At 36.5% G+C, this 57,671-nt stretch carries 57 protein-coding genes; 15 read left to right on the top strand and 42 right to left on the bottom strand.

Going from position 1 to position 57,671, the window contains the following annotated elements; translation table 11 throughout:
* The first annotated feature begins 99 nt into the window (after positions 1 to 99).
* Entirely contained in the window at positions 100 to 1,632 is a 1,533-nt protein-coding gene (locus Q3V31_RS09190) for a BA3702 family sensor histidine kinase (protein WP_000087681.1), read from the top strand.
* Between the two features lie 136 nt (positions 1,633 to 1,768).
* Here Q3V31_RS09190 and Q3V31_RS09185 read toward each other — a convergent pair whose 3' ends face one another.
* The 12 genes from Q3V31_RS09185 to hutP all read right to left on the bottom strand — a co-directional run bounded on the left by Q3V31_RS09185 (position 1,769) and on the right by hutP (position 16,521).
* Positions 1,769 to 2,563 (bottom strand): phosphotransferase, encoded by a 795-nt coding sequence (locus Q3V31_RS09185; RefSeq protein WP_000432922.1) that lies wholly within the window; start codon positions 2,561 to 2,563, stop codon positions 1,769 to 1,771.
* A 177-nt stretch (positions 2,564 to 2,740) separates the two neighbouring features.
* Positions 2,741 to 3,355 carry an alpha/beta hydrolase gene (locus Q3V31_RS09180; RefSeq protein WP_002094460.1) on the bottom strand — a complete coding sequence of 205 codons (615 nt, stop codon included), beginning with the start codon at positions 3,353 to 3,355 and terminating at the stop codon, positions 2,741 to 2,743.
* Positions 3,356 to 3,382: 27 nt separating this feature from the next.
* Positions 3,383 to 4,321 carry a ring-cleaving dioxygenase gene (locus Q3V31_RS09175; protein WP_329764824.1) on the bottom strand — a complete coding sequence of 313 codons (939 nt, stop codon included), beginning with the start codon at positions 4,319 to 4,321 and terminating at the stop codon, positions 3,383 to 3,385.
* Positions 4,322 to 4,607: 286 nt separating this feature from the next.
* Positions 4,608 to 6,086, bottom strand: coding sequence for a sodium/proline symporter PutP (gene putP, locus Q3V31_RS09170; RefSeq protein ID WP_139265969.1), 1,479 nt, complete (start codon positions 6,084 to 6,086; stop codon positions 4,608 to 4,610).
* A 319-nt stretch (positions 6,087 to 6,405) separates the two neighbouring features.
* Positions 6,406 to 7,980 carry an FMN-binding glutamate synthase family protein gene (locus Q3V31_RS09165; RefSeq protein WP_090813912.1) on the bottom strand — a complete coding sequence of 525 codons (1,575 nt, stop codon included), beginning with the start codon at positions 7,978 to 7,980 and terminating at the stop codon, positions 6,406 to 6,408.
* A gap of 67 nt (positions 7,981 to 8,047) precedes the next feature.
* Entirely contained in the window at positions 8,048 to 9,175 is a 1,128-nt protein-coding gene (locus tag Q3V31_RS09160) for an alkene reductase (RefSeq protein ID WP_329764823.1), read from the bottom strand.
* 602 nt (positions 9,176 to 9,777) lie between these two features.
* Positions 9,778 to 10,239, bottom strand: coding sequence for a CarD family transcriptional regulator (locus Q3V31_RS09155; RefSeq protein WP_000486322.1), 462 nt, complete (start codon positions 10,237 to 10,239; stop codon positions 9,778 to 9,780).
* Positions 10,240 to 10,543: 304 nt separating this feature from the next.
* Positions 10,544 to 11,515, bottom strand: coding sequence for a formimidoylglutamase (gene hutG / locus Q3V31_RS09150; protein ID WP_000399823.1), 972 nt, complete (start codon positions 11,513 to 11,515; stop codon positions 10,544 to 10,546).
* Positions 11,494 to 12,765: an imidazolonepropionase gene (hutI, locus tag Q3V31_RS09145; protein ID WP_000887559.1), complete on the bottom strand. Its 1,272-nt coding sequence runs from the start codon at positions 12,763 to 12,765 to the stop codon at positions 11,494 to 11,496. The genes hutG and hutI overlap by 22 nt, the downstream gene beginning before the upstream one ends.
* A 12-nt stretch (positions 12,766 to 12,777) precedes the next feature.
* A complete protein-coding gene (hutU, locus tag Q3V31_RS09140) occupies positions 12,778 to 14,436 on the bottom strand; it encodes a urocanate hydratase (RefSeq protein ID WP_000416940.1) in 1,659 nt (552 codons plus the stop codon).
* Positions 14,437 to 14,459: 23 nt separating this feature from the next.
* Positions 14,460 to 15,977: a histidine ammonia-lyase gene (gene hutH / locus Q3V31_RS09135; RefSeq protein ID WP_329764822.1), complete on the bottom strand. Its 1,518-nt coding sequence runs from the start codon at positions 15,975 to 15,977 to the stop codon at positions 14,460 to 14,462.
* Positions 15,978 to 16,080: 103 nt separating this feature from the next.
* Positions 16,081 to 16,521 carry a histidine utilization transcription antiterminator HutP gene (gene hutP, locus Q3V31_RS09130; RefSeq protein WP_000926519.1) on the bottom strand — a complete coding sequence of 147 codons (441 nt, stop codon included), beginning with the start codon at positions 16,519 to 16,521 and terminating at the stop codon, positions 16,081 to 16,083.
* A 197-nt stretch (positions 16,522 to 16,718) separates the two neighbouring features.
* On the opposite strand from hutP, the gene Q3V31_RS09125 reads away from it, so the two are divergent.
* The gene (locus Q3V31_RS09125) at positions 16,719 to 17,666 is read left to right on the top strand and encodes a class I SAM-dependent methyltransferase (protein WP_001129125.1); all 948 of its coding nucleotides are present in this window, start codon (positions 16,719 to 16,721) and stop codon (positions 17,664 to 17,666) included.
* A 13-nt stretch (positions 17,667 to 17,679) separates the two neighbouring features.
* Here the strand turns inward: Q3V31_RS09125 and Q3V31_RS09120 are convergent, their stop codons facing one another.
* Complete coding sequence (locus Q3V31_RS09120; protein WP_329764820.1) at positions 17,680 to 18,333, bottom strand: AAA family ATPase; 654 nt, start codon at positions 18,331 to 18,333, stop codon at positions 17,680 to 17,682.
* A gap of 244 nt (positions 18,334 to 18,577) precedes the next feature.
* On the opposite strand from Q3V31_RS09120, the gene Q3V31_RS09115 reads away from it, so the two are divergent.
* Positions 18,578 to 18,874, top strand: coding sequence for a hypothetical protein (locus Q3V31_RS09115; protein WP_000262393.1), 297 nt, complete (start codon positions 18,578 to 18,580; stop codon positions 18,872 to 18,874).
* Positions 18,875 to 18,977: 103 nt separating this feature from the next.
* A complete protein-coding gene (locus tag Q3V31_RS09110) occupies positions 18,978 to 19,409 on the top strand; it encodes a DUF2621 domain-containing protein (RefSeq protein ID WP_000889388.1) in 432 nt (143 codons plus the stop codon).
* Between the two features lie 134 nt (positions 19,410 to 19,543).
* On the opposite strand, the gene Q3V31_RS09105 is transcribed toward Q3V31_RS09110, so the two are convergent.
* The 3 genes from Q3V31_RS09105 to Q3V31_RS09095 all read right to left on the bottom strand — a co-directional run bounded on the left by Q3V31_RS09105 (position 19,544) and on the right by Q3V31_RS09095 (position 21,014).
* On the bottom strand, positions 19,544 to 20,050 hold the full coding sequence (locus Q3V31_RS09105) for a CcdC family protein (RefSeq protein ID WP_001028637.1): 507 nt from the start codon (positions 20,048 to 20,050) through the stop codon (positions 19,544 to 19,546).
* Positions 20,051 to 20,140: 90 nt separating this feature from the next.
* Positions 20,141 to 20,848, bottom strand: a complete 708-nt coding sequence (gene ccdA / locus Q3V31_RS09100) for a cytochrome c-type biogenesis protein CcdA (RefSeq protein ID WP_001152675.1) — start codon at positions 20,846 to 20,848, stop codon at positions 20,141 to 20,143.
* Positions 20,849 to 20,864: 16 nt separating this feature from the next.
* Positions 20,865 to 21,014, bottom strand: a complete 150-nt coding sequence (locus Q3V31_RS09095; protein ID WP_309442985.1) for a peptidase T — start codon at positions 21,012 to 21,014, stop codon at positions 20,865 to 20,867.
* Positions 21,015 to 21,336: 322 nt separating this feature from the next.
* Here Q3V31_RS09095 and Q3V31_RS09090 point away from each other — a divergent pair, with 322 nt between their 5' ends.
* Both Q3V31_RS09090 and Q3V31_RS09085 read left to right on the top strand, forming a co-directional pair.
* Entirely contained in the window at positions 21,337 to 22,245 is a 909-nt protein-coding gene (locus Q3V31_RS09090; protein ID WP_000947050.1) for an EamA family transporter, read from the top strand.
* Positions 22,246 to 22,333: 88 nt separating this feature from the next.
* Positions 22,334 to 23,494, top strand: coding sequence for a M20 peptidase aminoacylase family protein (locus tag Q3V31_RS09085; RefSeq protein WP_000729785.1), 1,161 nt, complete (start codon positions 22,334 to 22,336; stop codon positions 23,492 to 23,494).
* A 22-nt stretch (positions 23,495 to 23,516) separates the two neighbouring features.
* On the opposite strand, the gene Q3V31_RS09080 is transcribed toward Q3V31_RS09085, so the two are convergent.
* The 3 genes from Q3V31_RS09080 to Q3V31_RS09070 form a co-directional block, all read right to left on the bottom strand.
* Entirely contained in the window at positions 23,517 to 24,464 is a 948-nt protein-coding gene (locus tag Q3V31_RS09080; protein WP_000482781.1) for an ABC transporter permease, read from the bottom strand.
* Positions 24,457 to 25,368: an ABC transporter ATP-binding protein gene (locus Q3V31_RS09075; protein ID WP_000180620.1), complete on the bottom strand. Its 912-nt coding sequence runs from the start codon at positions 25,366 to 25,368 to the stop codon at positions 24,457 to 24,459. The genes Q3V31_RS09080 and Q3V31_RS09075 overlap by 8 nt, the downstream gene beginning before the upstream one ends.
* A 90-nt stretch (positions 25,369 to 25,458) precedes the next feature.
* Positions 25,459 to 26,025 carry an ABC transporter permease gene (locus Q3V31_RS09070; protein WP_071735578.1) on the bottom strand — a complete coding sequence of 189 codons (567 nt, stop codon included), beginning with the start codon at positions 26,023 to 26,025 and terminating at the stop codon, positions 25,459 to 25,461.
* A 174-nt stretch (positions 26,026 to 26,199) separates the two neighbouring features.
* On the opposite strand from Q3V31_RS09070, the gene Q3V31_RS09065 reads away from it, so the two are divergent.
* Positions 26,200 to 26,799, top strand: a complete 600-nt coding sequence (locus Q3V31_RS09065; RefSeq protein ID WP_001220609.1) for a hypothetical protein — start codon at positions 26,200 to 26,202, stop codon at positions 26,797 to 26,799.
* 63 nt (positions 26,800 to 26,862) lie between these two features.
* On the opposite strand, the gene alsR is transcribed toward Q3V31_RS09065, so the two are convergent.
* A complete protein-coding gene (alsR, locus tag Q3V31_RS09060; RefSeq protein ID WP_000423231.1) occupies positions 26,863 to 27,768 on the bottom strand; it encodes an acetoin biosynthesis transcriptional regulator AlsR in 906 nt (301 codons plus the stop codon).
* 152 nt (positions 27,769 to 27,920) lie between these two features.
* On the opposite strand from alsR, the gene Q3V31_RS09055 reads away from it, so the two are divergent.
* On the top strand, positions 27,921 to 28,286 hold the full coding sequence (locus tag Q3V31_RS09055) for a CidA/LrgA family holin-like protein (RefSeq protein ID WP_000872360.1): 366 nt from the start codon (positions 27,921 to 27,923) through the stop codon (positions 28,284 to 28,286).
* Positions 28,283 to 28,960 carry an LrgB family protein gene (locus Q3V31_RS09050; RefSeq protein WP_000578967.1) on the top strand — a complete coding sequence of 226 codons (678 nt, stop codon included), beginning with the start codon at positions 28,283 to 28,285 and terminating at the stop codon, positions 28,958 to 28,960. The genes Q3V31_RS09055 and Q3V31_RS09050 overlap by 4 nt, the downstream gene beginning before the upstream one ends.
* Before the next feature lie 15 nt (positions 28,961 to 28,975).
* Here the strand turns inward: Q3V31_RS09050 and Q3V31_RS09045 are convergent, their stop codons facing one another.
* Positions 28,976 to 29,389 (bottom strand): NUDIX hydrolase, encoded by a 414-nt coding sequence (locus tag Q3V31_RS09045; protein WP_071735581.1) that lies wholly within the window; start codon positions 29,387 to 29,389, stop codon positions 28,976 to 28,978.
* 139 nt (positions 29,390 to 29,528) lie between these two features.
* Between Q3V31_RS09045 and Q3V31_RS09040 the strand changes: the two genes are divergently transcribed.
* Complete coding sequence (locus Q3V31_RS09040; protein ID WP_000624199.1) at positions 29,529 to 29,729, top strand: DUF3903 domain-containing protein; 201 nt, start codon at positions 29,529 to 29,531, stop codon at positions 29,727 to 29,729.
* 310 nt (positions 29,730 to 30,039) lie between these two features.
* Here the strand turns inward: Q3V31_RS09040 and Q3V31_RS09035 are convergent, their stop codons facing one another.
* The 13 genes from Q3V31_RS09035 to Q3V31_RS08975 form a co-directional block, all read right to left on the bottom strand.
* Positions 30,040 to 30,795: a sulfite exporter TauE/SafE family protein gene (locus tag Q3V31_RS09035; RefSeq protein WP_000974642.1), complete on the bottom strand. Its 756-nt coding sequence runs from the start codon at positions 30,793 to 30,795 to the stop codon at positions 30,040 to 30,042.
* Positions 30,796 to 30,904: 109 nt separating this feature from the next.
* The gene (locus Q3V31_RS09030) at positions 30,905 to 31,051 is read right to left on the bottom strand and encodes a BC1881 family protein (protein ID WP_000836278.1); all 147 of its coding nucleotides are present in this window, start codon (positions 31,049 to 31,051) and stop codon (positions 30,905 to 30,907) included.
* Between the two features lie 157 nt (positions 31,052 to 31,208).
* The gene (locus tag Q3V31_RS09025) at positions 31,209 to 32,936 is read right to left on the bottom strand and encodes an S-layer homology domain-containing protein (RefSeq protein WP_090813910.1); all 1,728 of its coding nucleotides are present in this window, start codon (positions 32,934 to 32,936) and stop codon (positions 31,209 to 31,211) included.
* A gap of 220 nt (positions 32,937 to 33,156) precedes the next feature.
* Entirely contained in the window at positions 33,157 to 33,726 is a 570-nt protein-coding gene (locus tag Q3V31_RS09020; protein ID WP_090813909.1) for an MFS transporter, read from the bottom strand.
* Positions 33,727 to 33,898: 172 nt separating this feature from the next.
* Positions 33,899 to 34,933: an NERD domain-containing protein gene (locus tag Q3V31_RS09015; protein ID WP_329764773.1), complete on the bottom strand. Its 1,035-nt coding sequence runs from the start codon at positions 34,931 to 34,933 to the stop codon at positions 33,899 to 33,901.
* A 219-nt stretch (positions 34,934 to 35,152) separates the two neighbouring features.
* Positions 35,153 to 36,199 (bottom strand): GH25 family lysozyme, encoded by a 1,047-nt coding sequence (locus tag Q3V31_RS09010; protein WP_071735583.1) that lies wholly within the window; start codon positions 36,197 to 36,199, stop codon positions 35,153 to 35,155.
* Positions 36,200 to 36,399: 200 nt separating this feature from the next.
* Positions 36,400 to 38,163 (bottom strand): ABC transporter ATP-binding protein, encoded by a 1,764-nt coding sequence (locus Q3V31_RS09005; protein WP_016130094.1) that lies wholly within the window; start codon positions 38,161 to 38,163, stop codon positions 36,400 to 36,402.
* Entirely contained in the window at positions 38,163 to 39,914 is a 1,752-nt protein-coding gene (locus Q3V31_RS09000) for an ABC transporter transmembrane domain-containing protein (protein ID WP_000862309.1), read from the bottom strand. Before Q3V31_RS09000 ends, Q3V31_RS09005 begins: the two co-directional genes overlap by 1 nt.
* Positions 39,915 to 40,038: 124 nt before the next feature.
* Complete coding sequence (locus tag Q3V31_RS08995) at positions 40,039 to 40,260, bottom strand: YneF family protein (RefSeq protein ID WP_001132292.1); 222 nt, start codon at positions 40,258 to 40,260, stop codon at positions 40,039 to 40,041.
* Between the two features lie 78 nt (positions 40,261 to 40,338).
* Positions 40,339 to 40,779 (bottom strand): sporulation inhibitor of replication protein SirA, encoded by a 441-nt coding sequence (gene sirA / locus Q3V31_RS08990; RefSeq protein WP_000860649.1) that lies wholly within the window; start codon positions 40,777 to 40,779, stop codon positions 40,339 to 40,341.
* A 156-nt stretch (positions 40,780 to 40,935) separates the two neighbouring features.
* Positions 40,936 to 42,936, bottom strand: coding sequence for a transketolase (gene tkt, locus Q3V31_RS08985; protein ID WP_000019764.1), 2,001 nt, complete (start codon positions 42,934 to 42,936; stop codon positions 40,936 to 40,938).
* A gap of 741 nt (positions 42,937 to 43,677) precedes the next feature.
* Positions 43,678 to 43,917 (bottom strand): DUF896 domain-containing protein, encoded by a 240-nt coding sequence (locus Q3V31_RS08980; protein ID WP_001139098.1) that lies wholly within the window; start codon positions 43,915 to 43,917, stop codon positions 43,678 to 43,680.
* Between the two features lie 45 nt (positions 43,918 to 43,962).
* Complete coding sequence (locus Q3V31_RS08975; RefSeq protein ID WP_000991795.1) at positions 43,963 to 44,619, bottom strand: YneB family resolvase-like protein; 657 nt, start codon at positions 44,617 to 44,619, stop codon at positions 43,963 to 43,965.
* 141 nt (positions 44,620 to 44,760) lie between these two features.
* Between Q3V31_RS08975 and lexA the strand changes: the two genes are divergently transcribed.
* Positions 44,761 to 45,381 (top strand): transcriptional repressor LexA, encoded by a 621-nt coding sequence (gene lexA, locus Q3V31_RS08970; protein WP_002094456.1) that lies wholly within the window; start codon positions 44,761 to 44,763, stop codon positions 45,379 to 45,381.
* 102 nt (positions 45,382 to 45,483) lie between these two features.
* Here the strand turns inward: lexA and Q3V31_RS08965 are convergent, their stop codons facing one another.
* The 7 genes from Q3V31_RS08965 to hflX all read right to left on the bottom strand — a co-directional run bounded on the left by Q3V31_RS08965 (position 45,484) and on the right by hflX (position 51,940).
* Entirely contained in the window at positions 45,484 to 46,284 is an 801-nt protein-coding gene (locus Q3V31_RS08965; protein ID WP_000722548.1) for a DUF4097 family beta strand repeat-containing protein, read from the bottom strand.
* Positions 46,285 to 46,287: 3 nt separating this feature from the next.
* Entirely contained in the window at positions 46,288 to 46,830 is a 543-nt protein-coding gene (locus Q3V31_RS08960) for a DUF1700 domain-containing protein (protein WP_000032407.1), read from the bottom strand.
* On the bottom strand, positions 46,823 to 47,146 hold the full coding sequence (locus tag Q3V31_RS08955) for a PadR family transcriptional regulator (RefSeq protein WP_002066545.1): 324 nt from the start codon (positions 47,144 to 47,146) through the stop codon (positions 46,823 to 46,825). Before Q3V31_RS08955 ends, Q3V31_RS08960 begins: the two co-directional genes overlap by 8 nt.
* Before the next feature lie 306 nt (positions 47,147 to 47,452).
* A complete protein-coding gene (gene glnA / locus Q3V31_RS08950; protein ID WP_329764750.1) occupies positions 47,453 to 48,787 on the bottom strand; it encodes a type I glutamate--ammonia ligase in 1,335 nt (444 codons plus the stop codon).
* A 48-nt stretch (positions 48,788 to 48,835) separates the two neighbouring features.
* Positions 48,836 to 49,225 carry a transcriptional repressor GlnR gene (gene glnR / locus Q3V31_RS08945; RefSeq protein ID WP_000656784.1) on the bottom strand — a complete coding sequence of 130 codons (390 nt, stop codon included), beginning with the start codon at positions 49,223 to 49,225 and terminating at the stop codon, positions 48,836 to 48,838.
* 176 nt (positions 49,226 to 49,401) lie between these two features.
* A complete protein-coding gene (locus Q3V31_RS08940; protein ID WP_090813905.1) occupies positions 49,402 to 50,673 on the bottom strand; it encodes a methionine gamma-lyase family protein in 1,272 nt (423 codons plus the stop codon).
* Positions 50,666 to 51,940, bottom strand: a complete 1,275-nt coding sequence (gene hflX, locus Q3V31_RS08935) for a GTPase HflX (RefSeq protein ID WP_329765191.1) — start codon at positions 51,938 to 51,940, stop codon at positions 50,666 to 50,668. Before hflX ends, Q3V31_RS08940 begins: the two co-directional genes overlap by 8 nt.
* A 92-nt stretch (positions 51,941 to 52,032) precedes the next feature.
* Here hflX and Q3V31_RS08930 point away from each other — a divergent pair, with 92 nt between their 5' ends.
* Both Q3V31_RS08930 and Q3V31_RS08925 read left to right on the top strand, forming a co-directional pair.
* Positions 52,033 to 52,656 carry a trimeric intracellular cation channel family protein gene (locus tag Q3V31_RS08930; RefSeq protein ID WP_000312275.1) on the top strand — a complete coding sequence of 208 codons (624 nt, stop codon included), beginning with the start codon at positions 52,033 to 52,035 and terminating at the stop codon, positions 52,654 to 52,656.
* Between the two features lie 99 nt (positions 52,657 to 52,755).
* A complete protein-coding gene (locus tag Q3V31_RS08925) occupies positions 52,756 to 52,893 on the top strand; it encodes a hypothetical protein (RefSeq protein ID WP_000181489.1) in 138 nt (45 codons plus the stop codon).
* 32 nt (positions 52,894 to 52,925) lie between these two features.
* On the opposite strand, the gene spoVK is transcribed toward Q3V31_RS08925, so the two are convergent.
* On the bottom strand, positions 52,926 to 53,882 hold the full coding sequence (gene spoVK / locus Q3V31_RS08920; RefSeq protein WP_000438191.1) for a stage V sporulation protein K: 957 nt from the start codon (positions 53,880 to 53,882) through the stop codon (positions 52,926 to 52,928).
* A gap of 263 nt (positions 53,883 to 54,145) precedes the next feature.
* On the opposite strand from spoVK, the gene Q3V31_RS08915 reads away from it, so the two are divergent.
* Together Q3V31_RS08915 and Q3V31_RS08910 are read left to right on the top strand one after the other, a co-directional pair.
* A complete protein-coding gene (locus Q3V31_RS08915) occupies positions 54,146 to 55,111 on the top strand; it encodes a tyrosine-type recombinase/integrase (protein ID WP_000450323.1) in 966 nt (321 codons plus the stop codon).
* Positions 55,112 to 55,224: 113 nt separating this feature from the next.
* On the top strand, positions 55,225 to 57,671 hold a 2,447-nt coding region (locus Q3V31_RS08910; RefSeq protein WP_329764733.1), incomplete at its 3' end, for a collagen-like repeat preface domain-containing protein.

The following is a 57,671-nucleotide window of genomic DNA, read 5'->3' as shown; positions in this document are numbered from 1 at the left end:
TATATAATTTCCATTTTTTATAGAAATACATATTGAACCTATATTATAGTTAGTACTAGATTAATCTTTTTTAGATGCTAGTTGTACGGAGGAAATATTATGAGTCGTAAAAAATATTCATCTACCCAAAAAAAGCGTCATCCGAACGTATCTGGACGCTTGCGAAACCATATACAAAATCGTTCTTTAGCAGAAATGTATGCATCTCTTTTTGAACATAATCCTGATAGTATTATTTCATTGAATTTAGAAGGAGTTATTTTACATATTAACCCCGCTGCTGAAAGAATATTAGGTTATACTTCTAGCGAATTAGAGCGAAAAATAATCACTTCTATTTTAGAAGCACATATTTCTGAGCAAGTACTACAATACATAAAAAATACTGCAGCTGACAATCAAAAAGAGTATATCGTCTCTATTTATCATAAAGACGGATATTCACTAGATGTCGTAACAAAATTAGTTCCTATTTTTGTTGAAAACCGTTTAACAGGTGTATACGCCATTATGAAACCCCTTGAAAAATCAGAAAGAATTGAGAAAGTATTACAAGAGAGTGAGAAACGATTACGCACATTAATGAATTCAATGCCTGCGTTTGTTATTTTTAAGGATCATGAAGGGCGCTGGCTTGAAGCAAATGACTATGCGCTTTCTTGTTTCAATTTCCATAACGTTCCTTATCGTGGAAAAAGAGATAATGAACTCATTCAATATAACGAAGCGTACCGCGAATCTTTTTTGCATTGTGAAGAAGTTGATGAACTAACATGGCAAAAAGGACAAATTCTTCACGGAGAGGAATTTATTATACATAGAGATGATTTCGACCTAGTTTTAAGTATTTCAAAAGTTCCGCTCTTCCACCCTGATGGCTCACGCAAAGGTCTTATAGTGATGGGAAGAGACGTTACCGAACTAAAAGAAACTGAAAAGTTATTACGAAAATCCGAAAAGCTTGCAGTAGTAGGACAACTGACAGCTGGAATTGCCCATGAAATTAGAAACCCACTCACTTCATTAAAAGGATTTTTAACATTATTACATCCAGAAATAAATGAGGAAAATAAATGGTATGTGGACGTTATGTTGAGTGAAATTTCACAAATGGAATCTATAACAAGCCAATTTATGGCGATGTCTAAACCACAAGTGTTATCTATTCATACATGCAACGTACAAGCATTAATTGAAGAAGTTGTAACTTTTATTTTACCAACAGCAGTTATGCATAGCGTTCATATCATCATGGATCATTTCGATTATATTTCTGACATTCAATGTGACAGTAATCAATTAAAACAAGTTTTGATTAACATATTAAAAAATGCAATTGAGGCGATGCCTGATGGTGGTAACATATTCATTCAAACAGCTTCGTTAGAAAATGATTTTGTTTCAATACGCATTATGGATGAAGGTTGTGGGATTCCTGAAGAGCGCATGGCTCGTCTTGGCGAACCTTTTTATAGCTTGAAAGAAAAAGGAACTGGCCTTGGCTTAATGATGTGCTATAAAATCATTCAAGAGCATCACGGAAAATTATTCATTTCCAGTGAATTAAACATAGGAACAACTGTCGATATCCAATTACCGATTGCTACAGCTCAGCCTGTAACAAACTCTTAACTATGCTACATTAATATAGTAAAAGACATCTGTTATAAGTAGTCGGGTTATTGTGGAAAACATCTACACTAATACGTTAAAAAGCTCACAGTCCCTATATGACTCTGAGCTTTATTTTTGTATACGATTTATTTTATTAAATCCACTCTTTTCCATGTTTACGAATAAACTGAATATCATTTTCATAATGTTCAAGATGCCCTTCATCTATCATCTTTTGGAAGTTCATATCGCCTTCTAGTGCTTTTCTTTTCATGTATTTACATAATCCTTCTAATCGTAGAAGTACCATCTCCAAATAATCCTCGGCCATGTCATCACTTTTATAGGACTCAAAAAACAATTTAACTCTTTGCTTTATGCGGTCTGCATGCTGTAATGAATTATAATAAACCGCCTCACCTGTTTCCTTATAATAAACTCTACTTAATGGGACACAAGTGTAAAGAGTATAGGCTATGTCCCAAAGTCTTGGTCCAGGACCAGCAACGTCAAAATCAATAATACCTACTGGTTTTTCGTTATTAAAAATAATGTTGTATATTGCAAAATCATTGTGGCATACAACCTCTATATTATTTGGCGTATTATCCATCGGTTTCCAATCATCTGATAAAGGAAAATCACTCACAGCATCATGATAAAGCCGAAGCATCTTCGCTATTTCTTTTAAAACATCATTAGACCACATGTACTCTTTTAAAGGATAATTACCGGCTTTCCCTTCAATAAATGATAATATCTCTCTATCTTTATCATCAATTCCTAAAAACTTTGGTGCATAACTAAAACCTTTGTTTTCCAAATGATTTAATAGCTTATGAATTTTTGTACTACCTTTCTTTAATTCTCGTCGAACAGTATCTTTCGAACGATATACGTTTGAAACATTCCCTCCCGTTAGCATTTCTTCATTTTCGTAGTTTTCCATCTAATAGTTTCCCCCTCATTATTAGAAAAGTCCACGCTCCTGCTCATTAACAAACAGGAACCCCTTTACTTTTCTTTATATTTTAACATAGTTTTCCTATTCTCTTTTAACCCCTTAAATTACAACAAAAAACGGGTATAAAATCTTTATGATTTTATACCCGTTTTAGTCTATCATTTATGCCTGTGAAACCATTTCTTCATACCATTCCGTTGCCTTCTCTACTTCACCAATCGTTAATTGATGTCCTCTATTTTCCCAATGCATTGTTACATTAGCATTTGCATTTTCTAATAGCATCTTCAATTCCTCTGACTCAGAAGGTGAACAAATTGGATCATTTGTTCCAGCAGCAATAAACACTGCTTTTTCTACTAAATTAGGAAGTTCTATCCCCCTTCTTGGGACCATTGGATGATGAAGAATAGCACCTTTTAATGCATTTTCATAATGGAATAATAAACTCGCTGCAATATTTGCTCCATTTGAATACCCAACAGCTACGATATTATCTCTATCAAATTCATATGTTTTTGCTGCTTCATTTAAAAATTCATTTAATTCCTTCGTACGGAAAACAAGATCCTCTTCATCAAAAATACCTTCTTCTAATCGGCGGAAGAAACGAGGCATCCCATTTTCTAATACATTTCCACGAACACTTAATACAGAAGCTTTTGGATCAATTCTTTCTGCAAGCGGTAATAAATCTAATTCATTTCCTCCTGTACCATGAAGCAATAACAATACTGGTTTTGATGTATCTTTTCCTTTTTGAAAAACATGTTTCATCATATTCCTTTTCCCCTTTCAATCACTTTAATCTAGATTTCTCACTTCAAATGGTAAGAGTGTCTGTTCAATTTGTTTTCTATGTTGTTCATATCGGTCCGGTAATTTTAACTCCTCACCCATCGTCTCTAAAGATTCGTCATGGGCAAAACCAGGAGGGTCTGTTGCAATTTCAAATAAGATTTCGCCGTGTTCTCTAAAGTAAATCGCGTTAAAATAATTCCGATCTTGTACAGGGGTTACACCATATCCAAAACGAGACACATGCTCTTTCCAGTCTAGTTGATCAGCATCGTCACTCGCTCTCCAAGCAATATGATGGACTGTACCAACACCCATCTGACCACGCCCGATTGTTGATGACCTCAAGTCGATAATATTTCCAATATCAGCAGAAGAACGGAATCGAATAAATTCATCTTCTTCTCCAATTTTCTCAAGACCCATAACATGCTCTAACAATTCAGCAGTTTTTTGAGGTTGTGCCGATAAAAGAACAGCACCGCCAAATCCTTTAATTGCGACTTCTGGCGTAATTTCCCCAAAAGTCCAATTATTTAATTCGCCATCTTCTCTTTCAACTAATTCTATATGCAAACCATGTGGATCATCAAATTCTATATACTGTTCTCCAAACCGAGTCATTTTTGTATACGGCACGTCGAATTTTTCTAATCTATTTTCCCAAAACTCCATTGCACCTTTTGGTACGACATAAGACGTAATGCCTACTTGACCGTCCCCAATAATACCTTGACGAGCACCTGCCCATGGGAAAAACGTAATAATTGTTCCAGGCTTTCCTCCTGCATTACCAAAATAAAGATGATACGTTCCTGGATCATCAAAATTCACTGTTTGTTTTACTAAACGCAATCCTAATACACCTGCATAAAAATCTACATTTTCTTGTGGGTGACCTACGATTGCTGTAATGTGATGAATTCCCATCGTTTTCTTTTCCACTTTCTCCACCCCTTTTTTATTTCATTACAAAAAACATTTATTCACTAAAATTCATTATTCATTTTGTCCATACTGCAAAGTAAAATCCATCATTATAATTTTATCTTGAATTCGAGATAATTTCCAAAAAAATATTTACTCCATCTGAAATCTTTATTCGGAACACAAATTATCTTGAACTCAATATTTATTATAAGTTACTTACTTTTAGTTGTCAACAAGTTCCTTATTTTCATCTTAAATCAAAAGAGAGTAAATGCTAGTTATCATTTACTCTCTTCGCTAATTATTTCGTTTCCTCTTCCAGCACTGCTTCCATCTCATTAAATTCACGATGAATTGCTTTAACTGGTTCTTTCGTTAATAAACTCACCACAATAACAGCTAATAAGCTACAGAAGAATCCAGGTACCATTTCATACATAGTCGCTTTTAAACTTGGAATTTGTACCCAAGTAATAACAACTACCGCACCTACAATCATCCCTGCAAGAACGCCCCATTTGTTCGTTCTCTTCCAATATAAACTTAATAAAATGGCGGGTCCGAATGCTGAACCAAATCCTGCCCAAGCATATCCAACAAGTGTTAAAATTGTATCACTTGGATGATACGCTAAAACAACTGCAATCATAGCTACTATTAATACTGACAAGCGACCAATAAATACAAGTTCTTTGTCACTTGCGTTACGACGGAAGAATGTTTTATAGAAATCTTCCGTTACTGCACTTGAAATAACAAGTAATTGCGAGGAAATACTACTCATAATCGAAGCCAAAATAGCTGATAATAAAAATCCAGTAATGTACGGATGGAATAAAATATTTGAGAATGTTACAAAGACCATTTCTGGGTCTTGTAATGTCGTATTATTTTTAGCGTAATAAGCAATACCAACTAGACCAGTAAGCATTGCACCTATAATTGAAATCGTCATCCAACCGATACCGATTCTACGAGAAGTTTTTAAATCTTTAATAGAGGTAATTGCCATAAAGCGAACAATAATATGCGGTTGACCAAAATACCCGAGACCCCATGCTAAAAATGAAATAATCCCAAGAATTGTAGTCCCTTTAAACATATCTAAATGCGATGCATCAACTTGCTTAATTGTATTGAATGTTTCTGTTACACCGCCCACATCTGTAAAAGCTACAATTGGAACTAATACAAGTGCAATAAACATAATACAACCTTGCACAAAGTCGGTCCAACTTACTGCTAAAAAGCCACCGAATAGTGTATAAGCAACAACGACACCCACAGTTACAAATAAACCAATTTTATAATCAAGGTTGAAAGAATTTTCAAACAAACGTCCACCTGAAATTAAACCAGCCGACGCATAAAATGTGAAAAATACTAAAATGACGATAGCGGAAACAAAACGAAGTATTTTCGTATGATCTTTAAACCGATTTTCTAAAAAATCCGGAATCGTAATTGAATCATTTGCCACTTCTGTATACGTTCGCAAACGCGGGGCAAGAATTAAATAGTTTGCATAAGCACCTATTAATAAACCTATCGCAATCCATACACTTGATAATCCTGTTGCATACATCGCACCAGGTAATCCCATTAGCATCCAACCACTCATGTCAGAAGCACCCGCTGATAAAGCTGTAACTGCTGGACCGAGTCCCCTTCCGCCTAACATATAATCTGATAAATCGGATGTCTTCTTATAAGACCAATAACCGATATACAACATACCTGCCATATAAATAGCAAGCGAAACCATAATCTCTATCTTCACCAAATCTCTCCCTTAGTTACATAAGCCATTCAAAATTTCGAAAAATGACTTTTTCTATTTTCTTGTTTTCGCTTATGGTTCCCTACCTTAACAAACATTTTTTGTTCTTTCAAGTGAACAAGCCCTTTTCACTATATGTAAAAACCTTTATAAACGCCTTTATCCCAGTGGATTACCCGGTTTTTCAAAGAAATTAAAGTAAAAATATTCAAATAATAAAACACCGTTTTTTCACACCTTATTTCCATTCATTTATCCGACAAATTTTAAAAGAAAAAAGCCATACAAATGTATGACTTTTTCATCTATTAAACATAGCTTATCTTCGATTTACTATAGGAAACAATTCCGAAAGAGGTACTACTCTCCCCACCTCATCTTTAAATACAATATGCTCCCTCGTTAAGTGGCGTGGGCTCTTTACCCCTGCTGCTGCCGCTAATGAAAACAAACTATATCTCATACTAATAACATAGTTCATTACTCGCCATTTTTTCTCATATGGATCTAATGCTTTTTGGTAGTGTGGATTCGTGGTTGCAACCCCCGATGGACATTGCCCTGAATTACATTGAAGCGCCATAATACAACCGCTTGCCATCATAAATCCACGTGCTGAATTTACGGCATCTGCACCGATAGCTAAAGCAATCGCCACTTTATCTGGTGTGACTAATTTCCCAGAGGCAAACACCTTTAATTTATCCCGGACACCAAAATGATTTGCTGTATCAATAAATGTAAGTAATGCCGGTATAAGCGGAAGCCCCATACTATCTGCCATCGATTTATACGTAGCACCCGATCCACCTTCTGAACCATCAATTGTAATAAAATCTGGATAAATATTTAATTCACTCATTGTTTTTAATAAATCTTCCAGAGGCTTCTGCTGTCCAATTACGATTTTCATCCCGACTGGCTTACCACCGTTTTCTTGCAACTTTTGAATAAAATACAGTGTATCCGCTGCATTTTTTAAAAATGAAAATCGATTCGGTGAATTAATCGGCTCCCCTTCTCGTACGTTCCGAACAGAAGCAATTTTCTCATTTACTTTTTGTCCCTCTAGATGGCCACCACGTATTTTAGCACCTTGCCCAAATTTTAACTCGAACGCCTTAATATTACTCTCTTTCGCTTTATCCATAAATTTCTCCATTGAAAAATTCCCGTCTTCATCACGGTATCCGAATAACCCTGGACCAATTTGTGCAACGATATTCGCACCTGTATGTAAATGTTCTGGAATTACACCCCCTTCTCCAGTATTAATCCACGATCCACCTGCCATTTTCGCACCAAAACCGCTCGCTAAAATATAATTCTCTCCAATCGCACCGTAAGATGTCGCTGATGCTCCAAACATTCCATGTAGCTTCCATGGGTATTTACGATTTTCACCAACTATAATTGCATCGTCATCTTCATATAACCAAAGATTTGTTGTATCCGCTGTCAATTTCTCTCTTCTTGAAAATAATCCTTCTTTATGAATTACATACTTTTTCCCCTCACTTTCTTTCGTGAGATTTACGCTTAATTCATCTGTTAAAATCGGAAACAATGTATTAGCAATATAATAGCCAGATGCATCAAAATCTCGTTTCGATCCAAAACCAAGTATTTCAGAACGATATTTCGCTAAGAACATAACACTTTGAAAATCGTAACGTGAAAAAGGTTTTCCATCCGTGTCATGATCAAACCAGTATTGCCGGAATTCCGGTCCTATCTTTTCAAGTAAATAGCGCATTCTTCCTAAGTATGGATGCAGTTTTAATATAGAATGGTGCGTCCGTTTTTTTATAAAAAATGTAATAATAAAAAAAACAATTAAAAGTAACATCAAAAAGAGCAATATACTAATAATAACGAGTAGAGTTTCACTCATCCCGCTTCCCCCTATGAAATTCCATAATAAAAGGAGAACACTTCATGTGTTCTCCTTTTATCCTTATTCAGATTAACGTAGCAAGATGCTCTTTCGCATCATATTCAACTAAACTTTCAGCATTTTTAATTCGATGAACAAAATCCGGATTAGCGATTAATGGTCTTCCAAATGCCGCTACATCAATTGTTCCTTCTTGCAGTGCTTCTTCTGCCTCTTTCGGATTCAAATTACCTACTCCTACGATAGTACTATCCCAATACTTTCTTACTAATTGATGAAAATTCTTACCGTCAGCAATAACTTGCGTATAATTCATCGTTGAAGGGTGAATCATCGTTAATCCAACTTCTTTAAACATATTTACAAACGTTTCAATTGCAAGTTCAGGATGTTCCCACATATAAGTAGGATTATCACCTTTAAAGGCAGAGAAGCGAAGAAGCGTTTTATCAGCTCCAACTACTTCAATTACAGCCTGAACAACTTCTTTCATAAACGTTAACCTTTGTTTTAAGTCACCGCCGTATTTATCAGTACGCTTATTCGCAAATTCATAAGTAAATTGATCTATTAAATAGCCGTGTGCACCATGAATTTCTACTCCATCAAACCCAGCTTCGATTGCGTTTTTTGCAGCTTGTGCATATTGACCGACAACTTCTTTTATTTCTTCTATTGTCATTGCTTCTGGTGTATCAAATGGTTTACGAAAACGCGGAACATTCCCCTCCGCAGCAATAGCAGAAGGTGCTTGCGGCATTTGACCACCAATTATTTCGTGATGACTCATACGTCCAACATGCCATATTTGAGCAATAATCGTTCCACCTTCTTTATGTACTGCCTCTGTAACAGGTTTCCAAGAATCGACTTGCGCTTGTGTATAAATACCTGGTACTCCTGGATTCCCTTTTGCTCTCTGACTAATGACAATTCCTTCTGTAATAATTAGTCCAATCCCATCAGCAGCACGTTTTCGATAATATTCGACTACGTCAGCACCAACGACTCCAGCCTCATTATTTGCAAAACATCTCGTCATCGGTGCCATCGCTACGCGATTACGAAGAGACCAAGATCCAATTTGAATCGGATGAAATAACTTCGTTTCTTCAATATTTTCAAAAGACCCCCAAGCGTTTATATTTGTTCCTTCATAAATACTTGCCGCTTTATTATTTGAACTTGTCATTTTTCTTCCCCCTAAAAAATCTAACTATAATCGCATCATACTTACTTTTAGATAGTAACGTCAATTTATACGTCTTTACCATTAAATATTCGAATATCAAACAAATAGAATAATAAAAACAAAAATTAAAAAGGTTTCCTAAGTAGGAAACCTTTTTTAGTTGACCAAATATGGCTGACAATTCGTTTATCTCTTTTATATAAAGAATATAAACAATTATTATCTCTTCACATATAAAAAATCCCTTAACAATAGAAGTGAGAGCGATTCAGTATCCTTCTAAAAATAATAACTCATATATACCTAAAACAATGAAAGCCCTACCTCTCTTTCATCCTTACGGCTCCTCGTCCGTGCCAGTGTGAATCAGGATTGCAAAAATCAAGTAACTATTTTATCGAAGTATTTAATTAAACTTCGAACATTCGTAAAAGAAATTAAAAAATAAAAATGGATTTGATTGTAGTAATAACAAAAGAGGTTAATGCTCTAAAAGTGGTTTGAAAGAGTTGAATGTCTTTGAAATGATTGATTCTCTATAATTATGCTCCCAAAAAATTCAAGTTCTTTTTTGGGATGTAATACATTATTTGTAATGAATCTTAACAAAAGCTTTTTATTTGATTTTCTGTGATACCTTCAATTAATCCCAGTTCACTAATCAAAAATTCATGTGCATTATCTAACATTTTCTTTTCGCTTGCATTAAGTGCTTTTTCTTTCTGCATACGTAATAAATCACGTACAACTTCAGCACCTTCTTGTATTTTACCCGTTTTTATTTTATCAGTGTTCAATTTATACCTTTGTTTCCACGTAAGTAATCTATCTGATTCTCCATGTTGAAAAACATCTATTATGTGTGTTAATGCCTTTAGAGTTGTAACTGGTCGTATATTTGAATTCAATATTTTCCCCATAGGAATCATTACTTCCATATTACTAGCCGACATTTTTATAACATAATACTGTTGTTTTTCCCCTGAAATTTCTTTTTCTTCTATGGCTTTAATTATACCTGCTCCGTGCATTGGATAAACAATGTTATCGCCAATTTGAAACAAATAATCCACCTCCATATATGGTAACCTTCTCAAGCATAACACACATTTATTTTTTTAGCAAAATTTTTATAATATCACAAAATTATTTTCCATGTCAATTTATTTACACATAAAAATTCAATCTGTACAAAAACACTAAAAAACCCGCATTTTTGTTACCTTTTCACGCCCATTTCCTCCAATTTTATATACCTTGTAAAACAAAAAATACATCACTACATATAAGTAGCGATGTATTTTTTTTAATGTGCAACATGAAAGACAAAAACGGTTACTTCAAAACTTCACACACACGATTCTTCGCTTATATACTAACCTGTTTACTAATCGTTTCTCGCGCTAACAGAAAACTCATAATCACTTGCGCAGCTATTCTACTCGTCATATCCCTAAAATCAAGAGTTGGATCAATTTCTACTATATCCATCCCTTGAACGAGTGGCTCTTTACCAAGGAATTCAATTGCATCAAGTAAAGTTGTACTATCCATTCCACCAGGGCCAATTGCTGGACAGCCTGGCGCAAACGCTTGGTCTAATACGTCCATATCAAGAGAAATATAAATAGAAGTCACACCTTGTTTTCTTAATACTTCAATACTTTCTGAAATAAGATCTTTTATTTCTCGCTCTCTTACATCTTTCATTGTATACACTGTCACGCCATGCTCTTTTGCATATTCATGGTACGTACGTGCATTTGAAAAATTACGAATTCCGATTTGAACGAGTTGTTTTCCTGTAATCACATCATTTTCTAGTAAACTACGGAACGGTGTACCATTTGATGGACCACCATCATCTAAATTGCGTAAATCATGATGGGCATCAAATTGAATAATACCGACCTTTCCTTTACTATTTGCAAAACCAGTGATACTCGGAAAACTAATCGAGTGGTCACCACCAAGAACAATCGGTATCATTTTCGGGTTTACTTTCGTCAAATGACCAACTGTTTTCGCAATCCGGTTATGACTTTCTTTTATATCTGTCACATGCATCGTAATATCACCGCAATCATGAAGAACACTTTCTTTCATATCGTGTTCTTCTGTAATTGCGTACGTGCTATATGCATCTAACATCGCACGAATAGTTTTCGGTGCAAAACTTGCTCCTGAATGACTAATAGATGGTTTAGAAAGGGGTGCACCAATTAAGGCTGCACCGAATATTTCTACGCCTTCCTCCCAATCTTTAATCATCTCACTCCATTTCGTCACTTCACGATCAATAAATTTTGCATTTTTCTTTAAATAGTGGCCGTGCTCCACGATTGTTCACCTCTTGTATATGCAATATTACCATTCTTCCACACTGTATTTACATGACTTACGCCGTAATGGTACGGTACGTAAGCATAATTATAAGCATCCCATAAAACTAAATCTGCCTTACGACCAACTCTAATTTTCCCAGCTACATCGCCTCGATTAATAGCATAAGATGAGTTAACCGTTACGGCATTCCAAACTTCTTCTGGTGTCATTTTCAGTTTTAGCATCGCAATGCTCATAATAAGCTGAATGTTTTCAGTTGGACAGCTACCTGGGTTAAAGTCTGTGGCTAAAGCAACCGCTACACCTTCATCAATCATTTTACGACCACGAGCGAAGCTTTCTTTATTTAAATAGAAAGTTGTTCCTGGTAATAACGTTGCTACTGTATTAGAGTTTGCAAGCATTTCAATTCCTTTATCAGAAGCGCCAACTAAATGGTCCGCTGATGCTGCACCAATTTCAGCTGCTGCTTCCGCACCACCAAGAGGGTCGATTTCATCTGCATGGATTTTCACATCAAAGCCAAGCTCTTTCGCTTTTAATAAAAATTCTTTTGATTCTTCTACAGAGAACACACCTGTTTCGCAGAAAATATCGACGAATTCAGCTAATTGCTTCTCTTTCATTTCTGGCAGTAGGTCTAACATCCATTGTAAAAATTCTTTTGATCTACCTTTATACTCTTTCGGAACTGCATGAGCACCTAAAAATGTGGAAACTAAATCGATTGGATGCTCTTTTTGTAATTGCGCCGTTGCCTCTAATTGTTTCCATTCTGTCTCATCATCTAATCCGTAACCACTCTTAGCTTCTACAGTTGTCACACCGAAAGATAGCATACGGTCTAAATGAAATTTCGCTTTTTGAACAAGTTCTTCTTTCGTCGCCTGCTTCGTTGCATTTACAGTTGAAAGAATACCTCCGCCTTGTTCTAAAATTTCTAGGTACGGAACTCCTTGTAATTTCAGCGCGATCTCATTTTCACGAGATCCACCAAATACAAGATGAGTATGCGGATCAACAAGACCAGGAGAAACCATTTTCCCGCCGCAATCAATAACTTCTTTCGCCTGAAGCCCTTTTGCTTCTTCCGCTGTTCCAACGAAAGTAATTACGCCGTTTTCAATTCCAACCACACCGTTTTCAATAACAGGAAGCGTGTTCATCGCTTCCCGTCTTAACAAGCCATCTTCTTGATCCATTGTTAGTAATTGACCGATATTTATTAGTAAAGTGTCCAGCATGTTTTCTCCTCCTTATTTCATCATCGGAATGTTAACGCCTTTTTCTTTCGCAGTTTCCACAGCTAAGTCATATCCTGCATCAACGTGACGAACAACACCCATACCAGGGTCAGACGTTAATACGCGCTCAATACGTTTTGCTGCTGCTTCTGTTCCATCTGCAACAATAACCATTCCAGCGTGAAGTGAATAACCCATACCAACGCCACCACCGTGGTGAACAGATACCCAGCTCGCACCGTTTACACTGTTAATTAATGCATTTAAAATTGGCCAGTCTGCTACTGCATCACTGCCGTCTTTCATCGATTCTGTCTCACGGTTTGGAGATGCTACTGATCCGCAATCTAAATGGTCACGACCGATAACGATCGGTGCTGATAATTCACCATTCGCCACCATTTCATTAATGATGCGACCAAATTTCGCGCGCTCACCGTAACCAAGCCAACAAATACGTGATGGAAGACCTTGGAACTCAACTTGCTGACGAGCCATACGAATCCAGTTACATAAATGCTCATTATCAGCAAACTCACGTAAAATTACTTCATCAGTTTTATAAATATCTTCTGGATCACCAGAAAGCGCTACCCAGCGGAACGGTCCTTTTCCTTCACAGAATAACGGACGGATAAATGCTGGAACGAATCCTGGGAAATCGAATGCATTTTTCAAACCTTCATCAAAAGCAACTTGGCGAATGTTATTTCCGTAATCAAATGTAATCGCGCCTTTTTCTTGCATAGCAAGCATTGCTTCCACATGTTTTTTCATACTTTCTTTTGATAATTGTACGTAACGTTCTGGATCTTCTTCACGAAGTTTCGCTGCTTCTTCTAACGTGTAACCTACTGGAATATAACCGTTTAATGGGTCATGAGCAGATGTTTGATCCGTAACTAAGTCTGGCGTGATATTACGCTTCACTAGTTCTGGTAAAATCTCCGCTGCATTTCCTAACAATCCGATTGAAATCGGTTCTTTCTTCTCTTTATACTCGTTCGCAATAGTTAATGCTTCTTCTAAAGACTCTGTATACAGATCACAATATCTCTTTTCAATACGACGATCGATGCTGCGCTTATCAACATCAATAGCAATTACAACACCGCCGTTCATCGTTACAGCAAGAGGTTGTGCACCGCCCATACCACCTAAACCAGCAGTAAGTGTTACTGTACCTTTTAATGATCCATCGAAATGTTGACGTGCCGCTTCACCAAATGTTTCATATGTTCCTTGTAAAATCCCTTGTGTTCCAATGTAAATCCAGCTACCAGCTGTCATTTGGCCGTACATCATAAGACCTTTTTTCTCTAGTTCACGGAAGTGATCCCAGTTCGCCCACTTTGGTACTAAGTTTGAGTTCGCTAACAGAACGCGAGGTGCATCTTCATGTGATTTGAAAATTGCAACTGGTTTTCCTGATTGAACAAGTAACGTTTCATCGCTCTCTAACGTTTTTAATGAATCAACAATTGCATTGTAGCTTTCCCAGTTACGAGCTGCACGGCCAATTCCACCATATACAACTAATTCTTCTGGTTTTTCAGCAACTTCAGGATCTAAATTGTTCATTAACATACGAAGTGCAGCTTCTTGAACCCATCCTTTCGTTTGTAACTCAGTGCCTCTTGGCGCGCGAATTGTTTGTTGTACTTTTTCCATTTCAATCTCTCCCTTTTCTCGTTTTATAGTGCTGCGTTTACATCTAATCTTTCTTTTATCGAATAATTCGTTTTTAACCAATGCGTAATATTTTCAATATCCGTTGAGAATATGCGGTCATTTGTAATAGAAGGTACTTGTTGACGACCTTGATGGTAGAAGCTCTTCGTCACTGTACTCATATTTTCGATTCCTCGATACTCCGCTGCTTGCATCGCACAAATCATCTCGATCGCAAGAACGCGTCTTGCATTTTGAATAATTTGATGTGCGTGACGTGAAGCGATTGTCCCCATACTCACGTGATCTTCTTGGTTAGCTGACGACGGAATTGAATCTACACTCGCCGGATGTGCTAACGTTTTATTTTCTGAAACGAGTGAAGCCGCTGCATATTGCATAATCATTGCACCAGACTGAAGTCCTGGCTCTGGACTTAAAAATGGTGGTAGGTCATTTAATTGCGGATTTACTAAGCGTTCAATACGGCGCTCTGAAATATTTGCAAGTTCTGCCATTCCAACTTTCAAGAAGTCCATCGCAAATGCAATCGGTTGTCCGTGGAAGTTACCACCTGAAATTACTTTTTCCCCGCCATCAAAAATAAGTGGGTTATCTGTCGCTGCATTCATTTCAATTTCTAATTTTTCTTTCACGTAATTTAAAACTTGCCAAGAAGCACCGTGTACTTGTGGGATACAACGAAGTGAATATGCATCCTGTACACGAAGTTCTCCTTGTTTTGTCACTAACTTACTATCTTGAAGGATGTCACGAATTCTGCTCGCTACTTCCACTTGCTCTTTATAACCGCGTGCTTTATGCACATTTTCATCAAATGCATCAATAATGCCTTGTAATCCCTCAATTGTCATAGAGGCAATTAATTCAGCTTGATAAGCCGTTACTTCTGCTTCTATATAAGATAGTACTCCTTGCGCTGTCATCGCCTGCGTACCATTAATTAATGCAAGACCTTCTTTTGCTTCAAGTTCAATCGGCTCAAGGCCCTCTTCTGTAAGAGCAACCATCGCATGAACTCTTTTCCCTTTATAGAACACTTCACCTTCACCTAATAAAACAAGAGCAAGATGAGATAGAGGTGCTAAATCGCCACTCGCACCAAGTGAACCTTGTTGCGGAACGACTGGGTGAATTTTACGATTTACAAACTCAAGAAGCATATTTACAACAAGCGGTCTAACACCAGATACTCCTTTAAGCATCGTGTTCGCTCGTAAAATTAACATACCGCGTGATACTTCTTCAGGAAATGGATCGCCTATCCCGCATGCATGTGATTGAATTAAGTTGTGCTGAAGTGCCTTTACATCATCTTTTTGAATAAGCACATCACTAAACTTTCCAAAACCAGTTGTAATACCGTAAACGACTTTTCCGTCCTCTACAATTTTCTCGACAACTTCGCGGCATTCTGCCACCTTTTGCATACTAGTTGGGCAAGCTGTAACACCTTCACCTTCAAGTAACAACCTCTTCATTTCTTCAACTGTCAATGTGTGTCCTGTTAGCGTAATCATTCTTTTTCCTCCTTATAAAGGCAAAAGGGGACCTTATCTTTTTAAGACAGACTTCTGTCCTAAAAAAGTAAGGCCCCCTTCTAACTAATAGACTATGGGCAAATCATATGTGATTAATTCCTAAACCAATCGCCTCATGCTCAGATCCTTTTACAGGTGCACCAATCGTTCCATATAATGCAACAGCAACCCATTCGCCTTCTTTCTTTCCGTCGTATGGTGTACCGCGCACAATCGCAAAGCGAAGTCCTACTGTACGAAGAACGTCTGCTAACTGAATTTGTCCTCTCGTCACTCCGTACAAAGCTTCCATAATTGCATGATAAAGTGCATGTGTTTCTCTGTAAACGTCTGTTTCAATAACTCGGTTGCTCTTAGCCGCTGTTTCCATTGCTGCTACAACTTTTTGCGAATTCATCGAACCAACTTTCCCCGTACAATATTTCCAACCTTTTGGAATAGATAATACAGGGCTTTCATTCTCATCCGCAAGTGCCAACAACATGGCCATACGACCAATTCGATGTGTTCCTTGAAGAAGCATGTGACTCTCTCATTTCTTTTGAATTATTTGAATATTACTTAATTTAAGAATATATGAAAACGTTTAAATCGTCAATAGTTTAAAATATTATTCAAGTAATTTTTTTATTCCTCTCATACTTGTGTACACAATTTATTTACAGATTTTTTTCAGACGTGCTATAGTCTCACTAACAGATGCAAAGGAGCGAGATTTCAGTGGCAAAGCGTAAAGATATTCATTTTCGAATTGAAGAAAAATTACTTGAAAGATTTGAATCGGCACTCCATTACGAAGGTTTAAATAAAACAGACGTATTAACACATGCGGTCCAGCAATTTTGCACGAAGGTGGAATGTGAAAGGATGAATGATGTAAAACGCCAATACAGCGTAAGCAACCATTTACAAACACGTATCGATACACATAAACATTTTGAAGAGAAACGGGTGAATGTAGATGAAGTCGTCATGGAACATTTACAACTTCAAGGAGAAGAAAAAATATTAGAGGTCGGATGCGCTAATGGAAAATTCCTTTCCCTTTTACAAACGAACGGTCATAAAGGACATCTAACCGGATTTGATCAATCGGAAACTATGCTTTCTGAAGCTGCAATAAAGAATAACAGAATTGAATGGAAACTGGGAGATGCTAGTAAACTTCCTTTCGACGCTAATTGCTATGACTGGATTGTCGCAAGACATATGTTATATCACATGAAAGATGTCGAAAAAACAATTCAAGGATTCCATAAGGTAATTCGTCCCGGCGGCTCACTTTTAGCTACAACAAATTCTAAAGTTTCATTACCTCGTATAGATGAAATGTGTAACAGAATGTTAATTGCATTTGATTTACCAAAAACATCGCCGTCAGTAGCTCCATTTTGTTTAGAAAATGGTAAAGAGATACTACAATCTGTTTTTTCAACTGTTGAAGAAACAATTATTCATAATGCACTCGTTTTCCATCATGCCTCTCCAATTATAAACTATATTTCTAGCATGTTTCCGTCGCTAAATATACCTGATAATATATATCTTCACACTGAAATGAAGGAATGGCTAAAAGAAGAAATAGAAAATGAATTATCACTTCACAACGGTATATGGCGCGATCCGAAAACGATAGCGATTTATCAATGTAAAAAAGAAAAAAGCTAGCAAATGCTAGCTTTTACACGTTTTCCGGTAAAAGCTTCTCCATCATCATATTGCCCTTACCACCATAAAAATTTGTATTATGTTCGTTCGCTACTCCAAAATAAGAAGCAACTGCTATTCCGAATGGTACAAAAGCATGTCCTTGTGCCGTAATAATATTTGAATGTTGTACAACTTCTTTATATACAAAATTTTCTACTAATTTAAATTGTTCCTCAAATGTACTTCGATTTCTTGCCCTGTCATTATTTTTTCTATCATATAAATTTTCTTTCGAAACATCTAAATAAAAAATTGCATCCGAACGGTATTCTCTTAATTTATACAATTCATCTTTTAATTTTGTTTCTATATCCCACTCTTTCCCTATCACTTTCGGATAAAAGAGTGTATAAAATTCAATATCTTCTGGCCCACGATCAAAAATCACGACTGAACTTTTCACATTTTGAAACTCTTTTATTTTTGCTTCAATAAACATTTTTTGATTCGTAATAAACCCCTCTTTTGTACACATATCCAAATTTAATTTTTTTCGCTTTTCTACAATTGGATAAGGATTTTCATATATAACTGAAAGCCCACATCGCTCTAAGCTTTTAGCCAATGTTGTTTTCCCACTTGCCATCGGTCCTTGAAGTGAAATTACGTATGCCATCCCTCTCATTCCCTTTTCTTATAATACATTGATAATATACAGAATTTTGAAAACTATCAACATAATATATAGCATCTTGTTTCTTATTCTTATGTAACTTATAATAAAAAATAGAGATTATGACGGACGCAAAATAATGTAAGCTTGGAAATCCAAGCTTACATTATTTTTTGCTTTCCCTTTTCTTATAAAAAGAGTATACTAGACTAGAACGTATGTTCTTAATAATTACATACAGTAAGGAGATAGAACAATGGTATACGACACAAAAGCAATTTCTTGGAATGCATCTTTAAAACAACTTCAACGCCGCTATACAAACAAACAAGTTGACCGAAAAGAATTTGAAGATATTGAACTAATGGAATTCTTCCGCGATAACGACTACATTTCTTTACCTACACATATAAGCGGCCTATCAACAGCGCGTTTTACTTCTTACTCTATTTTCACAACTGAAGATAAAGATCGTAAAGTTGGCACACTTATTATTGAATACGTTGAAGACAATAATAATAATTTATGTGTTGAACAACTATACTTCGTTTAAACTATAACGCTTGGTCAAATTGACCAAGCGTTCTTGCTTTCTATGAATCTCACTGTTTATAATATGAATAAAAGAAAACCGCAATCATTAAGGGGGGATATACTTGCTCGAAGGATGGTTCAGTTGGTTTATTGTATTATGGACTGTTATTTTATTAGGACTTATGTCTATCGGTGGATACTTTATGTTCAGAAAATTTTTAAAACGATTACCGAAAGAAGACGGTATGTCCATTTTAGATTGGGAAGAGCACTATATTAATAAAACGAGACATTTATGGGATGATGAACAAAAACAATTATTAGAAGAACTAGTAAGTCCCGTTCCTGAACTATTTCGTGATGTTGCCACGTCAAAGATTGCCGGTAAAATTGGTGAACTTGCAATAAAGGAAAACGCTTCAAAAATTACACAAGATTTAATTATACAAGGATATATCGTTGCCACACCGAAGCGCGACCATAAATTTTTAATTAAGAAACTTCAAGAAAAAAAGATTGATTATTCAAATTACAAATCTTTACTTGCAGAATAATCTTCATTTTTTATTTCCCTATTTTCGACAAGTTACGTTTTATACGTCGTGGTTGGAACAGAAGGTGCTAACAATACCAATAAAAAATACAGCGTCTTTGACGCTGTATTTTTTATTTTATACATGTACAATTTTCACGTTAATTTCATATCTTTTTCATTATAAAAACCATCTTCTTTTTCCATTTCCTTCTGTAATTTCGTAAAGGAACGATACATGGCAATTCTCCATGAAACAATCATCGCGAACGCCAGTAAGAAGAACATGCCACTAAGTTGTCCTAAATCAAGAGATTGGCTTAAGTATGTTTTAAATACAATCCGCACGACAAGTAATCCAATTAATATAAAAACAAAGGCTTTTGAACGCTTCAAATAAATCTCTTGTCCTCTAATTTCAAATTTAGATGTTTTAATAAGAAAAATAGAGAAAAACAAACCGACGCCAATTGCTTCTAACATTTCTGCTGGAGTTAATCGAAATTCAGGAAAAACAAACATCAACGCTCCCGTGCTCATAAAAAATGGTGGAAGTATAATTTTTTTCAATGTTGCAGGTTTCTTAGCTGCTTTTAAACGAATAAACATCGCACCAACAGCCATACAAACAGCAACGATACTTGATAAAACAACTATGTTCATATTTTCTCATCCTTTTTTGTGGCTATATGCAAAATATACTTTCATTATATGCTTTTCCGTTAGTATTTCCAACATTTTCACAGAATAATACTAAAAACCGGTAAAACCACCAAATAAACTTGAGAAATATACGATAATTTTCGTCATCCAATTAAAGTATAGGAAGATACCCATGACAATCATAATGTATCCTCCGACTTTCATGAAGGCCATACTATTTCTTTTAATCCAAGACATTTTCGTAATAAAAAATGAAAGTACGAAAAACGGGATAGCAAATCCAAGTATGTAAGCAATCATATAAATCATTGCTGATTCTGGGTTTGTTGCTGCTAATCCAATTACGGACACTAAAATAGGTCCAGTACAAGGCGTCCATCCTGCAGCAAATGCCAATCCAATTAGAACTGAACCAAAATAACCACTCGGACGATTCTTAAAAGTAAATTTACGATCTTGCATTAAAAACTTCGGCTTAAACACACCGACAATTATAAGACCAAACACGATGATAAATATACCACCTAACTGTCTAATTAAGTCTTTATAATCCGTAAAAATGCCTCCGATAAAACTTGTACCAAATCCAATCGCAATAAAAATAATTGAAAAACCAAGTAAGAAAAACGCTGTATGTATCATACTTCTTTTGCGAAGCATTGCATTTTCTTCTTTCAATTCAGAAACCGACATACCTGTTATGTATGATAAAAATGCCGGATAAAGCGGTAAGCAACATGGGGAAATAAATGATAGAAACCCAGCACCAAACGCTAAAAAAATACTAATATCTTGCATGATTCCACTCCTCTCCTTACATATTGTAGCAAAAACACATAAAAATACTATGAACAATTCGTGAACTCACTTTAACAACGTGATAATAAGAAAAACTACCCATACAAACAGTTTCTAATAAAACGTTTTCATTTCCTTCTATTATATAGAACAATCTCAATTGGATGATGAAGCTCTTTCTAATTGTTACTAACATAACAAAGGTTTCACAGTTTCTCAAATACTTAGCACACTACAATTAACTTCACACATATTGACCTAAAAAAATATTTTTTTCAAATGCTGTCTTTATACAATGCAACACTGATTTTACAATACTTTAATTATTATTAATTTCAAGATTATGCATAAATATCATACTTTTATTATTATTCTATAAAATGTCGCACTTTTCTTTCAGTTGACCCTTTATTTTTAATTTTGTATACTTCCCTCTAGTTATATATGTCCGTTACGGAACAATTTCATATAGATGGGAGGAATTTTTCATGCTTCGCTATTCTCTTTTAGTTCTATTAGGAGCGTGTAGTTATGGGATTTTAGCTATTTTTGTTAAACTTGCTTATGCAGAAGGATTTTCACTCGGAGAGGTAATTGGTAGCCAATATTTGTTCGGCTGGATTATTTTGCTTACTATTACACTTCTATTTTCTAGACACCGTGTTCCATTAAAACAAGCGTTAATTTTATTCATTGCAGGAACATCGGCAAGCTTTACTGGAATTTTTTATTATGCTTCATTAAAAACTGTACCAGCTTCTATTGCAATTATACTTTTATTCCAGTTCGTTTGGGTTGGGATTATCATTGAAGCAGTCGCAACGAAAACATTACCTTCAAGAGAAAAAGTTATTTCGGTTATTTTCTTACTTGTAGGTACATTTTTATCAAGTGGTTTACTAGAAAAATCAGCAGGTGATTTCGATACGACTGGAATCATACTAGGTTTATTATCTGCCGTTACATTCGCAACATACATTTTCGTGAGCGGAAAAGTTGCTGTTGAAGTGCCTTCATTACCGCGCGGTGTTCTTTTAATGGCTGGTGCTTTAACTTTAGTAATGCTCGTATTCCCGCCAACATTTATTATGAACGGTTCCATTTCTCAAGGGCTTTGGAAGTATGGCTTAGGATTAGGAATATTTAGTATCGTTATTCCATCTATCGCCTTTACAATTGGCATTCCAAAAATCGGTTCTGGATTAGCAACTATTCTTGGTGCAGCAGAACTACCAGTTACAACAATTATGTCTGTATTCGTTTTAAAAGAAGCTGTACTATCTTCACAATGGTTCGGTGTATCACTTATTTTAATCGGTATCGCAATCCCGCAAATTGCCTATGCAATGCGTGGACGCTATCGTAAACATCATACACACAAAAAATTGGCAGCATAAAACGAGAGAGGATTTTCATTTGAGAATCCTCTCTTTTCTTATTGTATACTTAATGTAAATACTTTATTTAAGAAAGAAGGCATTATACGTGGCAGCAAATCTAGAGCAATTAACTGAGATGCTAATTTCTATTCGTCGAAATTTACATGAGCATCCAGAATTATCATACGAAGAATTTGAAACGACGAAGACTATAAAAAATTGGTTAGACGAGAAAAACATTACGATTATAAATTCTAGTTTAGAAACAGGCGTTATTGCTGAAATTTCAGGGAATAGTAGCGGGCCAATTATAGCAATCCGTGCTGATATTGATGCCCTTCCTATTCAAGAAGAAACAAATTTACCGTACACTTCAAAAATTCCTGGTAAAATGCATGCTTGTGGGCATGATTTTCATACAGCTGCTATTATAGGTGCCGCTTATTTATTAAAAGAAAAAGAATCTTCTCTTAGCGGAACTGTACGTTTTATATTCCAGCCAGCTGAAGAAAGTAGCAATGGTGCTTGCAAAGTAATTGAAGCCGGGCATTTACATGGTGTGCAAGCTATTTTCGGTATGCATAATAAACCGGATTTACCAGTAGGTACAATCGGTATTAAAGATGGTCCACTGATGGCCGGGGTCGATCGATTTGAAATTGAAATTCACGGAGTTGGTACACATGCAGCTGTACCAGATGCTGGGGTAGACCCTATTGTCGCGTCCTCTCAAATTGTTATGGCACTGCAGACAATTGTAAGTCGAAATATAAGTTCATCTCATAATGCAGTTGTTAGTGTTACAAATATCCATTCAGGAAATACGTGGAACGTTATTCCTGAAAAAGCTACGTTAGAAGGAACTGTACGTACATTCCAAGCTGAAACACGCGAAAAGATTCCAGCATTAATGGAGCGTATTATTAAAGGGGTTTCTGATGCACTAGGTGTAAAAACAGAATTCCGATTTTACCCAGGTCCTCCTACTGTTCATAACGATAAAACACTCACTAATCTTTCTATTCAAATTGCAGAGCAAATGAATCTAAACGTTATCTCTCCTACACCATCAATGGCCGGAGAAGATTTTTCTTTTTATCAACAAGAAATACCTGGTTCATTCGTTTTTATGGGAACGAGTGGTACACATGAATGGCATCATCCAGCTTTTACAGTAGATGAGCAAGCATTACCTATTAGCGCGGAGTATTTCGCCTTATTAGCCGAAAAGGCTATTCATCAATTAGCACATACAAAAAGCCGTTAAGTTAATCCTTAACGGCTTTTGCTTATGCGGTTAAATCTCGTTTTATAAATACTGTATAGGAAATCCCTAGAAATACAATTAAATACAGAAGAAGCATACAAGAAGCGAATGGGAATGTTACCCCATCAATAAAGCTCCCACCCTTTGAAAGCCCATATAAATCTGTATTCGCTGGTAATAAATATTTCGCCCATTCATATCTTGCTGCCGGAATTAGCGCTATCCCCCCTGATAATGCGAGAAATAGAGAAATCCCGATTGCACCTCCGCTCGATCTAGTTAAAACGGAAATCATAAAGGCAAATGCAGCATACACAAGAGTTGGTAGCCACGATAAAACGTAATACTTACTTGCTTCCATAAAAATATTTTGTTTTATAATATTTCCATCTTGGAAAATAAATTCACTCCATGCAGGCTGTTGGAATTTATAAATAACAAGTCCACATAAAGCGGAGAAAATCATATTAAATATAAACAATAACGCTGCAAATATAACGATTGCTAAAAATTTAGCTGTTAATATTTTAAATCGATTTGCCGGACGGATCGTTAAAAACTTATATGTTCCCCAGCTATATTCATTCGCAAAAATTGTACTTGCATACACGAGAATAAACGGAAGCAAAATTGGAAATACGATAAAACCTGTATCTCTCATGAAAGAAAGCGGAGAGCTGCTTGCCGGTGCTGTATCTGTATCTAAATGCTTCATCTTAAGCTGATATTCCTTTACCAGCTCGTCCCCAGACCGTTCTGCTAAAATAGCTTCTTTTTTCATGCCTAGTTTTTTCTCAATTTCTACAGTTCGTTCTGTATAATCGGCTTTCCACCCTTTTGTTTCTGGCTCTAAATACTTTACCGTAACCCATCCTAATCCAATAATTAATACTGCAATAACTGCAAAAGGAATAATCGTTCGCTTTCGCTTAAATATTTTATACAACTCGTTATAAACTAAATTAAACAATATCTTTTCCCCCTGTTAATTCTAAAAATTGCTCTTCTAACGTTTTTCTTTCTTCATATACACGATACACTTGAATATTTTTCTCAAGCAATGTACGAATAACATTCGGGATTTCTTCATCTTTTACATTTATAAGTAGATCATTACCTTTTATTAAAACATCTTGGTCTAACATTTCTGCCGCTCTCTTCGCATCATCTACACGTATACGGATTGTCTCCATCTCTTCGCTTTGATTATGCTGAATATTTTGCGTCGCGACATATTCTCCGTGCTGAATAATGATAACTCTGTCACACATTAATTCAACTTCTGAAAGTAAGTGACTAGATACGAGTACCGCTTTTCCTTGTTCATGTGCAATTTTCTTTATGTACATTCTCATTTCATGTATTCCACTAGGATCTAATCCATTCGTTGGTTCATCTAATATCAATACATCTGGATCATGAATAAGCGCTTGAGCAATTCCTAAACGTTGTCTCATGCCGAGTGAATATGCTTTTACTTTACGATCAATTACTTGTCCCATCCCTAGCAATTGCACTACTTCATCGATACGTTCTTCGGTTACGTTGCCATTCATTCGTCCGAAATATGTTAAATTTTCATAGCCGCTTAAGAAAGGATAAAATTCCGGTGTCTCAATTACTGCTCCAATTTTCGCAGCAGTACTCTCAAATTGCTGTTTTACAGATTGACCGTCAATCCAAACTTCGCCCTCTGTCATACGAATCATGCCGACCATCATTCTCATTAAAGTCGTTTTTCCAGCACCATTTGGTCCTAATAAGCCAACTACTTCACCTTTTTTCACTTCAAAACTAATATTTTCTACTAACGTCTTTGAACCAATTCGCTTTGTTAATCGATCAACCTTTACAATTGATTGTTCATTTGTCATACTATACAACCTTTCCTTCCCATTCTTTGTCAGGTGTTTACACTGTAACATGATTATTTTTATGTGTAAAATAGGAAAAGGCATGATTTCTCATGCCTTTTCCTTGAATGAAAACGAATTTTCATCTTGTAAACTTTGAACAAATCGAAAACATTGCATCATCGATAATAAGACGATAACGATCATAATTATACTAACAACTACTATTGCATATATTGTAATCGGTGCACTATTTATCCCTTGTATTCCTGCTATTTTCATAAAGATAATCGTAAATAATTTCAAAAATAACATCCCATTAACTAATCCAAAAACAAACGCTGCGCCATAAATGAATAATTGCTCCTGACATAATAAACATAGTGCGTTCCTATTCTCTGCTACATAAGATTTAATTTCCTCTTTCCTCACTTGCAGAAGAGCAAACGTTATTTTATATGTAGTGAAAGTACATATAAAAATGAATATAAGAAACAGCGTGTAAAAACACATTTGAAATAAAAGTGTAATCCCTAATTCCTCAACAACTACTTCGTTAAATTGAAGCGATATCATAAAAAATAAAATCATAGTACTCATAGCAACCCACATAAATTGCTTCATCCTTTTGGCAGCAAATGTTCTTATATTTTTTCTCACTAACTGACATAAAGACATATGTTCTTCCCCTACCTTACTTCATACCATACTCATTCTATAGTACTAGTGTATAAAAATATGACATTTTAAACATCGCACTACAATCTGAATTTGTTCTAAGTCTTTAGTCCTAGAAAATAAAATGGTAAAAAAATCATATTAAGAATATAATTGTAAAAAGGAGGGGGTTGCATGCGTATAAAATTACTATCAATCTTGTGTTTATTAGTTCTCACAAGTTGTAGCCCACTTAAAAACAATGAGATCGCGATTGTTGAGCCATACAAATTAACAGAAGAGCAATCTTCTATTTTACAAATGACCCCTTTTCAAGAAGGAAACAGCATGTTTTATAGCGTTACACTTAAAAATGAAAAAGATGAAATACATGCCACAATTGATTATTATCAAAATGGTAAAAAAACAAACGAAATTGTGAATACAGCTACCTCACATTTTCCAAAAAAGAAAGTAAAGCTTTCTTTTTTACCACCTCAATCCCAACTCGATAAAGATATACAAGCGCAAAAACATTGGTATGTTAATATTGAAGGTAGTTCCATGCTCGTTCCTGAAGAAGCACCTCCAAGTATAAATAGCTCTGCATCTACTACTCTTCAATCTGCTATAAAATTAAAATATAATCAAAAAACGACTTTAACAGCTATAATAAAAACGAATAAAGAAACCGTAAGAATCCCAATGCTTGAGGAAAAAAACGCTATTGACCAACTATTACAAGAAAACGAACATGTTTATCTCTTTAGTATAGAACTAAAAAAAGAACACTAAAGCGGAAATGCAATACTATTGCATTTCCGCTTTAGTGTTTAACGAGGTGTACTTTTTAATAACTTAATTAATCTCATCCTCAACTTCTATTCTTTTCTTCTCTCTTGCAATTTTCAAGAACTCTAACAGTTCTGGATTAGTATTCATTTTTTTGTAAGCCACCGACATTTCTGCTACAAAATTAGAGTCACATAGCTCCTTATACACAACTTCTGTTTTATACAATTTATTTGCTGATACAGGTATCACCGTAATTCCAATCCCTGCTGCTACAAGACCCATGACAGTTTGATACTCCGTTGCTTCTTGTACAATGTGCGGACTAAAACCTACATCACGACAAAGTGATAAAATTGTATCATATAACGCTGGCCATACTGGTCTCGTAATAAATACGAACGGTTCATCCCTTAAATCTTCGATATGTATTTCGTCCTTTTCAGCAAGCGGATGTGCCTTTGGTAAGCATAACGTACACGAAAGTTTTTGAATTGGTTCTAACTCAAGTAATTGCGTTGGAATTGGCGGACGTAAAAATCCAATATCAATTCGATTATCATGAAGTGCATGCACCTGATCCGGTGTTGACAATTCATGTAATGCTACAGACACTCTCGGAAATTTCTTTCTATACTCTCTGACGATTGACGGTAAAATATCATATATCGCCGCACCTACAAAACCAATTGAAAGTGATCCAACTTCTCCCCTTTGCGCACTTTGTGCGACTTCTACTGCTTTTTCAATTTGTTCAAACGCTTTTTTTACTTCTTTTAAAAACATTTCTCCTGCTTCTGTTAATTCAACCTTTCTCTTCGTTCTTGAAAATAACATAACTCCCATTTCTTTTTCTAATTGCTGAATTTGTTGACTAAGCGGTGGTTGTGTCATTTGTAAACGAGCTGCTGCTCGTCCAAAGTGTAACTCCTCTGCCACTACAACAAAATATTGCAAATGCCGTAATTCCATTTTGGACACCCTTTTCACTTTCGATTAATACATCTAATATATTAATAACATATAATTTATATATTAGACAAATATTTCGAATGAACGTATAGTAGAAACTGTTAATTCTTTTTTACAATTTTTATGTAAAAAAAGAAAGAGGTGGTTACTGTATGAAATGGTGGAAGTTAAGCGGACAAATATTATTATTATTTTGTTTCGCTTGGACAGGTGAATGGATTGCAAAACAGGCACACCTCCCGGTTCCAGGAAGTATAATCGGTATTTTTCTATTATTAATCTCATTAAAATTTAACATAGTGAAAAAAGAATGGATACAAGACGGTGCAGACTTTTTATTAAAAGAACTTATTTTATTTTTCATCCCTTCTGCAGTCGCTGTCATTCGTTACAAAGATACATTATCACAGTATGGAATCGATCTCATTTTAATTATCGTGATTAGTACACTTTGTGTCACTCTCGTAACAGGACTATTAACGGAATTGCTATTAAAGCGGAAAGGATCAACACAATGATCGGCTTTCTTTGTTTGTTATTAACACTATTCACATATTGGGTATCTAAAAAAATGTATCAACGTTGGAATTGGAGCTTACTTTCTCCCCTGCTTGTATGCCCAATCATTTTAATTGCTTTATTGCTCGGATTAGATACACCATACGAAACCTACGAATCTGGTAGTCATTGGCTAACAGAATTATTAAAGCCTGCAACGGTTGCTTTCGCGTGGCCAATCTATAAGTATTTTGATCTATTAAAAAAACATGGCACTGCTATTTTAATTAATGTCATTGTCGGTTCTTTTCTTTCAGTTATTACTTCAGCACTACTAGCTAATTTTTTTCAAATTGACTCTACAATAGAACAAAGTTTAGCACCGCACATTGTAACAACACCTATTGCAATGGCTATTTCAGAAATGATTGGCGGCATGTCACAATTAACAGCAGTTTTCGTCGTATTAACTGCCTTAACTGGAGCGTTACTCGGTCCTACGCTCATACGCATATGTCGTATTAAAACAGCGCTCGCAAAAGGTATAATGCTAGGTACTAGCGCGAATGGCACCGGAACATCAAAAGCATTTGAAATCGGTCCTGTAGAAGGTACAATTGCAAGTTTATCAATGCTTTTAACAGCTGGAGCTAGTTTAGTTATCGTTCCGCTTTTTTTATCTTGGTTACACTAAAAAAAAAGCAAGTGGTTAAACACTTGCTTTTTTATTTATATATTTATTTACAAGCTCCTGGTCTTCTGGAAAAGATAAAGATAATTCTTTTACTTCATCAATTCCTTTCCAAGCTATTTCATGTATTAGCTCATCAGGGTCTTGTATTTTCATGTTACCGCCTATTAACTTTACAATATAGTAATGCACATGAACTGGCCCCCCATATGTTATCCCTTTCTTTTCACATAGTTTTTCTATAATTTTCACTTCATAACCCGTTTCTTCCCACACTTCACGAGCACAGCAGTCCTCAAGTGTTTCTCCCTCTTCTTGTCCCCCGCTTGGCACAGTCCATCGTTTTTCTTCATCTACTTTTCCTTGTAGTACCATTAAAAATTCATTCTTTTCATTCATACATATAGCTGCCGTACCAATCCATCTTTTCATCCCATCTCCCCCCATACTAAATTTCGATCTTTCTATATATATCCTTGAAAAAAGAGGAATAAAGTAAAACGATGACGAAAGATTACATCAACTTCATGAGCAGTCCCTTCTTAGAAATTCAAACCGGAAGGATGAAATTATGATTTCTAAATATGTTGTGGAATGTGTTTTTTGTGAAGAGAATCGAGAACCTCGGCAGGCTATCGTCACAGTGCCCGCCACTTCTCAGCTACTAGCAATCCAAAAAGTACGGGCTGAATGCACACGGCGCTTCGGAAAAACTTTATTATTGCAAACAGAAATTAAAGAAGAATTACTCATTGAACAAAAAGAAAGCTGACCATAAATTGGCCAGCTTTCTTATCCGATCATATTTTCACATGAAGATTAGGGGCATCCTCTTTAAGGATCGGGATTTACCCATTATGTGCGTTCCATAATGGTCATCGAACAATATATTTCTATACAATAAACTATTGAATAGAATAGGGCAAAACTTGTTCGCATTTTTTAGAAAAGGGATAGGGATATAATTCAAGTAATACTTCGAATACTCGAACTTTACACTCATTATATTAAAGCAAATCCTTTTATATGGGAAATATGAATTACTTACATAATTCATTCGTAAAATATATTAATAGTTTTCTTTACTCTACTAACAACATACATCCAGCTAGTATCGGTGTCATAATCATTGAAAACCTTAAAAGCATCCGAGGTGCATAATTTGTAAACTTAGCTCCTATATATGCCCCTAACATTGTTCCAATTAAAACTTGTACTAATAATACATAATCTAAATACCCTTCCGAACTATATCCAAGCCCACCTCCAATTGCGATTGGTAATATAACAAGCATTGTCGTCCCTATAGATTGCTGAATTGTTAATCCTAATAGAACTATTAATCCAAGTTGGATAAAGGGTGCTGAACCAATCCCAAATGAACCAGCCAACATTCCAGTAACCAGTCCGAGACATATACATTTAATCAAGTTATCTTTCGAAAGTTCGTTATGCCCTTTTAAAGACGACCGTTCCTTTTTTTGAAATATAATTAATCGAATAAACATAAAAATTGCAGATAAAAATAACATTCCCGCTGTAAACCAATGTAGAAGATTCGCTGGTATTAGCGAACCAAACTTTGAACCAATAAAGGAACCAATCGCTCCAAATCCCCCAACAATTCCGCCTATTACAAATACAACATTCCCTTCTCTATAATGACTTACTACCCCAGATAATGTCGTAAATGCCATAGCAGTTAGAGATGTTGCAAGAGCAACGTGAATAGGGATATGGAATACTAAAGTGAGTATCGCGATGATAAATCCAGCTCCTCCTGCTCCGACAAACCCTAATAAAACTCCCATTAATAACATTGTTATAATAATTGCCACATATTCCCCCTCCAATATTCCAATTATCTATCACATGCGCACCTCTATACAAACAAAAAGCATCCTAAATGGATGCTCTTTCTACTTTTTCTATATTAATAATATGTACTTACTCTTGATTAATCAAAATAACAGCGGGACCAGAAACAACTACCCCGGCCACTTCTATCTTTTCAAATTCCATCACTGTAATAGATATAACCCCTTCTCTTTCCATCAATTCCTTACTCAGGACTTCAGTCGGTATTGATTTCACCGTCCTACCTCCTTTTCATTTTATACAAAAACTACCCAATGCCTCTAAATATATGCATCACCTCCACTTTCATTCCTTATTCCAGTCAAAATTCATATCCCCTTTCTATAACATATTGAAAAATAAAAAAGCACTCGCCAAAGCGAATGCCTTTCCATTATTTACTCTCTATTACTTTTAACATTCTATTAATAAATGCTGCGGATTCCCCACGTGTTGCAGAACCTTTTGGCATAAACTCATTATTCTCATTCCCTTTTACGATACCTAACCCATAAACACGTTGAACCGCCTGTTTATCATAAGCTAAATTTTGATCCTTAAATGGTAATGGAACTAAATTACCTTTTATATTTTTGTATTGCAATGCACGATCAATCATAATGACAGCTTCATCACGTTTAATCGTATCATTCGGGGCAAATATATCATTTCCTCGTCCACTTATAATCCCAGCACTAGCTGCACGATTAATACCATCTACTAGCGATGGATGAGCTGTGCTTAAATCTTTGAAATTCGATTTTCCCTCTGGTAATTGCAATGATCTTGAAACTAAATTCGCAAATTCACCACGTGTTACAAGACGTTCTGGCCAGTAAGAACCCTTTCCGTCTCCAACCATAATGCCTCTTTTATCTAATTCACGAATATCTGCTTCATACCAACCACCAGTTATATCATCTTTATGATTCGCATCATAATAAGCTTTCGTTCCCTGTAAAAATGGCTCCCATGCATTATTCTTTATCATAATGGCCGGACAATTCTTTCCGCTCCAAAATTGATGTTTTTTCACATTTTCTAAAGGAATATTTAATTCCCCCATTAAATATGCTGCTAGTTTGCGAGCATTTTCCACAGCTTTATTATAATCACCATCTTGGTTGACAGCAATTTCAATTGCAATTGATTCTCTATTACCAGTTCCTTCCGCTCCATCTCCAGCATGCCAACCATTTTCATTTAATGGTAGATGTTGATAAATTTCTTTATCATCTACTGTAAAATGCCAAGATGCTGAACGATCAGTCGTTCCTGTTGCTTGACTGTATAAATATTGTGCATGGTTGCTAGCATTTGCTCCAACACTATAATTATCTGTCTCATGAATTGTAATGTATTTTGGTTTCATCGCATAACCTGGACGAATATTTTCATTACCTGTTGGTACAATCATTTCCTTTAATGGTACACCGTAAATATCCGTTGTTTTCTCTGCTGATGGCGCTGCATACATAACCGCTGCACGTTTCGTACGAGTTGGAGTTGTACTTTGAATAAGAGATGCTTTTGTACCCTCAAATTTTGCTGAAGGTGAATAAATCCATTTCACCTCATTATCTATTTGGACTTGGAACCACTCTCCAACTTGTCCAATTGCAATAATTGTTTGCGGCTGTAACACTTTCTCATCTTTATATGAATTAAATGGTGCAGAATATGTAGCTGTCTCTTCATTAATTACTAACTTTTCGTTTGCCAAGCGATAAACTTCCTTAACCTCTACATTTCCTTCACTACTTTGTATCCACCCAGCTCCAGATTCTGTTTGTACATAGTAAGCGTTTCCTTTTCGTTTTTCGGCTTTCACTACTTGATTAGAAAGCTGAACACCTGTCACTTTTTGTAAATCAGCAGAATCAAATAAAGATGCTGAACTTATTATATGTACAAGAAAATCTCCTTGCGCTTCATTTGTTATTCCTTTGTCCTCTCCACGCCCATCTTCATCTTTCATATGGGTTTCAATACTTTTTAAAGCTTGCTCGTCAGTTGAAATTGTTACAGTCTTTTCTACCGTATCAGCATAGGAAGAACTTGGAATAGTTACCAAACCAAATACAATTGATGCAGCTAAAACATTATAAAATCCTTTTTTCATACTAATTATTTAACACGTTTATATCTTAATTCGTGTTAACTTCCCTCCCTAATCTAAAATCTTTAAGGCTATCTAGCAAACTTCTAAACTAAATAACCCTTTACAATATAACAAACTCTATCTCATTCGTATAGATAGGAATGACTACTATTTGCCTGTTTTTTCTATATTGGAATATAGAAAAGAAGCTATAAAAGATATAGCTTCTCCTCTCACTATTTCAATCTCGTTGTACCTTATACTCTATAACTCTACCATCTTTATCAAATTGCAAAACAAGACATTCACTATCTATAGGAATGAAACTACGTTCATTCCCAAGATAGTATAGTGTAGTAATTCCCGTTTTCAAACTGCTTGTTTTCGTAGGGGCCCCTAACAATTTTATGATTTCCTCATTTGATTTCCCTATCAATTTATGCCGCTTTAATAAGTCATCTATCATATATACCCGTTTTTCTTCATCATTTAACCACCGATCCTGATTAAAATTTGAAGTGTATTTATTTAAACTTAATTGTAAAGTACATACTATCAATGGAATGAGAGCAACCATCATTACAGTGAACAGCTGTTTCTTATCTTTATCATGTCTTGCTGATACATGTAAGACAGCCTTTTGAATAATAACTAGTAGAATAAAAGGCATTGCTACTACAAAAATACTCATTACACTCAATGACACATGAACCATATCAATAACAAAAATAAACACAAGATACATTACTATATACAAACAAAAATAAATGTACAATATCCCCCAAAATATAGGGCTTTTACCTTTCTCCACCTAACGCACCTACTTTATCCCGCTATTTACGATCAGTATGACTCGCATCTCAAAATTCGGCCGTACAGCAAAGAAATTAAGTGGAAATCAGTTTGCCTGTAAATGCCCGATTAGTATAACCAATTGTCGGCGTGGGGTTGATCCCCCATTGACTAAAGTCTCACTTTACTTTTCACTTCGTAACATACTTCATCTGGCCAATTATATCTCTAATCTTTTGTAGTTCTTGTACTGTATATATTACTTTACCTGTTAAAATTTCATTTCTGAAAAACGTTACAATTTGCTCTCTATCTTTTAATCTCGGCAATTTTTCATTAGAAAGATCAATAACTTCTTTGCCACTCTCATTTTCAAAATATACAACCGGTTTCACTTTTTCCTTTACAATATCTACTTGTATTTCTTCCAAATAATCATATACAGTTTGAGCTAATTTTTCCGCTTTATATACTGGATTCCCTTCATTTCTTACTTGCAAAGTTAATGAAGTTTGATCCGTAATAAATTCAAATGTCTCTTCTTTTTCAATTTCATGTTGATACTTGCCGATTTCATCAATCATAAATGAATATATACCCGCATTTTCTCTCGTTAAGCCATGGATTAATTTTCCCGTCCATTCTTTCGTCTCAAGTAAATACATGCCAGCTTTACATAAGATGAGGTGATGGATTCGATTATCGTTTATTTCACGTTTGTTTCTATATTTATTACTTCTCATAAAAATGTTCGGCATAATATGAAGTTCTTCTTCTAGTATGATTCCTTGCTCGACAAAACCTCGCTTCATATAATGTAACGTTTCGTGCGTACTCATTTCAGCACCAGTTTTTGTATACTCTCGTAAATCTGCAATTAAATTTTGAAACATATGTATTTCGTTAATATGTTTATCTTGCATTTCACTACGTTCTTTACTATGTTGAACAGCTAGTTGATTTTTCATCATACGCATATTTTCAAGTTCTTTAGCTGTACTCACTTGTAAATCATTATATTTTTTCTGTTCCATATTCTTCAAAGTACTTTGTTGTTCTTTATGCTCTGTAATCGTAGCTGCAATTTCACTTTCATACGTTTCAATCGCTTGTTTCTTTTCAAATTCCACTTGCTGACTTTCTGATTCTAACTGTTTATTTTTATAAAACAGCACAAACACTACAGCTAATAATATTAAAATCCCACCTATTAGCACATACTCCATATTTTTTCTCCTTTATTTCACGTCCGATTATTTTTATAAATATATCGATTATATTATACTATGCTTTTAATATACAATTTGTAAAAATAATATATTTTTTATAAAAAGGCTTCTCAAATAAGATGCCTTTTTATAGTAAAACCGCTGGTGAAAAACAATTGGTATTGGTCAATTGTCTAATAATCAATGTGGACAATCCTCATCAATTAAAGTTTCACTTTATTGCACACCATATTGAATATAACTTGAATCATAGTATACCCATTGATTTGTACCTAAGCAAAGCCATCCATCTTGCTTACTCCACACTCGATATGATTCACCATGATGTAACTGTCTTATTACATTCCCGTTTAATGATGGAGCGTCTCGCAGATTCACATTATCGCCAGTAATAGTTGCCACATAATGTTTATACTGAATATAACTTGAATCATTATATACCCACTGATTTGTTCCTAAACAGAGCCATCCATCTTGTTCTCCCCAAACTTCATATGATTCGCCACGATGCAATTGGCGAATTACACTAGACTGTAAAGATGGTCCACTTCGTAAATTCACATTATCTCCATTAATTACAGCAACTCCGTATACCGGAGTCGCATTATTAGGCGTGGGAACATTACCTCCACCACTTGCTCCATTTCCTTGTAAAGCTTCTAATGAAACAGCTGCTGATACATCACAATTTCCTACACCTGAAATTTGACCAGAATCTGTGTACTGCCATGCTGTCCACTCTGTCCATCCACCAGCATCAGCAGGCGGTATACTAGAATATCTGGAAATCCATAGTGGAATGTCACTTAACCCGCTAATTCCAAATTCATTAATATACCAAACTCCTGTATATAACATTACATTTTTCCCAGTAGCTTGTTTCACATAATTTACGAAACTTCTTGCCCAATTCGATATCATCGCACCCGTTAAACTACTATTGCTAGTATCCGTTGGCGATTCTAAATCTAAAACAGGAATTAAGTCCGTCTGATTACTCTGTAATATATTCACAAAATATTTCGCTTCTGAAATGGCATCATTTTGTTCTGGCTGCGCAAAATGATATGCACCAATTAATACATTCGCATTTCTCGCGGCTTGTACATTTTGAACGAAAGTAGGGTCAATATAGTTCACACCTTCCGTCGCTTTTGCATACGCCGCTGGAATACCAGATGACTTCACAGCATTCCAATCGATGTTTCCTTCCCAATGAGACACATCGATAAACGTAATATTTGAACTGGATCTATTTTGCATATAAAAGCTCCTATCAAATTTTTTTATTCCGTATACAATATGTATAACTTCAGTTAGTGGACACGACTTTTATGCTATAGTAAGAAAGTTCTAATATATTTATTTTGTCGAGATATTTAAGAAAAAAGTGAAATTGAAACTACACTGTACACCAGAAACTCCATTAATACACTTTTAACAGCAAAAAAAAGACCTTGTAATTACAAGGCCTTTTGCAAACTACCTTTATTTTGCAGTAAGTACATATTGTAATAAAGTCCTTGTTTACTAAGTAACTCTTGATGTGTTCCGCTTTCTACAATTCTCCCTTCATGCATAACAAATATTTGATCCGCGTCTTGGATTGTAGACAATCTGTGCGCAATCGCTATCGTTGTTCTGCCTTTTCGCATTTGCTGCAATGCCGTTTGGATAGCCTCCTCTGTTTCTGTATCAATATTTGCCGTCGCTTCATCTAACACTAATACTTTCGGATTGGTTGCTATCGTTCTAGCAAAAGCAATTAATTGCCTTTGACCACTAGAAAATGCAGCTCCTCTTTCGACAACTTCAGTATCATACTGCTCTGGTAATTTTTCAATAAACGTATTCGCTTGCACAAACTTTGCTGCTTCCTCTATCTCTTCATCCGTAATCTCTTCATTATACATACGAATGTTTTGCTTTACATTTCCAGCAAATAAAAATGCATCTTGCAGCACAAGACCAATTTTCTTTCGAATTTCTTGTTCTTCAAACTTCTCTAAATCTACTCCGTCTATTACAATATTTCCTGATTTAATATTGTAAAATCTCATTAATAAATTCATAATCGTACTCTTTCCGCTACCAGTATGCCCTACGAAAGCAACCGTTTGCCCTGGCTTTACGTGAAAAGATACATTTTTTAAAACGTCACGCTTTCCATCATATGAAAAAGTAACATCTTTAAACTGAATTTCTCCGTTAACTACTCTTGGCTGTTCACTCCCCATTTGAACAGGAGCTAAATCTTTATCATCCATTAAATGAAATACACGCGATGATGAAACAAGCGCTTGCTGGAAGAAAGATAGTTTCATCATCATCTCATTTACCGGCTGGAAGAAACGATGAATATAATTAACGAAAGCATATAAAACCCCTACTTCAACAGGACTCTTTAAAGCATCGATTCCGAATAAACCAAGTACTAACGCAATTGCTACAATATGAACAAGATCTGTTGCTGGACGTAAAAGTAATGCATCTAATTTCAATGTACGACGTCCAGCACTAAAATGTTTATTGTTCACTTCTTCAAATTCTTTTCTCATCCGCTTTTCTTGCCGGAACACCTGAACAATATTCATACCTTGAATGGACTCATTTAACTTTGCATTTAATATACTCAGCTGATTGCGTACCTCTAAATAAAAAGCTGCACTTTTCCGTTGATACAACACCATAATTGCAAACATTATCGGAATTAATATGAGCGAAAATAGCGCTAATTTTACATCTAATAAAAACATCGCTACTAAAATCCCTACTAAAAAGACTACATTTTTCACGAATGTTGATAGTACACTAACATAAAAATCCTTAATCGCTTCTGTATCATTCGTTATGCGGGATACGAGCGTACCAATCGGCGTACGATCAAAGAAGCTTAATGACAATTTTTGAACATGTTCATACACTTCAACTCGCATATCTTGGACAATCTTAAAAGCGATATTTTGAAAGTACAATAAGTCTAAATAAGTAAATAATACTTTTAATAAATGAGCAATAATATACACTACAAATAGGGTTACAAGTGCTGATTGTTCAAAGTTACCTGGCACTAAGTGTTCATCAAGAAATTGTTTAATTAAAAAAGGACCCATCATTTCAGTTACAGTTGCACCAACTAGAAATAAAAATGCTAACGCTAATAACCCTTTATACGGCCTCATATAAGAAAGCAACCTTCTTAAATCACTCCGTTTTTTCTCAACCATCATACGCCCCCTTTCTCTACTAATGCCTCTAACTGCTGGCTTTCGTACATTTCTTTATACCAACCATTTTCTTTCATTAATTGCTCATGTGTCCCTCGCTGCATAACTCTACCTTCATCAATAACAAGAATAAGATTTGCATGCTGAATAGCACTTAAACGATGGGCAGTAATAATCGTCGTTTTCTCTGCCCTTTCTCGTTTCAATGCAGTTAAAATAGTTTCTTCTGTTTTTGCATCTACGGCTGATAAACAATCATCTAATATTAAAATTTCAGCATTTGTTAATAATGCACGCGCAATAGAGATTCGCTGTTTTTGACCTCCTGATAGTGAAACGCCTCTTTCACCTACTACAGTGTCATACCCTTCTGGAAATTGAAATATATCATTATGAATACAAGCAATATCAGCAGCGCGGCTAATTTCTTTATATGTAGCATCGGCCTTTCCAAAAGCAATGTTCTCCCCAATACTCGCTGAAAATAAAAAGTGATCTTGCGGTACATATGAAATTGCAGAACGCACACCGTGAAGTGTTAAATCTCGAATATCCCGCTCCCCAACTTTTAATTCACCATTAAAATGATCATACTCTCGAATTAAACATTTTAACAACGTCGTCTTCCCTGCACCGGTACGTCCTACAATTCCTAACGTTTCACCTTTTCTTAAGTTAAAGTAAATATCTTTTAAGTTTAATAGTTCATTCTTTTTATAAGAAAACGAATCAACAGCGAACGAAACATCACCACTTGCTATAGTATTTATAGCATTTTCCCTATTCACTACATCTGAAGTTTGTGAAAGTATTTTCTCCACACGATCATACGAAGCACGTCCACGCTCCATAATATTAAATAGCCATCCAAACGCTAACATTGGCCATACAAGTGTCCCTAAGTACGTTGTAAATGTTACCAATTCCCCTACAGTTAATTCACCCCGTACGACTAATAATGATCCGTAACAAATTGCGATTAAAAATGAAAATCCGACAATTAAGGAAATCGTTGGATCGAATAACGAGTCAATACGTGCAACTAGCATATTTTTATGTACGACATCTTCAGATTTTTTCCGAAACGCTTGTAAATCCTCTTTCTCTTGTCCAAGTGAGCGAATTACCTTCATCCCACTCATACTTTCTTGTACTTTATCATTGATTTCAGAAAACGATTGCTGTGCCTTATGAAATCTTCTATGCAATAAAGTTCCATAATAATTTGTAGAAATAGCTACAATTGGCATCGGAATTAAACTTAATAACGTTAACTTCCAACTAATTGTAAATCCCATCGCTACGAGTACACATCCTCCAACAGCTAATGAATCAACGAGTGTTAAAACACCTGACCCCGCAGTTTGCTGAATCGCCTGAATATCATTGGTCGCATGTGCCATCAAATCGCCTGTGCGACGTGATTGATAAAAGGATGGGCTCATCTTAGTAAAATGTTCATATAGATTCTTTCGCAGTTGACGAGCTAGTTTTAAAGAAGATCCAAAAATCATAATACGCCATAAGTAACGTAATATATACATCGCAATTCCTACAACTACTAATAGAATAACCCAGTTCAACAATTTTTCAGACGTTAATGTTCCATTATTAATTTCATCTACTACAATCCCTAGTACTCTTGGCGCTACAAGTTCAAGAAGCGCGACACCAAATAACATAATAATTCCGATTATGTACGCTCGTTTTTCTTGCTTAAAAAACCAAGCTAAATTAAAAAACACTTTCATATTTATCCTCCTCCCTTAAAATGAGCGATGTTTTCAGTTTACCAAAAACACAGAATTTTTAAAAGTTTTAAACACTTATTATACCCAAAAGAAAAGGACACTCGGTAAGAGTGCCCTTTAGCGCTTATTTCGTTTGTTGCTTGTTCATCGCGCTCATCATTTGATTGATTTTCTTTTGGGAAGGTTTTTGCCCCATTTGCATCATCATCATTTTTAGCATTTGTTCGTTAATTGGTGGATTTTTTTGTAAGTAATTCATCATATATTTGCGGGCAATGAAAAATCCTAACGCCACGCCTGCTACTAGTGCTACTACGCCCACTAGAATACCTAACCACATTGGCATATCTTTTCCTCCTTCATGTTGTCTACCTTACAGTGTACTAAAACCTTTTCAATAAGACAAGATACTATTCGACATTTTTTACACATATGTTCGTACTTGTTTGAGAGGATTTAACCAGCCGTACTTTTTATTTTCATAATCCATCGCTAAAAATGTTAACTCACACTTTCTAAGCACCTCAAAGAAAGTTGTTTCCATGGATACATTTCCAGAAGTATTCATTCGAATATATTGTGATTTCACGACTATTTCGCCGTATTCAGCTCCTGTATAAAGCGTATGAGTATAATTCGTTCTTTCATATTTGCCAAGAACACGCAAAGCTTGTTCTAATTTATGATGAATTTTCATTACTTGTAACGGCATCGTAATATACGTCATTTGTTTATATAATACTTTCTTCTCCGAAAGGGACCCAGATTCTGAAAATCGAGCAAATAAATCAAAAAACAAATATTCACGACCAAAGTAAGCTTTCGCAATATCCTCTTGAATTAAATACAATTCATACGTTTTCATTTTTCCCCTCCCAATCTGGACAACCTTTTCCCTACATTATATAAGAGAAAATTTGCAATGATTGTCTGACTACGGAGAGAGAAAAAACTTTTTCTGTCGAAAAAACTCAACTACATAGAAAAATCTCCCCATGCTGGAGAGATTTTTCTAAAATCATTAAAGCATTTCTTTTACTTTACGAACAACGTTCTCTACAGTAAATCCATACTCTTCCATAATCTTCTCACCAGGAGCAGAAGCACCGAATGTATCGATACCTAGTACATCTCCATCAAGACCTACGTAACGGTGCCATCCGATTGTAGCACCCATTTCAATTGCGAAACGTTTCGTTACCGCTTTTGGTAGTACAGATTCTTTGTACTCAGCAGTTTGAGCTTCAAAGCGATCCATAGATGGCATGCTAACAACAGCTGCATCAACGCCGTCTGCTGCTAGAGCTTTTTGCGCTTCAATTGCTAAGCTTACTTCAGATCCAGTTGCAATTAAGATTACATCAGCAGTTTCTTTTTTGCTTGCAGAAACTACATATGCACCTTTTGCTACTTTTTCATAAGTGTCGTCTTTTGCACCTTCTAATGTTGGAAGATCTTGACGAGTTAACACTAATGCAGTTGGTGTTTTTGTTGATTCTAGAGCTAATCTCCAAGCTGCAACTGATTCGTTACCGTCTGCTGGACGAATAACAGAAACGTTTGGCATTGCACGAAGTGCTGCTAATTGTTCAACCGGCTCATGTGTTGGACCATCTTCACCAACAGCGATACTATCATGTGTGAATACATACGTTACAGGCAATTGCATTAATGCTGCAAGACGAATTGCTGGACGTAAGTAGTCAGAGAATACGAAGAACGTACCACCGTAAGTTTTTAAACCGCCATGAAGTGCGATACCGTTCATTGCTGCACCCATTGCGAATTCACGTACACCGTACCAAATGTTTTTTCCGCTGTAATCAGCTCTTGTAAAGTCTTTTTCGTTATTCATGTATGTTTTGTTAGAACCAGCAAGGTCAGCAGATCCACCGAAGAATGATGGTACAGACTCTGCAATTGCATTAATTACAGCACCTGAAGAATTACGTGTTGCTGCTTTTGATCCTAATTCATAAGTTGGTAAGCTTTGTTCCCAACCTTCTGGAAGAAGACCGTTCATTGCTGCTTGCAGTTCGTTTGCTAATTCTGGATATGCTTGTGCATATTCACCGAGCATCGTGTTCCACGCAGCTTGCGTCGTTTCACCAACATCTTGTACTGTTTTACGGAAGTTGTCATATACTTCTTCTGCTACATGGAAGTCTTGTTCAGCAGTCCAAGCGTATGCTTCTTTCGTTAATTTTGTTTCGTCTACACCAAGTGGAGAACCATGTGAAGCTGATTTTCCTGATTTGTTTGGAGAACCGAAACCAATTGTCGTTCTTACTTCAATTAGCGTTGGGCGTTTTTCGTCAGCTTTCGCTTCTTCAATTGCTTTTGCGATCGCTTCAATATCGTTTCCATCCTCAACACGGATTACTTGCCAGCCGTATGCTTTGTAACGATCTTCTACACTTTCAGAGAATGAACGATTTAAATCGCCATCTAATGAAATATCGTTTGAATCGTAAAGTACAACAAGACGACCTAATTGTAAATGAGCAGCTAATGAAGATGCTTCAGCAGAAACGCCTTCCATTAAATCTCCATCACCACAAATAGCGTATGTATGATGATCTACTACATTATACGCATCACGGTTGTATTTAGCCGCTAAATGTCTTTCAGCCATTGCCATACCTACAGCAGTTGCAATACCTTGTCCAAGTGGACCAGTAGTTGCGTCTACACCTGCTGTATGACCGTACTCAGGATGTCCTGGAGTTTTGCTTCCCCATTGACGGAAGTTCTTTAAGTCATCCATTGTTACATCATAACCAGATAGGTGAAGTAGGCTGTATAATAACATTGAACCATGACCTGCAGATAATACGAAACGATCGCGGTTAAACCACGTTGGGTTATTTGGATTGTGTTTCATAAATTGAGTCCATAATGTATAAGCCATTGGTGCTGCACCCATTGGCATTCCTGGGTGACCAGAGTTTGCTTTTTCAATCGCATCAATGGATAATGTGCGAATCGTGTTGATAGAAAGTTGTTCGATTGAATGTGACATGCTATTCTTCCCTTCGCGTATGTTAGTAAACGTTTTATACATTTATATGATAGCTTCCCACGCAAGATTATACAACATGTATCGACAAATATGTTGATGTTTTTTTGATATTTTATAAAAAAATCAATGTTTCCGGGAATGTATGGGCATTCAATATGACATACTTTTTTATTGTTTTTATTTTAAAAAGAAAGGGAATTATCTGTATTTTTATGCAATATCATTAAATCCAAAAATAAAAAATGTATATTTAACCTTTCATTACTGCGCGTGGCAAATGAATAGAAGGCTCTAACTAAAAATAAAGAAGAGTGTTCTCCCTTTGAATCGAAATAAAATCAATAATAATTACCATCAAAGTAACACATGCACAAGACCATATTTTAAGCTTAGCGCAAATATGAAGAGCACATTAATTTCAACCACGCACTCCTACTAATCATAAAACAAATTGCACAAGCATATTCTCCTCGCATCTATTTTATCCTGCCTAAAGAATTACTGTATATACAATCTACTTGAATCTACTTGCAATCATTGCTTCTAATAACGCTATGTCAACCAATTCGATTTATTCACATATTACCTTCGCAACAAGTACATAATAAAAGACATATCAATTGATATGTCTAAATTCACCACTCACTATGTATTGAAACGATTGAAGTAGCATTACAACCGGAAAGCTATTACTCACGTATCTTTCTATTAATATCAAAAAAGACGGGCTATGCCCATCTTTTAATTTAATTTTGCATTATCTTGCTTTTTTAAAGCTTTCAATTTCGTCGGTGTAACATCCGTGCCTTCTTCGTTAACGACTTTAATTCCTTTTAATTCGTTTAACATATTTTGACGAAATCCTTTTAAATATTGTTCACGTAGCGATTGGCGCTCACGTTGTTCTTCTTCAGTTAAGCCTTCAGCTTTTGCTTTTTTCGCTAAGAAGTTAATGCGTTCAATGAGTTCGTGACTTGGCATCTCGAATCCCCCTTCTACTCAAAACTGATTATTATCATACAATAGTTAGTCCTCTTTATCAAGCAATTGCTTTGTATATTCTACATATCTTCGATGTACAGTTGCTTTTGAAACATCATGACCAAAACCACGAAGTGTTGCTGCAATTTCTTCAAAAGTTAATTCATTCCGGCGTAAACGTACAATTTCCTCAATTGGTACTTCTTTTTTCTCACGTCCTATACTTAAATGACGATTTTTCAAATTATTCTCTGGGCGAAACCCTTTCTCTACCGCCCTTTGCATGCCACGCTTAATTTTCAAATTGTGAATCTTCCTTTGATACTCTTCCACGATTCCAATGATATCCAATACCATCGAGTCAGAATCTGAAAGTTGTAATTCACCATTATGCGTATGTGTATATACTTTTATTCCTTCTTTATGTAAACAATGCATTAATGCAATCTTCGCATTCCCTCTACCAAGACGCGTTTCATCTTGTATTAGAAGTACATCAACTTGTTCATCTCGAATTGTATCTAATACTTCTAATATGCCATCACGTTCAATTGTATAGCCACTAGCCTGCTCCTCAATCACCTTTGTCACATTCATTTGATAGCGCTCAGCTAAATGCAATAATTCATCCTTTTGACGCAATAATGATGTTTCTTGTGCTTCTTTTGTTGTACTGACACGCGCATAAACAATTGCATTCATTTTGAACCCTTCTTTCTCGCTTTATTTTCCCTCTAGTGTATCATAAATCTTCCTTTTGTTCGAACTTATGTTTGTAGAATGTTTTTTCGCATGTTATACTTATTAATAAGAAAAATGAAAGAAAACGAGGTGTTAGAAAACATGGAAAAGTTAACGAAACGCCAGCAAGACATTCTCGACTTTATTAAGCTAAAAGTACAAGAAAAAGGATATCCACCTTCCGTACGTGAAATCGGTCAAGCAGTCGGCCTCGCTTCTAGTTCTACAGTGCACGGACATTTATCACGACTAGAAGAAAAAGGATATATTCGACGCGATCCAACAAAACCACGCGCAATTGAAATTTTAGGTGACAACCGAATGGAAACAGAAACACAATCTGTTATTCAAGTTCCAATCGTCGGAAAAGTTACTGCCGGTTTACCGATTACAGCAGTCGAAAGTGTAGAAGATCACTTCCCACTTCCAGCTAGTATCGTTGCTGGAGCAGATCAAGTGTTTATGTTACGCATTTCTGGAGATAGCATGATTGACGCTGGTATTTTTGATGGAGATTTAGTTGTAGTTCGCCAACAACAGTCTGCATACAACGGTGAAATTGTAGTTGCTTTAACAGAAGATAACGAAGCAACTGTTAAACGTTTCTATAAAGAAAAAGATCATTTCCGTCTACAACCGGAAAACTCTTCACTAGAACCTATCATTTTAAAACAAGTGTCAGTTATCGGAAAAGTAATCGGCGTATATCGTGATTTACATTAAAAATATAAAAAGAAGATAATCCCCTTATTTATATAGGGGATTATCTTCTTTTTATATTTTGATAGATTTCCGTTTACTCAAAAGAATGCATTACCTTAATTATTAACGCGTTTCAATAGTAACATCTCCAGCAGCTGTTTTACCGCTAATTTTTTTACTCCCATTACCAATTGTTATATTTTGATTTTCTTCATTAAAAATTGTCACGTCTCCAGCAGCACTTTGCCCCGTTATAACTGCATCTTGTGGTTTTTCCAACAAAGTAATATCTACATCTCCAGCAGTTGAACTTGCCTCTACATCATATTTTGGATCATGATCCATAATATATACATCTCCGCTAGCCGTTTTTGCTGTTACTTTCCCTATTACTTTTTTAAAGCTCACCTCACCAGCTTTTGTAGATCCCTCCACACTCTTAGCTGTTACATGTTTCAAATCCACTTCTCCTGCGAGTGTTTCAACACTTACGCGGTCACTTTTCACATTACTTATTTCTATTTGTCCAGCGGATGAATTTACTTTTATCTCTTGATAAGAACGTTCAGGTACTAATATAGTCAATGTAGGCGTTCGAAATCCAAAATTGTAAAATGAAAAATCAAATGAAACACCTTTTTCTATTTCCCCTATGACTTTTAATGTATCACCATCTTCAGCAATACGAATTTCCTGTTTACTTACGTCCCCTGTTTGCTTTACATAAAAAGAGGAATCAGGAGATTTTTGGACAACAATATCTCCTGCATCTAACTTAACTTCTACATTTTTTAGCGTTTCGTTCTTAATTACGTCCTCTTTATCTCCTTTTTCTGCAGTTTTTACTGCTTTTTCATATGTTTGTGAAATCCCTATTACTCCAATAATGATACAAGCGATAGCTACTAATAATATCTTTTTCATCATCTACTCCCCTTTTATCATTTTGAAGTTCCATACTACATAGCGTACACATAATCTTTTAAACCACTTCGTACTATAATAAGCTACAATACATAACAACAAACCTACTCCAACAAACGTTATACTAACGAAAAGATCCAACCATATAAACGTACCCATAAATATTTTTATAATAACGAAAAATGGTGTCACTACACTAGCAATACCACCGACCCAAAATGAAAATATAAAACCGATAATTGCAACTAACGGGCCTAATACAATAATAAAATTAAACAAACTAAGTCCAATCGCTGCCATGACAGCTCTTGTTATATTCGAAGTCGATGGATCCTTTTTCATCTCATCAAAGCGATACAACGCAAGCAAGTCTTTCGCAATTACCTTTGGAGAGCCAAGTCCCTTTATTATTTCTGATTCAGTTTTCCCCTCTTCCATCCCAAACTGAAAGTGCTCTTCATAATCAAATAAAATATCTTGTCGCTCTTCTTCTGGTAACTTTCTAAGATGACTTGATAATTCTTTAAGAAACTGCTCTTTACTCATCCCATTCCACCCCTTCAATAATTTCTTGAACACCTTTAGCAAAATCACGCCACTCTGTTACTAATAACGTAAGTTGCATCTCCCCTTGCTCTGTTAGTTGATAATATTTACGGGGCGGTCCTTCCGTGGATTCTTTTAAATATGTTTGAAAATATCCCTCTTTCGTTAAACGACGTAATAGCGGATATACAGAACCTTCCGATATTAAAAATTTATTTGAAATTTGCTGAACAAGTTCATAACCATAACAATCCTTACGTTTTACAAGCGCCAATACACACAGTTCTAACACACCTTTTTTAAATTGAACGTTCAAGGACAATCCCCCTTTCTTATTTCAGTACTGTTCAATACACGGCACCTGTTTTATCCATAATATACCACTTAGTACTGTTTATTGCAAGGTACTATATTTTCAAACTTTAATTTATCACTAAACACATCCACAACATCAAACACTGAGCAAAACATACAATATTGAAGAAATACAATAGTATTTTAAATAATCTCCGTGATTTTTCCGAGCATCTCGCGGACAGCTATTCAATTTATTCCGCCAGCACCTATGTTGTCCACAAATAAAAAAAGCCCTGATACCGTAGTATCAAGGCTTTTTTACTTCTTAGTATAGAGACATATATTGATCGCGTTCCCATTGGTGAACTTGAGTTCTAAAGATATCCCACTCAATTTCTTTTGCTTCAATGAAGTGCTCAAGTAAATGATCACCTAATGCACCGCATACGATTTCATTAGATTGTAAAGTAACTAACGCTTGCGCTAATGTTGCTGGTAAGTCAACGATACCTGCTTCTTCGCGCTCTTCTTTTGTCATTACGTAGATGTTACGGTCTACTGCAGCTGGTGGAGTTAATTTGTTTTTAATTCCATCAAGACCTGCTGCTAATAATGTAGCCATTACTAAATATGGGTTTGCAGCTGGATCAACACTACGTACTTCTACGCGTGTACTAATACCACGAGATGCAGGGATACGTACTAATGGGCTACGGTTTTGTGCAGACCATGCTACGTAACAAGGAGCTTCGTATCCAGGCACTAAACGCTTGTAAGAGTTTATAGTTGGGTTTGCTACCGCTGTAAATGCTGGTGCGTGTTTTAAAATACCTGCGATGAAGTGACGAGCATCATCACTTAATTGTAAGTCACCGTTTTGATCGAAGAATACGTTCTCACCATTTTTGAATAGTGATAGGTTACAGTGCATACCTGAACCGTTCACACCGTATAATGGTTTTGGCATAAATGTTGCGTGTAAACCGTGTTTACGAGCAATTGTTTTTACAACAAGTTTGAATGTTTGAATATCATCACATGAGCGAATTGCACTTGCGTATTTAAAGTCAATTTCGTGTTGCCCTGGAGCAACCTCATGGTGAGACGCTTCAATTTCAAAGCCCATCTCTTCTAGTTCAAGTACGATATCACGACGACAGTTTTCCCCTAGATCCATCGGCGCAAGGTCGAAGTATCCACCGTTATCGTTTAATTCTAATGTTGGATTTCCTTTTTCATCTACTTTAAATAGGAAGAATTCTGGCTCTGGTCCAAGATTGAAATCTGAGAATCCTAAAGCTTCCATTTCTTTTAACACACGTTTTAAGTTGTTACGTGGGTCTCCATCAAATGGAGTGCCATCCGCATTGTAAATGTCACAAATTAGACGAGCAACTTTACCTTTTTCAGCTGTCCAAGGGAAAATTACCCAAGTATCTAAGTCAGGATATAAATACATATCAGATTCTTCAATACGTACGAAACCTTCAATCGAAGATCCATCAAACATCATTTTGTTATCAAGAGCTTTCGTTAATTGTCTCACTGGAATCTCTACGTTTTTAATTACTCCTAAAAGGTCTGTAAATTGTAAACGGACATACTTTACATTCTCTTCTTCCGCCAAACGGAAAATATCTTCTTTTGTGTACCTAGCCATTATAAATTCCTCCTTAGTCCCTCTAAACACCTTCAGAATCAGTTATCTTTAGTGAAAAAACCTTGAAATGTCACCTTGTCGCAATGAAGTTCGATTAAATCTACCTGTATGTTGTAGTTCATCTCGAAGTATTTTGCGAAGCTCAGTTTTTGAAATTTCTTTCGTTTCTTCTTTTACTTTCACTGTTTCTGTTTGATTTTCTTTCATTAGTAACACTTGTTTAATACCAGCCATATTCAAGCCTTGATCTAATAAATCTTTAATCTCTAACAACTTATCCACATCGTTAAATGAAAATAATCTACGATTCCCCTTTGTACGGGTTGGAGAAACAAGATTATGCTCTTCATAGTAGCGAATTTGACGTGCAGATAATTGTGTTAAATCCATAACAATACCAATAGGAAACAGCGGGGCAGAACGTCTATCTTCTTTCATTGTTTCAGTTCCTCCTTCGCCTTAACTGCTTCTCATTTTATACCATGTTATGTTTAGTGTCAATAGATGTTAGCTTTTCTTACATGATTTTTTTGTAAATTTTTTCATTCTTTTTTCTAATGAAATAAATCATTACTTTCACAAGAAAAAAGCTGTCGAAATCGACAGCTTCCCCCTTAAGAAATTGTTAATAATTCTTTTTCAATTAATGCATCAATTGCAGAACAAATCGCAATCTTCACATGTGAATAAGTTAACCCACCTTGCACGTAAGCAACATAAGGCGGACGAATTGGACCATCAGCTGACAATTCAATACTTGCACCTTGAATAAACGTTCCCGCAGCCATAATTACATCATCTTCATAACCCGGCATATAGTTGGCATATGGAGTGAAGTGAGAATTAATCGGAGATGCATATTGAATTGCTTGGCAGAATGCAATCATACGATCTTTATCATCAAATTGAACAGACTGAATTAAATCTGTTCTTGGTGCATTCCATGCTGGTGATGTATTCATCCCTAACTTTTCTAAAAATGCAGCTGTAAAAATCGCACCTTTTAGCGCTTGCCCCGCTACATGCGGCGCTAAGAAGAAACCTTGATACATTTCTTGCAAACTGTATAAAGATGCCCCTGCTTCCGCACCGATTCCTGGAGATGTTAAACGATATGCACACGCTTCAACATACTGCTCTTTACCAACAATGTAACCACCAGTTTTAACAATTCCACCGCCAGGGTTCTTAATAAGCGAACCTGCCATTAAATCTGCACCAACATGACATGGCTCTTGCTCTTCAATAAACTCACCATAACAGTTATCTACAAATACAACTACATCAGGCTTAATTTCTTTAACAAACGCTATCATCTCTTTAATTTGAGAAATAGTAAATGACGGACGAGTAGCATAACCTTTCGAGCGCTGAATACCAATCATCTTCGTATTACTATGAATTGCGGCTGCAACAGCTTCAAAATCAACAAGCCCCTCTTCAGTAAGCGGAACTGCATTATAACCAATATTATATTCTTTAAATGAACCTACACCTTTTCCGCGCACACCAACGATTTCTTCTAACGTATCATACGGTTTCCCCGTTATGTATAGTAACTCATCTCCCGGACGTAAAATACCAAATAAAGCTGTTGAAATCGCGTGAGTTCCTGAAATGATTTGCGGGCGAACAAGACCAGCTTCCGCTCCAAATACATCAGCATACACTTTCTCTAACGTGTCACGACCAATATCATCATAACCATAACCTGTCGTCGGAATAAAATGCGAATCGCTAATTTTATGTTTACGAAAACTTTCTAATACACGAAACTGATTACTTTCAATTACTTCATCCGCACGTTTATGTACTTCTGTAATTTGACTCTCTACTTCTTTTACGATTGGAGCAATTTTTTCTCCATTTTTCAAACGATCAAACATTTTTATTTTCTCCTTCTTCCACTAAAAATCTCTTTAATTGCCCATTAAGCGATGAATGAGCAAATATATACCCTGTACAATCATATACAAATTTATTTCCCAAAAACTCCATCTTTGTTAACAGTGTTTCTGTCTTTAATAGCGTTAACAACTTACCTTCACTCGGAGGAATTTCCACTTGATAACGATCCATTTCTTCCTTCATCTGTTTTTCTATCGCTTCTTTTATATGTAATAAGTCACTTTCTTCAAAAGCACTAGTCATTAAGAAGTCACTTTTCGGAAATGGAATGAAATTTTGATGCAACTTATCTTTTTTATTATAAAGCGTAATAATAGGAATATGATTAATCTCAAGGTCTGACAATAATTCCTTTACCGTTTGTTCATGCCCTACGTAATTAGGGTCTGCCGAATCAACAACATGTAAAATAACATCCGCTTCACCAGCTTCTTCTAACGTAGATCGAAAAGCAGCGATTAGTGACGTAGGTAGATCTTGTATAAAACCAACCGTATCCGTCAAAAGCACGGTATAACCAGAAGGTAACGGCATTTTCCTTGTTGTTGGATCTAGCGTTGCAAACAATAAGTTTTCTTCAAACGTATCAGCTTCCGTTAATCTATTAAACAACGTAGATTTCCCTGCATTTGTATACCCAATTAACGCAACTTGAAACACTTTATTATCTTTTCTTCTCTCACGATATCTTTTTCGATGCTCCACAACAACCGCAAGTTGTCTCTTTATTTCATCAATACGAGATCGAATATGACGACGATCTGTCTCAAGCTTCGTCTCTCCTGGTCCCCTTGTACCAATTCCACCACCAAGACGTGATAAAGCAAGACCTTGTCCCATAAGGCGCGGCATTGTATATTGCAACTGAGCTAACTCTACTTGAAGCTTACCCTCTCTCGATTTCGCACGTTGCGCAAAAATATCTAATATTAGTTGCGTTCGGTCAATTACTCTTGCATCTAACACTGAAGATAGATTCCGAATTTGACTCGGCGTTAATTCGTTATTAAATACGATAACATCCGGTTCTAATTCTTCCGTTAACATTGTAAGCTCTTCTAATTTACCTTTCCCTATATAAGTCGCCGGATGGAACTTCGGACGTTTTTGCGTCGTTGATACTAACACTTCCGCTCGAGCAGTCTTCGCTAGCGAGGAAAGTTCTTTCATGGAATGCATAAATTTTTCATCATCATCTTGCGACAATTGACAGCCAACTAATATGACTTTTTCTTTTTCTTCCATCAAATATGTTCACTCATCCTTTTCGAAATTTAAACCTTCTAATATAATAGCAGAGGAAGCATATTTCATCTAGTTAGCGGGGGAGAAAATTCATGGCATGGGAGATTTTTAGCATCATAGGCACAATCGCATTCGCACTAAGCGGAGCCATTGTTGCAATGGAAGAAGATTATGATATTTTCGGGGTATATATTTTAGGAATGGCAACCGCATTTGGGGGAGGTGCCCTTCGTAATTTATTGATTGGTTATCCAATCGTCGCATTTTGGCAACAAGACATGTTATTCCAAATCGCACTTTTATCAATGACGATTATTTTTCTTTTTCCAAATAGATTAATTAGACATTGGAAAAAGTGGGAAAACATCACAGACGCCATTGGCTTATCAGCATTCGCCGTACAAGGAGCACTATATGCTCAAAAACTAGATTTGCCAATTAGCGCTACAATCGTAGCTGCAGTTTTAACCGGCATCGGCGGTGGTATTATTCGTGATCTTTTAGCTCGCAGAAAACCTCTTGTCCTTCGAGCTGAAGTATATGCGTTTTGGACAATTTTAGCAGGTTTCTTAATTGGCGCTAAAATTATCGTTAGCGATTGGGCCCTATACACCTTATTCATTTTAATTGTTTGCTTCCGCATGATTTCTATTCATTACAAATGGCATTTACCGCATAGACGTATCGATACAAATGAACGTTCAATGCACAAATAGCACTCTAACCTCTTTACATATCGTAAAGAGGTTTTTCTTTTCTAACGAGTTTTTCTTCACATAATGTTTATACTAATTTTTAAAGTGAGGTGAATACAAATGACAAACCACGTTAATAAAGGTGCTCAAAAAAGCTCAGTAGACCAAATTGAACACGATCCTAATTCAGCACACGAAAAAAGCGCTAAAATGGAGCGCTTCCATAAATCTTACCAAGAAAAAGCGAAAAAAGATTAAACACACTTATACATCAAAAACAGACGCACAGTTTACGTACTGTGCGTCTCCTCTTCAAGCATCAAATCCATACTTGATATCCCAATCAAATCATATTTATCATACGTATCCTCTTGTAACAATCGCATTGCTTGTGTGCGAATTGATTTTTCAACAATATTCCGTACGTATCGCCCATTACTAAACGATGTAATTTGTGACGAATACTTTACCGCGTGTAAATGATCTCTAAATTTCCACTCCGCTTCTTTCGACAACTGATATTCACGCTCTTCATACATTCTCTTCCCAATTTCCAACAACTGATTTACCGAGTAATCCGCAAATTCAATAATAAACGGAAAACGAGATTGTAATCCTGGATTTAATGAAAGAAAATGATTCATCTCTCTTGAATATCCAGCTAAAATTAATACAAAACCGTGTTGCTTATCTTCCATATGCTTCACAAGCGTATCAATAGCCTCCTTCCCAAAATCCTTCTCTCCACCCCTCGCTAATGAATACGCCTCATCAATAAATAAAATCCCTCCCATAGCCTTCTTTATTAAATCCCTTGTCTTTTGTGCTGTATGACCGATGTACTCACCTACAAGATCAGCACGTTCAGCTTCAACTAAATGCCCTTTCGATAATATATTCATCTCAAACAACAATTTCCCTATCATTCTAGCAACGGTTGTCTTCCCAGTACCGGGATTACCCCTAAATAACATGTGAAGCACTTGCTTCTCAGACTTCAACCCCACCTCTTGCCTTTTTTTATTCACAAAAATCCAGGCATAAATTTCTTTTATTATCTTTTTTATATCATCCATCCCAACAAGTTTTCCCATCTCTTCTTCAATTCTCTGCAACATCTCATGTTTAGTAGTGGTTTCACTTGAAATTACGGCTTTATTTTCTGATGCCGGTAACGAAATTTTTTTTCGATGGTTTAATACAATATTAATTTGATTGTTATTTTTCTTACGCATCGATTGTTCCATACAATCACCTCATTTTATCCCGCATGAACGGGCAGTAAGACTCCCACCTCAAAATTCAGCAAATGCGAGGAAGTTAGACGGGAGATAACTGCCCGTAAATGCCCGATTGGTTCAACTAATAATCAGGGGGGATGAACAAAAACCCCACTGATTAAAGTTTCACTTTATCCACTCACCAAATATTATTATTCCTGTCTCCTTTACAAATGACTATTTTCAGAAAAGTTTGCTATAATATAAGAAATAATGAAGGTGGTGGGACTATGGAGACAACGGAATTCCATGATACAATACAAGCCTTTTCTATTTTTTTATTGAATAAAGGCCGAAAGCCTTCAACCATTAAACGTTATGTTTATGACATTGAAGATTTCGGACATTGGTTAGAAAAAAACCAAAAGCTCCCTTCCAGTAATATATGGGCAACACTTTGTACAAAAGACTATGAAGATTACTTTTCCGACTTAAAAAAGAATCGACACTACTCAGAAAAAACGATGCATCGTGTATTTATTGTTCTAAATAGAATGCATCATTTTCTAAATATCCCCAACCCATTAAAGAATATGGAAATCACTATTCAACCAGACCGTGCATTGCGCGATGAAGATTTCATTTCATCCGATGAAGAAAAAAGATTAAAGCATATAGTCACTTCATTAGAAGGACTTTCAGAAAAACAACGTCCTGTTCGTCCGTTATTAATGGATCGTAATATCTCTATTTTAAGTCTATTAATCGACTACGGACTATCCTTACAGGAACTCACAGCACTAACTATGCATCACGTTCATTTCGAAACTAATACACTTTCTATTCCAGCAACCGCAGGAGTAGAAAGATCAATCACATTAACAACCGAAGATAAAAAGCAACTGTACACATATTATAAAAGTATTCCAGAACCAGTTCGCCCTAAATACCATAGTAACGATCCATTGTTTGTTGCATTCGATTTTAACCGAGGAACATACAGATGGGTATATGAAATCGACGCACCAAAAACATTAACGGAAATCGCTATCCAAAAAATGATTCGACTTGAAGTAGCAAGAGCGAATTTACGTAAAGGCATTTCTGGACAACATTTCCGGAACACGTTTATTTTACGTCTAATAAAAAAACAAACCCCAGAGCCAGAGATCATAAAATTAGTTGGCTTCAAATCAAAGATTTCACTAAAACGATTTTATCAATACGCTGAAAATAAAAAAAACGTCCTATTATAAGGCGTTTTTTTTTATTTTTTTCGAAACAATCAATTTCACTATGACCATTTAACTATTCTCTGCATCTACTATGATGAGTTGCGTTCACATTCTCATTAGAAAGGAGAGATTTAATGTCTCGCTTTAACGACAATCAAAATAAATACTCCAATCCATGCTTTCCAACTAGTGCCGGACGAATTCCAACTACCCCAACGATTCCAATTACTAAAGCACAAATTAGAAAATTCCGCGCAATCATTAACGATTTAATAAAAATAATCCCTAAACTTTTCGCCAATCCATCCCCAAAAAACATAGAAGATCTAATAGATACATTGCACCTACTAAGCAAATTCATTTGTTCACTAGACGCTACTTCTGCTCTGAAAGCACAAGGATTCGCCATTATCAAAAACTTAATAACTATATTAACAAATCCGACCTTCGTAGCAAGTGCCGTATTTGTTGAACTTCAAATTTTAATTAATTATTTACTTTACATTACAAAGTTATTCCGAATTGATTCTTGTACACTCCAAGAACTCCTTAAATTAATTGCAGAGTTACAAACTACTCTAGTTAATTCAGCTTCGTTCGGCAGAGGACCTACTGGACCTACTGGACCTACTGGACCTCAAGGTAATACGGGCATGACTGGTGCTACCGGACCTAGAGGTAACACTGGCGCTACTGGTGCTACCGGACCTAGAGGTAACACTGGCGCTACTGGTGCTACCGGACCTAGAGGTAACACTGGCGCTACTGGTGCTACCGGACCTAGAGGTAACACCGGCGCTACTGGTGCTACCGGACCTAGAGGTAACACAGGCGCTACTGGTGCTACCGGACCTAGAGGTAACACCGGCGCTACTGGTGCTACCGGACCTAGAGGTAACACTGGTGCTACTGGTGCCACTGGACCTCAAGGTGTTCAAGGTAACACTGGCGCCACTGGACCTCAAGGTGTTCAAGGTAACACGGGCGCTACTGGACCTCAAGGTGTTCAAGGTAACACGGGCGCTACTGGACCTAGAGGTAACACGGGTGCTACTGGACCTCAAGGCGTTCAAGGTAACACGGGTGCTACTGGTGCCACTGGATCTCAGGGTATTCAAGGTAACACGGGCGCTACCGGTGCCACTGGACCTCAAGGTGTTCAAGGTAACACGGGCGCTACTGGACCTCAAGGTATTCAAGGTAACACGGGTGCTACTGGACCTCAAGGCGTTCAAGGTAACACTGGCGCTACTGGACCTCAAGGTGCTCAAGGTAACACGGGTGCTACTGGACCTCAAGGTATTCAAGGTAACACGGGTGCTACTGGTGCCACTGGACCTCAAGGCGTTCAAGGTAACACGGGTGCTACTGGTGCCACTGGACCTCAAGGTGTTCAAGGTAACACGGGTGCTACTGGTGCCACTGGACCTCAAGGTGTTCAAGGTAACACGGGCGCTACCGGTGCCACTGGACCTCAAGGTGTTCAAGGTAACACGGGTGCTACTGGTGCCACTGGATCTCAGGGTATTCAAGGTAACACGGGCGCTACCGGTGCCACTGGACCTCAAGGTGTTCAAGGTAACACGGGTGCTACTGGACCTCAAGGCGTTCAAGGTAACACTGGTGCTACTGGACCTCAAGGTGCTCAAGGTAACATGGGTGCTACTGGTGCCACTGGACCTCAAGGCGTTCAAGGTAACACGGGTGCTACTGGTGCCACTGGACCTAGAGGTAACACAGGCGCTACTGGTGCCACTGGACCTCAAGGTGTTCAAGGTAACACGGGCGCTACTGGACCTCAAGGCGTTCAAGGTAACACGGGTGCTACTGGTGCCACTGGACCTCAAGGCGTTCAAGGTAACACTGGTGCTACTGGTGCCACTGGACCTCAAGGTGTTCAAGGTAACACGGGCGCTACTGGACCTCAAGGTGTTCAAGGTAACACGGGTGCCACTGGATCTCAAGGTGTTCAAGGTAACACGGGCGCTACCGGTGCCACTGGACCTCAAGGTGTTCAAGGTAACACAGGCGCTACTGGACCTCAAGGTGCTCAAGGTAACACGGGTGCTACTGGTGCCACTGGATCTCAAGGTATTCAAGGTAACACGGGCGCTACCGGTGCCACTGGACCTCAAGGTGTTCAAGGTAACACAGGTGCTACTGGTGCCACTGGACCTCAAGGTGCTCAAGGACCAACCGGTGCTACTGGTATAGGAGTTACCGGACCTACTGGACCTTCTGGCGGGCCTCCTGGACCTACCGGACCTCAAGGTGTTCAAGGTAACACAGGTGCTACTGGTGCCACTGGACCTCAAGGTGTTCAAGGTAACACGGGTGCTACTGGTGCCACTGGATCTCAAGGTATTCAAGGTAACACGGGTGTTACTGGTGCCACTGGACCTCAAGGCGTTCAAGGTAACACTGGTGCTACTGGACCTCAAGGTGCTCAAGGTAACACGGGTGCCACTGGACCTCAAGGCGTTCAAGGTAACACTGGTGCTACTGGACCTCAAGGTGCTCAAGGTAACACGGGTGCCACTGGATCTCAAGGTATTCAAGGTAACACTGGTGCTACTGGACC

Source organism: Bacillus nitratireducens (assembly GCF_036320425.1).
GTDB classification, from domain to species: domain Bacteria; phylum Bacillota; class Bacilli; order Bacillales; family Bacillaceae_G; genus Bacillus_A; species Bacillus_A nitratireducens.
The sequence above is the reverse complement of the archived record's forward strand: the minus strand, read 5'-3'. Positions and strand labels throughout refer to the sequence as shown.

What these genes read in the sequence shown, in the direction of transcription:
- tkt (WP_000019764.1), bottom strand. Translation starts at nt 42,936, where the DNA reads ATGTCACATTCAATCGAACAACTTTCTATCAACACGATTCGCACATTA.
- Q3V31_RS08975 (WP_000991795.1), bottom strand. Translation starts at nt 44,619, where the DNA reads ATGAATGCAATTGTTTATGCGCGTGTCAGTACAACAAAAGAAGCACAA.
- glnR (WP_000656784.1), bottom strand. Translation starts at nt 49,225, where the DNA reads ATGAAAGAAGATAGACGTTCTGCCCCGCTGTTTCCTATTGGTATTGTT.
- Q3V31_RS09090 (WP_000947050.1), top strand. Translation starts at nt 21,337, where the DNA reads ATGCTTCGCTATTCTCTTTTAGTTCTATTAGGAGCGTGTAGTTATGGG.
- Q3V31_RS09070 (WP_071735578.1), bottom strand. Translation starts at nt 26,025, where the DNA reads ATGTCTTTATGTCAGTTAGTGAGAAAAAATATAAGAACATTTGCTGCC.
- hutH (WP_329764822.1), bottom strand. Translation starts at nt 15,977, where the DNA reads ATGATTACGCTAACAGGACACACATTGACAGTTGAAGAAATGAAGAGG.
- Q3V31_RS09000 (WP_000862309.1), bottom strand. Translation starts at nt 39,914, where the DNA reads ATGAAAGTGTTTTTTAATTTAGCTTGGTTTTTTAAGCAAGAAAAACGA.
- alsR (WP_000423231.1), bottom strand. Translation starts at nt 27,768, where the DNA reads ATGGAATTACGGCATTTGCAATATTTTGTTGTAGTGGCAGAGGAGTTA.
- Q3V31_RS08930 (WP_000312275.1), top strand. Translation starts at nt 52,033, where the DNA reads ATGGCATGGGAGATTTTTAGCATCATAGGCACAATCGCATTCGCACTA.
- Q3V31_RS09055 (WP_000872360.1), top strand. Translation starts at nt 27,921, where the DNA reads ATGAAATGGTGGAAGTTAAGCGGACAAATATTATTATTATTTTGTTTC.
- Q3V31_RS09105 (WP_001028637.1), bottom strand. Translation starts at nt 20,050, where the DNA reads ATGAACATAGTTGTTTTATCAAGTATCGTTGCTGTTTGTATGGCTGTT.
- Q3V31_RS08965 (WP_000722548.1), bottom strand. Translation starts at nt 46,284, where the DNA reads ATGAAAAAGATATTATTAGTAGCTATCGCTTGTATCATTATTGGAGTA.
- Q3V31_RS09005 (WP_016130094.1), bottom strand. Translation starts at nt 38,163, where the DNA reads ATGGTTGAGAAAAAACGGAGTGATTTAAGAAGGTTGCTTTCTTATATG.
- Q3V31_RS09115 (WP_000262393.1), top strand. Translation starts at nt 18,578, where the DNA reads ATGGTATACGACACAAAAGCAATTTCTTGGAATGCATCTTTAAAACAA.
- hutP (WP_000926519.1), bottom strand. Translation starts at nt 16,521, where the DNA reads ATGCTTCTTCAAGGAACACATCGAATTGGTCGTATGGCCATGTTGTTG.
- Q3V31_RS08925 (WP_000181489.1), top strand. Translation starts at nt 52,756, where the DNA reads ATGACAAACCACGTTAATAAAGGTGCTCAAAAAAGCTCAGTAGACCAA.
- Q3V31_RS09120 (WP_329764820.1), bottom strand. Translation starts at nt 18,333, where the DNA reads ATGAGAGGGATGGCATACGTAATTTCACTTCAAGGACCGATGGCAAGT.
- Q3V31_RS08980 (WP_001139098.1), bottom strand. Translation starts at nt 43,917, where the DNA reads ATGCCAAGTCACGAACTCATTGAACGCATTAACTTCTTAGCGAAAAAA.
- Q3V31_RS09025 (WP_090813910.1), bottom strand. Translation starts at nt 32,936, where the DNA reads ATGAAAAAAGGATTTTATAATGTTTTAGCTGCATCAATTGTATTTGGT.
- Q3V31_RS09185 (WP_000432922.1), bottom strand. Translation starts at nt 2,563, where the DNA reads ATGGAAAACTACGAAAATGAAGAAATGCTAACGGGAGGGAATGTTTCA.
- ccdA (WP_001152675.1), bottom strand. Translation starts at nt 20,848, where the DNA reads ATGCAAGATATTAGTATTTTTTTAGCGTTTGGTGCTGGGTTTCTATCA.
- Q3V31_RS09050 (WP_000578967.1), top strand. Translation starts at nt 28,283, where the DNA reads ATGATCGGCTTTCTTTGTTTGTTATTAACACTATTCACATATTGGGTA.
- Q3V31_RS09040 (WP_000624199.1), top strand. Translation starts at nt 29,529, where the DNA reads ATGATTTCTAAATATGTTGTGGAATGTGTTTTTTGTGAAGAGAATCGA.
- Q3V31_RS09015 (WP_329764773.1), bottom strand. Translation starts at nt 34,933, where the DNA reads ATGGAGTATGTGCTAATAGGTGGGATTTTAATATTATTAGCTGTAGTG.
- lexA (WP_002094456.1), top strand. Translation starts at nt 44,761, where the DNA reads ATGGAAAAGTTAACGAAACGCCAGCAAGACATTCTCGACTTTATTAAG.
- hflX (WP_329765191.1), bottom strand. Translation starts at nt 51,940, where the DNA reads ATGGAAGAAAAAGAAAAAGTCATATTAGTTGGCTGTCAATTGTCGCAA.
- Q3V31_RS08995 (WP_001132292.1), bottom strand. Translation starts at nt 40,260, where the DNA reads ATGCCAATGTGGTTAGGTATTCTAGTGGGCGTAGTAGCACTAGTAGCA.
- glnA (WP_329764750.1), bottom strand. Translation starts at nt 48,787, where the DNA reads ATGGCTAGGTACACAAAAGAAGATATTTTCCGTTTGGCGGAAGAAGAG.
- Q3V31_RS09165 (WP_090813912.1), bottom strand. Translation starts at nt 7,980, where the DNA reads ATGAGTGAAACTCTACTCGTTATTATTAGTATATTGCTCTTTTTGATG.
- Q3V31_RS09065 (WP_001220609.1), top strand. Translation starts at nt 26,200, where the DNA reads ATGCGTATAAAATTACTATCAATCTTGTGTTTATTAGTTCTCACAAGT.
- hutI (WP_000887559.1), bottom strand. Translation starts at nt 12,765, where the DNA reads ATGCTGGACACTTTACTAATAAATATCGGTCAATTACTAACAATGGAT.
- Q3V31_RS09180 (WP_002094460.1), bottom strand. Translation starts at nt 3,355, where the DNA reads ATGAAACATGTTTTTCAAAAAGGAAAAGATACATCAAAACCAGTATTG.
- Q3V31_RS09190 (WP_000087681.1), top strand. Translation starts at nt 100, where the DNA reads ATGAGTCGTAAAAAATATTCATCTACCCAAAAAAAGCGTCATCCGAAC.
- Q3V31_RS08960 (WP_000032407.1), bottom strand. Translation starts at nt 46,830, where the DNA reads ATGAGTAAAGAGCAGTTTCTTAAAGAATTATCAAGTCATCTTAGAAAG.
- Q3V31_RS09010 (WP_071735583.1), bottom strand. Translation starts at nt 36,199, where the DNA reads ATGCAAAATAGATCCAGTTCAAATATTACGTTTATCGATGTGTCTCAT.
- Q3V31_RS09075 (WP_000180620.1), bottom strand. Translation starts at nt 25,368, where the DNA reads ATGACAAATGAACAATCAATTGTAAAGGTTGATCGATTAACAAAGCGA.
- sirA (WP_000860649.1), bottom strand. Translation starts at nt 40,779, where the DNA reads ATGAAAACGTATGAATTGTATTTAATTCAAGAGGATATTGCGAAAGCT.
- Q3V31_RS09045 (WP_071735581.1), bottom strand. Translation starts at nt 29,389, where the DNA reads ATGAAAAGATGGATTGGTACGGCAGCTATATGTATGAATGAAAAGAAT.
- spoVK (WP_000438191.1), bottom strand. Translation starts at nt 53,882, where the DNA reads ATGGAACAATCGATGCGTAAGAAAAATAACAATCAAATTAATATTGTA.
- Q3V31_RS08915 (WP_000450323.1), top strand. Translation starts at nt 54,146, where the DNA reads ATGGAGACAACGGAATTCCATGATACAATACAAGCCTTTTCTATTTTT.
- Q3V31_RS08940 (WP_090813905.1), bottom strand. Translation starts at nt 50,673, where the DNA reads ATGTTTGATCGTTTGAAAAATGGAGAAAAAATTGCTCCAATCGTAAAA.
- hutU (WP_000416940.1), bottom strand. Translation starts at nt 14,436, where the DNA reads ATGGAAAAAGTACAACAAACAATTCGCGCGCCAAGAGGCACTGAGTTA.
- Q3V31_RS09160 (WP_329764823.1), bottom strand. Translation starts at nt 9,175, where the DNA reads ATGACAAGTTCAAATAATAAAGCGGCAAGTATTTATGAAGGAACAAAT.